Genomic DNA, 56,445 nt, shown 5'->3' on the forward strand with positions numbered 1-56,445 from the left:
ATGACGCCTTGTTGCGTGCGCTGGAAGGCTTCAAGGGGGTGGGTCGCCGTTTCCAGCGCTATGGCGATCTGCCCTGCAAGCAGGGCGGCAACTTCACGGTGATTGACGACTATGGCCATCACCCCGTGGAAATGGCGGCGACGCTGGCTGCAGCGCGTGGCGCCTTCCCTGGCCGCCGCCTGGTGCTGGCCTTCCAGCCCCACCGCTACACCCGCACCCGCGACTGCTTTGAAGACTTTGTGAAAGTGCTGGGGCAGGCCGATGCTGTCTTGCTCAACGAAGTCTATGCCGCTGGCGAAGAGCCCGTAGTGGCTGCAGACGGTCGTGCGCTCGCGCGTGCCGTGCGTGTGGCAGGCCGTGTAGAGCCCATTTTTGTTGAGAAAATTGAAGATTTGCCACAGATGATTGCAGACAATGCGCAGCCCGGCGATGTGGTGCTGTGCATGGGGGCAGGGTCGATTGGCGCAGTGCCAGCGCAGCTGGTTAGTTTGCTAGAGAAAAAAGAGCAAATAACGCAGGGAGGATCTGCGTTATGAGCAATAATATGAAAAGTATTGATGTAAAAGCCCTGGGCAAGGTTGCGGTGCTGATGGGAGGTCGTTCATCTGAGCGAGAGGTCTCTCTGATGTCCGGACAAGGTGTGTTGGCAGCCTTGCTGTCGCAGGGCGTAGATGCCTACGCTTTTGATCCCGCAGAGCGTGACCTCGGGGCACTCAAGACAGATGGTGTGGACCGCTGCTTTATCGCCCTGCACGGTCGTTTTGGTGAGGATGGCACGGTGCAGGGTGCACTGGAGCTGCTGGGCATTCCCTATACAGGTTCCGGTGTGATGGCTTCGAGCATTGCCATGGACAAGATCATGACCAAGCGCATCTGGCGCAGCGAGAACCTGCCTACGCCAGACTGGCGCATGGTGGCCAGCGCTGCACAGACGGAAGCTGCATTTGCCGAGCTGGGTGCCCCCATGATTGTCAAGCCTGCACGCGATGGCTCCAGCATGGGGCTGACCAAGGTGACGGATGCCAGCCAGTGTGCCCAGGCCTATGCCCTGGCTGCACAGTACGACGAAGAAGTGCTGTGCGAGCAGTTCATTGCCGGTGAAGAAACTACCTGTGCCGTTCTGGGCGAGGGTGCCAGTGCCCGTGCGCTGCCTGTGATTCGCATCGAGGCACCAGACGGCAACTATGACTACCAGAACAAGTATTTCACTGACGTTACGCAGTATCACTGCCCCAGCGGACTGCCTGCTGAGGAAGAGACACGCATTCAGCAGATCGTGGAGCGCGCTTTCCGGACCCTGGGCTGCCGTGGCTGGGGACGTGCGGACGTGATGATTCGCAGCAGTGACCGCCAGCCCTTCCTGCTGGAAATCAATACCTCTCCCGGCATGACCAGCCACTCGCTGGTGCCTATGGCTGCGCGTGCTCAGGGTATGAGCTATGAACAACTGTGCCTGTCCATCCTGGCCACCGCCTCGCTGGACAGCGCTGCAACCGAGGAGTGCAAAGCCTGATGAGCTATTCCATGTCAGCACCTCTGGATGTCAAGCTGATGAATGTGACGGCCACCGTCATGTTCACGGGCTTTGCCGTCCTCGTGCTGGCATTGGCGAGCTGGTGGGTGGTGCGCCATCCTGCGTTCTCGATTGCACGCATCGTGGTCGAGGGAGAGCTGGTGCATAACAACGCAGTGACACTGCGTGCCAATGTGGCACCTCACCTCACAGGCAACTTCTTCACGATTGACCTGCAAAAAGCGCGCGAAGTGTTTGAGCAGGTGCCTTGGGTGCGGCAAGCCGAAGTGCGGCGGGAGTACCCGAATAGTTTGCGCGTGCTCCTGCTGGAGCATGAACCCCAGGCGTACTGGGGGCCGGATACCGGCACCGCCATGGTCAACACCATGGGAGAAATTTTTGAGGCCAATGTGGGCGAGGTGGAGCGTGAAGGCTTGCCTCGCCTTTCCGGTCCTCCGGACTCCGCTGCCGAGGTGCTGCGCATGTACTACGCACTGGAGCCCGTGTTCACGGCGCTGGACACACCCATTGATGCCCTGACTTTGCGCGATGGCGGCAGCTGGCAGGTGAAGCTGGAGAACGGTGCAGACATCGAACTGGGCGGCGGTAGTGAGCAGCAGGTGCTGCAGCGCATGCAGCGCTTTGTGCGCACGCTGCCCCAGATTACCCAGCAGTACCAGCGGACGGCAGAAGCACTGGAATATGCGGATTTGCGTTACCCGGACGGCTATGCCCTGCGACTGCGCGGAGTGAGCACGGTATCGCGTGAGAAAGCGCTGGAAATGGCCAAGCGCCAGGCAGCAAAGCAACAACAAGACAGTAAAAAGATTCGACCTTCTGAGGGCAGACACTGATATGGCAAGAGAGTACAAAGACGTCGTCGTCGGTTTGGACATTGGCACCGCCAAGGTCATGGCTGTGGTCGCCGAAGTCGCGCCCAGCGGCGAGCTCAAGCTGGCAGGTCTTGGCGTCGCCCCAAGCAATGGCCTCAAGCGCGGCGTAGTGGTGAACATTGAAGCCACCGTGCAGAGCATCCAGCAGGCGCTGAAAGAAGCCGAGCTGATGGCCGACTGCAAGATCCAGCGCGTCTACACCGGCATCACGGGCAGCCACATTCGTGGTCTGAACCAGAGCGGCATGGTGGCGATCAAGGACAAGGAAGTCACGCCGACCGACGTGGCACGCGTGATCGAAACCGCCAAGGCGGTGAGTATCTCGTCCGACCAGCGTCTGCTGCTGGTGGAGCCTCAGGAGTTTGTGATTGACGGCCAGGATGTCAAAGAGCCGGTGGGCATGAGCGGCATCCGTCTGGAGGCCAAGGTGCACATCGTCACCGGTGCGCAGAGCGCGGCTGAAAACATCATCAAGTGCGTGCGCCGCTGCGGCCTGGAGGTAGAGCAGCTACTGCTCAATCCGCTGGCTGCCAGCCAGGCTGTGCTGACGGATGATGAGCGTGATCTGGGCGTGGCGCTCGTGGACATCGGTGCGGGTACGACCGACGTGGCCATCTTCACCGGAGGTGCAATTCGCCACACGGCCGTGATTCCGATTGCGGGTGACCTGATCACCAGCGACATCGCCATGGCCCTGCGCACGCCTACCAAGGATGCCGAAGACATCAAGGTCGAAAGCGGTTATGCCAAGCAGATGCTGGCAGACCCAGACAGCCAGGTGGAAGTGCCGGGTCTGGGCGATCGTGGCCCTCGCATGATCAGCAAGCAGGCGCTGGCAGGCGTGATCGAGCCACGTGTGGAAGAAATTTTCTCTCTGGTACAGCAAGTCATCCGTGAATCTGGCTATGAAGAGGTGCTGTCCTCCGGCATCGTTCTTACGGGCGGCAGTGCAGTGATGCCGGGCATGGTCGAGCTGGGTGAAGACATCTTCCTCAAGCCTGTGCGCCGTGGCATCCCCAAGTATTCCAGTGCATTGGCCGATATGGTGGCGCAGCCTCGCTCTGCCACCGTCATGGGCTTGCTGGAAGAAGCGCGACAGGCAAGATTGCGCGGGTTCAAGGTGGCTCAAAAGAGTGGGTCTGTGAAGACCGCTTTTGGTCGATTTAAAGACTTCATTGTGGGAAACTTCTAACTATGTGCTCTAGACGTATGCGCATCACGGGGCCTCCCACAGATTTCCGATACCGAAGTCAGAGAGAAACCCACCATTTAGCTATAGCGAGTCCATTTCAAAAATTTCCAGGAGCACCAACATGACCATCGACATGATCGAAGCCGAAACATTCAATCAGGGTACGCAGATCAAGGTGATCGGTGTCGGCGGCGGCGGCGGTAACGCTGTCGAGCACATGATTGCCAGCAATGTGCAGGGCGTTGAGTTCATCAGCGCGAACACCGATGCGCAGGCGCTGATTCGCAGCAACGCACATCGCACGATTCAGCTGGGGCACAGTGGTCTGGGTGCTGGCAGCAAGCCTGACAAGGGCCGTGAAGCTGCGGAAGCTGCAGTGGACGATATTCGCGCAGCCATCGAAGGTGCCCACATGCTGTTCATCACTGCCGGCATGGGCGGCGGTACGGGGACTGGCGCTGCACCTGTGATTGCTCGCGTAGCTAAGGATATGGGCATTCTGACCGTGGGCGTGGTGACCAAGCCTTTCGAGTGGGAAGGTGGCCGTCGCATGTCCAATGCAGACAGCGGTCTGACCGAGCTGGAAGCCAATGTGGACTCGCTGATCGTGGTGCTCAACGAGAAGCTGCTGGAAGTGCTGGGCGATGACATCACCCAGGAAGAAGCTTTCGCACATGCCAACGACGTGCTCAAGAACGCCGTGGGCGGTATTGCTGAAATCATCAACGAATACGGCCATGTGAACGTCGACTTTGAAGACGTACGCACCGTGATGGGTGAGCCAGGCAAGGCCATGATGGGGACAGCCCGCGCCTCCGGTCCTGACCGCGCACGTCTGGCGGCTGAACAGGCGGTGGCCTGCCCGCTGCTGGAAGGCATTGACCTGTCCGGCGCCAAGGGTGTGCTGGTGCTGGTGACTGCTGCACGCGGTAGCCTGAAGCTGGCAGAGTCCCGCCTGGCCATGTCCACCATCAACGCCTACGCTTCGCCAGAGGCACACGTGATCTACGGCGCTGCCTATGATGACTCGCTGGGCGACGATATCCGCGTGACCGTGGTTGCAACCGGTCTGTCGCGTCCTGCAGCACGTCGCCAGACCATGTCGGTGGTCCAAGGTGGTCTGCGTACCGGTACTGACGGTGACTTTGCCTACGGTGGCGCACCTGTTGCTGCCATGGGTGGTGCAACCATGGGTGCCGCAACGACCATGGGTGCAGCAAGCACCACGGCAGGTGGTAGCTATGGCGATGTGAGCGTGCCCAGCGTCTGGCGTACCAACCGTACACAGGCTGCAGCACGTGTGGACGCACTGGCTTCGGGTGGCATGGATGATCTGGAAATTCCTGCATTCCTGCGCAAGCAAGCCGACTGATTCGCGTCCCGCATGGACCCCAAGAACCGAGCCCGCATGGCTCGGTTTTTTTTATGTATCACAGGTTGAGGCATCTGCTGGGTCAACGTGCGCAGCCAATCGCCGTTATAGATATATCCAAACCCTTTCATCCCTTGAAAACAGCAGGCAGCCGGTAAAATCAATCCATGCTCCAGCAACGTACCATCAAAACTATCACCCGTGCCGTCGGCATGGGGCTGCACAGTGGCCAGCGGGTCGAAATGACGCTGCGCCCCGCTCAGCCTGATACGGGCATTGTGTTCCGTCGGGTGGACTTGCCTGAGCCTGTCGATATGCCCATCACCGCCCATGCCATCGTGGATACACGCATGGCCTCCACCATTGGCGTGGGCAATGCCAAGGTACACACCATCGAGCATCTGATGTCAGCCTTGTGCGGTCTGGGCATTGACAACCTCTACATCGACATTACGGCTGAAGAAGTGCCCATTCTGGATGGTTCCTCTTCGTCCTTTGTCTTCCTGCTGCAAAGTGCAGGCATTGAGCTGCAGAAGGCCCCCAAGAAGTTCATCCGCATCAAGCGCCCGGTTGAAGTGCGCGAAGGCGAGGGCAAACAGCTCAAGTGGGCACGTTTTGAGCCCTACCACGGCTTCAAGCTCAAGTTTGATATCGACTTCTCGCACCCCGCCGTGGACTCCACCGGGCAGTCGTTCGAATTCGACATGGGCGAGGGTAACTACATGCGCGACATTGCGCGTGCCCGCACCTTTGGTTTCACCAAGGATGTGGAAATGTTGCGCACCAATGGACTGGCGCTGGGTGGCGGCCTGGACAATGCCATCGTCATGGATGACTACAAGGTGCTCAACAGTGACGGTCTGCGCTATGACGACGAGTTTGTGAAACACAAGATTCTGGATGCCATCGGTGACCTGTACGTGATTGGTCATCCGATTCTGGGGGCTTACAGAGCCTTCCGTTCCGGTCACGGCATGAACAATCAGCTGATCCGTGCCGTGCTGGCAGATGCCGAGAACTGGGAAATAGTGACGTTTGACAACGAGCGCAAAGCCCCCGCTGGCTTTGCACAGACGGCACTGGCTTGGTGAAAAGATAGCGCTCTGTGCAGCAACTGCTTGGGCTGGCGTGCTTTTTCATACTGAACTGGCCGCGCGCTGCCTGATTACGCAGCAAGTCAGTGCTGTGGTAAGCGGGACGCGCATCCAGGCGTAGCTACCAATGGTGGACAGTAAAGGCTCGGTAACCCCGAGCCTTTTTGCTGGGTGCTACCCGGGATTGCCGCCTATACTCACGCCTGCTCCGGGGTGCACGTAATGGCGTGCTGAGATGGCGGACCTGACCGCCGGAACCGCGAACTTGATCTGGTTAGTACCAGCGAAAGAAGAGCTGCAGCTGAAATGTAGGGATACGTGCGCGTGCACCGTTGTGGGTGGTCGTGCGCGTGGCTCTGCGTGAGGCCGATTGCGGAGCATTTCATCCCATACCGACAGGAGTGCCCGCCATGAATGCCCCCGACAAGTTTGCCCAGTTGCTCGCCCGTACGCGCGAAGCCTTCCCCGCCTCCAGCAAAAGTTACCTGACCGGCAGCCGATCTGATCTGCGTGTGCCGGTACGTGATATTGCGCTGACAAACGGTGAAATGGTCAGCGTGTATGACACGTCAGGCCCGTATACCGACCCGGCCGCCACGATTGATGTGCGCCAGGGGCTGGCCAGCGTGCGCGGGGCATGGATTGCCCAGCGCAACGACACCGAAAGTTATGCCGGGCGTGTGCGCCAGGCGCTGGATGACGGCCAGAAAGGCGAAGAGGGCGAGCGCCTGGCACAACTGCGCCAGGAGGCCAGTGCTCTGCAGCGCCAGCCCCTGCGTGCCAAAGCGGGGGGCAATGTCACGCAGATGCACTATGCCAAGCGCGGCATCATCACCCCCGAGATGGAATACGTGGCCCTGCGCGAAAATGGCCGCCGCGAGTGGATGGCGCAGTACCAGCAGGATGCGTCGCGTGAGCAGCGTCTGGCAGGCAACCCTATGGGGGCCAGCATTCCCAAGATCATCACCCCCGAGTTCGTGCGCGACGAAGTGGCACGCGGGCGCGCCATCATCCCGGCCAACATCAACCACCCCGAGGTGGAGCCCATGGCGATTGGGCGCAACTTCAAGGTGAAGATCAATGCCAACATTGGCAACTCGGCCGTCACATCCAGCATCGAGGAAGAGGTTGAAAAGCTGGTCTGGGCCATCCGCTGGGGCGCGGACAGCGTGATGGATCTGTCCACCGGCAAGGCCATCCACACCACGCGCGACTGGATCGTGCGCAACAGCCCCGTGCCGATTGGCACCGTGCCCATCTACCAGGCGCTGGAGAAGGTCGGTGGCATTGCCGAGGACCTGACCTGGGAGATCTTCCGCGACACGCTGATTGAACAGGCCGAGCAGGGTGTGGACTACTTCACCATTCACGCCGGCGTGCGGCTGGCCTATATCCACCTGACGGCCCAGCGCCGCACCGGCATCGTCTCGCGTGGCGGCTCCATCATGGCCAAGTGGTGTATGGCCCACCACCGTGAAAGCTTCCTGTACGAGCACTTCGAAGACATCTGCGACATCATGAAGCAGTACGACGTGTCCTTCAGCCTGGGGGACGGTCTGCGCCCCGGCTGTGCCTCGGATGCTAACGATGAGGCCCAGTTTGCCGAATTGCGCACGCTGGGTGAGCTGACCCAAGTGGCCTGGAAGCACGATGTGCAGACCATGATCGAAGGCCCCGGTCACGTGCCCCTGCACATGGTCCAGGCGAACATGACCGAGCAGCTCAAGCACTGCCACGAGGCGCCGTTCTACACCCTGGGCCCGCTGACCATCGACATTGCCCCCGGCTATGACCACATTGCCAGCGCCATTGGCGCGGCCATGATCGGCTGGTTTGGCACGGCCATGCTGTGCTATGTCACGCCCAAGGAGCACCTGGGCCTGCCGGACCGCGAGGACGTCAAGCAGGGCATCATCGCCTACAAGATTGCGGCCCACGCGGCCGATGTGGCCAAGGGCCACCCCGGTGCGCGCGCACGCGATGATGCGCTGAGCCAGGCGCGCTTTGACTTCCGCTGGCAAGACCAGTTCAACCTGGGGCTGGACCCCGACACGGCACGTGCCTTCCATGACGAAACCCTGCCCAAGGACAGCGCCAAGGTGGCGCACTTTTGCAGCATGTGCGGGCCCAAGTTCTGCTCCATGAAGATCACGCAGGAGGTGCGTGAGTTTGCCCAGCAGGGCATGCAGCAGAAGGCAGTGGAGTTTCAGCGCAACGGCGGTGCCTTGTACGTGCCGCTGACGCCGCAAGACTGATAGCACTGCACCCGCACCACGCCAGCACTGCGCGGGCGTTTGCCCCGGACAGACTCAGTATGCGCGCCCAGCTTTGAGCATGGCGTGCTGCCTGCGGCGCAGGTCAGATTCCTGCCCCAGCTTGTCCAGCATGGCGCCTGCATGGGCGTGGGTGATAGCCAGTCCCAGTGCGTCAGCTGCGTCGGTGCCGGGCAGGCCGGGCAGCTGCAGCATGCGTTTGACCATTTCCTGAATCTGCCCTTTGGCCGCACGGCCATGGCCGGTGATGGCTTTTTTCATCTGCAGCGCTGTGTATTCGGCCACGGGCAGGTCGTTGGTGACCAGGGCGGTCAGTGCCGCACCACGCGCTTGCCCCAGCAGCAGCGTGGACTGGGGATTGACGTTGACAAACACAATTTCGATAGCGGCCACCTCAGGCTGGTAGCGCTCTACTATCTCGCTGATGCCCTCGTACAGAATCTTCAGGCGAGCAGGCAGATTGCCCAGCTCTACCCCTTCGGTGCGCGTGGTGCGTATGGTGCCGCTGGCCACATAACGCAGATGTTGGCCTTCGCGCTCAATCACGCCAAAGCCGGTGGTTTGCAGGCCGGGGTCAATGCCAAGAATTCGCATGAGAAATATTTTGATAGCTGCTAGCGCTTATCTGGTAATCCTTAGAGGCTGATTTTCCTTGTAATCAGAAAGTCTGAGCCTCTTGCTGCCCATCATACGCATGTACCACTCAGGGCAAAGGCGTAGCACCCATGCGGCGCTGGATGGCACTGCTGCGTGACTGCAGATAGCGTGAGCCAGGGTGCTGCTCGTAGTAGCGGGGGCGGGGCAGCATCACGGCCAGGCGAGCCGCCTCATAAGGGGTGAGCTTGGAGGCGCTTTTGCGGAAGTAGTGCTGGGCAGCAGCTTCGGCACCAAAAATGCCCTGGCCCCATTCCACGTTGTTCAGGTAAATCTCCAGAATGCGCTGCTTGCTCAGAAACAGCTCCAGCAGATGGGTCAGCACCAGCTCCTGTCCCTTGCGCAAAAAGCTGCGCTCACCCGAGAGCAGCAGGTTCTTGGCCAGCTGCTGGGTGATGGTGGAGCCTCCATAAATCTTGGCAGGCTTGGCGCTGGTCTGGGCCTGAGCAAGTGCCTTCTGGTTGCGTTCCCAGGCTTTTTCAATCGCCTCCCATTGCACGCCGGTGTGCTCCACAAAACCGTCGTCCTCGGCCGTCAGCACGGCGCGTTTGAGGTGGCTGGAGATGTGCTCGTAATCCACCCATTGCTGTTTCCAGGGACGCTGCTGCGCGCTCTGGTGCCAGATGCGCCAGGCTTCCGAGCGCTGAAAGGCGGTGGATTGCGGGTCCCACCATGCGGCCAGCGCAATGCGCAGCACAAAGAACAGCTGCAGCGCCAGGAAGGCGGCAAGCACCAGCAGCAGCCAGCGGGTCAGCGCGTGCATGCCTTGGTTTCTTGCGCGATGACTTCGCGCAGTTCTTCCAGTACTTGCTGAGAGGGAGGACGCACACCGCGCCACAGGGCAAAGGATTCGGCCGCCTGCTCCACCAGCATGCCCAGACCATCACGGCCTGTTGCACCATGTGCCTGCGCCCATGCCAGAAAGGGGGTAGCGGCTGCGCCATACATCATGTCGTAGGCCAGGCAGCCGGGCCGCAGCACGCGCGCCGTCACGGGAATACCAGCGCCTTGCAGGCTGGCTGCCGTGGCGTTGATGACGATGTCGAAATCGCCCTCCAGGGCTTGCAGTTCCTGCGCTAGCAGCTCTACTTTTTGTTGGGCAGCCAGTGGTGCATGCTGCTCTACCAGCGTCTGCGCCTTGGCAAAGGTACGGTTGCAGATGGTGATGCTGCGGGGCTGCTGCTCCAGCAGGGGGCCGAGCACGCCAGCAGCAGCGCCGCCAGCGCCAATCAAGAGCACATCCTTGCCGGTGATGGCAACGCCCGCATTGCGGGTGATGTCGGCCACCAAGCCCAGGCCATCGGTGTTGTCAGCATGGATGCGGCCATCGCCGTCAATGACCAGGGTGTTGGCCGCACCAGCCAGTGCTACGCGCGGGCTTTGCGAGTGCGCGGCCTGCGCGGCTTCCAGCTTGAAGGGGACGGTCACATTGCAGCCCTTGCCGCCTTCGGCAATGAGCTGCTGCAGATCTTCGGCAAAGCCCTGCAGCGGCACCAGGCGGCGGCGGTAGTCCAGTGCCTGCTGTGTCAGCTGCGCAAAGCGTGCGTGGATCCAGGGAGAGCGGCTGTGCGCCACGGGGTTGCCCATGACGCAGTACATGTCGAGCGTGGTTTGCATGGCGAAGAGGGCCTCAGGCGTTAACGCACATTGGTTTCCAGGGTCTGGTCGCGGGTGAACTTAAAGCGTGACACCACGGCAATCTGGTCGGCCTTGGCACGCATGGCGGGGCCAAAGTGGCCGAAAGGACTGGCTGCCCGTGCAATGGCCTGGGCGCGCTGATCCAGCTGTGGATTGCCGGAACCTTGCACGATTTCGGTGTCCAGCACATGACCATCATGGTTCACGGTCAGCACCATGACCAGCTCGCCATAGAGCTTTCTGCCCTGGTGCTCGGGAAAGTTCTCCGTGCCCTTGTCTTCTACCTTGCGGCGCAGTGCGTCGTAGTAGACGGCATACACCTCCTCGCGCGTGGCAGGGCTGATGTAGCGTTTCTTGGGGCGTGCGTTTTCTTCGTTGATGCGCTTTTCAATTTCGGCCAGCAGCTTGACGAGCTGCTTGCGCTTTTGCTCCTGCTGCTCCTGGTCCTGCTGGCGCGACACTTCGCGTGGGTCAAACTCCGGCAGGGCAGCCAGCTGTTTGCGCAGCTGGGTCAGCAGCACGGTCTGCTGCTCCTGCAGTGCATCCAGTTTTTTCTGGCGCTCTTCGAAATCGTCGCCAATGGCAGTCAGTGCCGAGTAGGGCAGCGGGCTGGTGGCGCGACCCTGGGCCGCATCACCGCCACCGGCCAGTGCCGCCTGGGCAATGGCCTGGGCTTTTTCCGGTCGCTCCTGCGTGTGCGCATTGACCAGGATGACCTCCAGCGGCGTGTCCTGAAAGACACGGTTGAACTGCTCGGGCGCGACAAAGCGCACGGTCAGCAAGGCGGCATGGATGGCAACGGACACCCCCAGCGCAATGCTGAGGGTAGACATGGAGCGGAACGCGGAAAAGAGCTTCACGGTGCAGGAGTATCGGCGCTGGTGCTGTCGGCTTCATTGACGTCCACCGCGATGGCAATGGGGCCTGCAGCCACATCGTCTTCATCCTCGGCAGTGTCATCAAGGGGTGCATCATCGCTGGAGTCCAGCGGATCGTCCAGCCGTTCGATCACGGTGCCGTGAATATCCAGCGTGATTTCGTCAATCGCGCCCAGCTTCACACGCACGCGGGCACCACGGGGCAGGTCTTGCGCACCGATGATGCTGATGACCAGCGGCAGCGTGTCTGCACGCACCAGAATGCCGTTGGGGCCGTTGTCCTTGATGACGGCGCAGTCCAGCTCGGTGATGCCGTTCTGCTCCACGTACTTCAGCGTCCAGAAGCGTTCCATGCTCTGCTGGTAACCGTTGTAGGCGCTGTAGGCGCCGTCAAAGCTGCTGATGATGCCGAACAGCTCGGCATCCTTGGGCTTGAAGGGGGCTGCCAGCGCGGCGGTGGCGCCATGGCGTGCGCAGGCAATGATCTGCCACTGGTTGACCAGGTCCACATAGCGGCGCAGCGGCGAAGTGGCCCAGGAGTAGCTCTTGACGCCAATGCCTGCGTGGGGCAGTGCCTTGGTAGACATGCGCACTTTCACGCCCGGGGCCATGCTGGCCTGGCTGCGGTAGATGCCGGGCACGCCCAGCTCGGCCAGCCAGCCACCCCAGGTGCTGTTGGCCACGATGGCGGCCTCGGCCACGATCAGGTCCAGCGGCGCGCCGCGCTTGCGTACGGAGATGCTCACTGTCTCGCTGCCATTGGGCTCTTCGCCGTCATTGCCTTCCAGGCGGAAGGTGTAGTCGGGGCGCGAGAAGTTCTCTGGCTTGCCGCGCACTTCCTCGCGGCCCTTCTTCAGGTGCTTGGCCAGGCGGTGCAGGAACATCAGCTCCTGGCGGCGCTCGGCCAGATTGGCCGGCGTGCCTTCCACTTCCAGCGTGGGGTCGGCCAGCCATTCTTCGGTCACGATGTGGTCCAGCTTGTCGTGGCGGAAGTTCACCACCACAGGCACGCGCTCGAGCTTGGTGACTTTGTCCTTGACTTCCAGCGTTGCCTCGTCATAGGTCACATACAGCGACACAGCGGGGTTGGCGCGGCCTTCGTCCAGTGTGTAGATCTGCACGACTTCGTCGGGCAGCATGGTGATCTTGTAGCCGGGCATGTAGACCGTGGACAGGCGGTTGCGCCCCAGCTTGTCCAGATCCGAGCCAGGTTCAATCGCCAGACCGGGCGCGGCAATGTGAATGCCCAGCGTGACAGTGCCGGTGCCCAGGCCCTGCACGGACAGCGCATCGTCGATTTCCGTGGTCATGGAGTCGTCGATGGAGTAGGCCTGCACATTCGCCACCGGCAGGTCTTCGGGCGGCTGAGGCGCTGTCAGCTCTGGGAAGCGCGTGCCCTTGGGGAAGTTCTCGAACAGGAAGCGCTTCCAGTGGAACTGGTAGGCCGAGTCGATGGCACCTGCGGCCTGCAGCAGCTCCAGTGGTGCTTTTTGTGCGCTGCGGCTGGCTTCGACTACGGCCTTGTACTCGGGCGCGTTCTTGTCGGGCTTGAACAGAATCTTGTACAGCTGCTCGCGGATCGGCTGGGGGCAAGTGCCAGCGGCCAGTTCCTGGGCCCAGCCATCAATCTGTGCCTGGATCTGCTTTTTCTTTTCAATGGCGGCCAGTGCCTGCTGCAGGATTTCAGCGGGCGCTTTGCGGAAACGGCCCTTGCCAGCGCGGCGGAAATAGTGGGGTGCGCCATACAGCGCAAACAGCATGCCGATCTGCTGGGTGTTGGGGGCGCTGTCCGAGAAGTAGTCGCGCGCCAGATCGGCAAAGCCAAATTCTTCTTCGGGGGCAAATTCCCAGGCCAGGTCCAGCTCGATGGTGGAGGCAATGGCCTCGGCTTCGGCCATCAGGACGGCAGGCTCGGGCTTTTCAAACTTGAGCAGGATGTGGGCGGCCTTGACCTTGACGCGCTTGCCAGAGGCCAGCTCGACTTGGGAGGAGGCATCGGCCTCAGACAGGATACGGCCGGCCAAAAACTTACCGGCATCTTCAAACAATGCGTGCATAGGGCGGTGATTGTCCCACGCTGCAGATTTCCCCCGAGCGCTGCACGCCTCGAAAAATGCAGTGTGGAATGTGTGCTTTTGAAAAAGGAGCTGCCAGCGCTGGTTATGCCTTGGTTTCCATATGTTTTATATGTAAAACCATTGTCTATCAAGCGCTGGCAGCTCATGTTTTTGATTCAGGCCAGATCCAGAAAGTCCAGCACGTGCGACATCTGGCTGTCAAATTCGCTGATGGCGTGATCGCCCCCTTCCAGAATGATCTGCCTGGCCTGCGGGTAGCGCGCCACCATTTCGCGCCAGTCCAGCACTTCATCGCCCTTGGCAAAAATGCCCAGCTGCTCGCCCTGAGCGGCCTGCCTGTGCAGCGCCATGTCGCGCAGCTCCTGGATGTATTCGGGCTTGAAGAAGAAGGACTCTTCCGGGTTGTGCCAGCTGGTCTGCGCGCCAATGTAGCGCTCGAGCGTGCGGTCCGGGTAGACGGACGGGTTGAGCACCACCAGCTTGCAGTGCTTGTGGTGCGCCACCCAGGTGGCGTAGTAGCCGCCCAGCGAGGAGCCAATCACAGCCATGGTCTCGCTGGGCCAGTCCTTGACGGCTTCCATCACCATGTCCATGGCTTCCTTGGGCGAGGGCGGCAGCTGCGGGCACAGCCATGTCACCTCGGGGTGGTGCTGCTGTACGTACTGCGCCATGGTGCGCGCCTTGTTCGACTGGGGCGAGGAACGAAATCCGTGCAGGTACAGCAAATGGGTGGTGGGCATGGTGGCGGTGGTCCTCACAAATTGAAGGGGGTGACAAAAGTAGCTGGGCGCAGGCACAGACACTGCGCAGATAATCGCACGCTATGTCCGCTGAATTCGATAAGCCCCATATTCTTCAACGTATCTTGCCGATGTTCCGCGGCTTTGATCCGCTTTTGCTGCTGTGCATCGCGTGGCTGGCGGGCATAGGGCTGCTGGCCATGTATTCCGCAGGATACGACCATGGCACGCGCTTTGTCGATCACGCGCGCAACATGCTGCTGGCCGCAGGCATCCTGTTTGTGGTGGCGCAGATTCCCCCGCAGCGGCTGATGATGGTGGCGGTGCCGCTGTACACCGTCGGCGTGCTGCTGCTGCTGGCCGTGCTGCTGTTTGGCATCACCAAAAAAGGCGCGACACGCTGGGTGAATGTGGGCGTGGTGATTCAGCCTTCGGAAATCATGAAGATTGCGGCCCCGCTGATGCTGGCCTGGTGGTTCCATCGGCGCGAAAGCGTGCTGCATGCCCTGGACTTTGTGATTGCCTTTGCCCTGCTGGCGCTGCCTGTGGCGCTCATCCTCAAGCAGCCCGACCTGGGTACTTCGCTGCTGGTGCTGGCAGCGGGTCTGGCGGTGATCTTTTTTGCAGGTCTGCCCTGGAAGCTGGTCGTGCCGCCGGCGGTGCTGGCAGCGGTTGGCATTACCTGGCTGATCTGGAACGAGCCCTGGCTGTGTCAGGACGGCATGAGCTGGTACTTTCTGCACGACTACCAGCGCACCCGGGTGTGTACCTTGCTCGACCCCATGCGCGATCCGCTGGGCAAGGGCTTTCACATCATTCAGGGCATGATTGCCATTGGCTCTGGCGGCATCTGGGGCAAGGGCTTTATGGCGGGCACGCAGACCCACCTGGAGTTCATTCCCGAACGCACCACCGACTTCATTTTTGCCGCGTATTCCGAAGAGTTTGGCCTGCTGGGCAATCTGATGCTGATTCTGGGCTTTTTGCTGCTGGTCTGGCGCGGCCTGGCCATTGCCGCCAAGGCGCAGTCCCTGTTTGGCCGTCTGATGGCCGGGGCCGTGGCCATGATTTTCTTCACCTACGCCTTTGTGAACATGGGTATGGTCAGCGGCATCCTGCCTGTGGTGGGCGTGCCTCTGCCCTTTATCAGCTATGGCGGCACAGCCATGGTCACACTGGGCCTGGCACTGGGCGTGCTGATGTCCATCGCGCGCTACCAACGGCTGGCCATGGCAGAGCCCAAGCACACTTTGTAAAACTTGGTCATTCGCACAGTACCGGGCTGGCAGGACTTCGGGGCAGTGGCTATAACCCCAGGCAGGGTCTCTCATGGTGAGAGGCCCGTGCAACCAACCAGAAGGGGATCCAGCCATGGCGGCCAAGTACGTGCTCAAGAAGTCGAAAAACGACAAATTCTTTTTCAATCTACATGCCACCAATGGCCAGTCCATTCTCAGCAGTGAGCTGTATGAAGCCAAGGCCAGCGCCCTCAACGGCATAGAGTCAGTGCGCAAGAACGGCGTGCAGGAAACGCGTTTTGACAAGCTCAGCGCCAAGGATGGCTCTCCGTATTTCACCCTCAAGGCTTCCAATGGACAGGTGATTGGTCAAAGCGAGATGTACACATCCACGGCCGCGCGCGACAACGGCATTGCTTCCGTGATGAAAAATGCAGCCGATGCCGAGCTGGACGACCAGAGCACCACAGCCTGAAAAGCGGCCTGACTCAAGCCGGTGCGTGGTGAGGTCATGGCGGCCTGCCTAAAATGCTTGCCATGATCTCTCGTGAACCCACCATCGAGCGCCTGGCCACGGCCCGGCAACTGCTGCTAGAGCCTTTTGGCCTGGATGAATCCCATCTGTCCCGTGCGCTGGCCGAAATCCGTGCACACCAGGTCGATGATGCCGACCTGTATTTCCAGTACACCCGCGCTGAGGGCTGGAGTCTGGAAGAAGGCATTGTCAAGACAGGTTCGTTCTCCATCGACCAGGGCGTGGGTGTGCGCGCGGTCAGCGGTGAAAAAACCGCTTTCGCGTATTCCGACGATATCTCCGAAGCTTCGCTGCTCGACGCTGCCCGCGCCGTGCGCGCCATCTCTGGCAGCCAGCAGCAGCGCAAGGTCAAGATTCCCAAGTCCACGATTGCGCCTTCGCGCAGCCTCTACCCCGGCGTGGACCCCATTGCCAGCATGAACAGCACCGAAAAGGTGGAGCTGCTCGGCAAGGTGGAAAAGCTGGCACGCGCCAAGGACCCTCGCATCGTGCAGGTGATGGCAGGGCTGGCCAGCGAATACGACGTGGTCATGGTCGCGCGTGCCGACGGCACACTGGCTGCGGACGTGCGCCCGCTGGTGCGTCTGTCGGTCACCGTGATCGCGGAGCAAAATGGCCGCCGTGAAGTGGGTTCGTCCGGCGGTGGTGGCCGTTTTGGTCTGGCTTACTTCAGCGATGAGCAGATCACCACCTATGTCAATGAAGCGGTGGAGCAGGCACTGGTGAATCTGGACTCGCGCCCAGCCCCTGCGGGCGAGATGACCGTGGTGCTTGGCCCCGGCTGGCCCGGTGTGCTGCTGCACGAAGCCGTGGGTCACGGTCTGGAAGGTGACTTCAACCGCAAGGGCTCCAGCGCTTTCAGCGGTCGTATTGGCGAGCGCGTGGCCGCCAAGGGCGTCACCATTCTGGACGATGGCACGCTGGCAGACCGCCGTGGCTCGCTTAATGTGGACGACGAAGGCTGCCCCACACAGGCCAATGTGCTGATTGAGGACGGCATCCTGAAGGGCTATATGCAGGACGCGCTCAATGCCCGTCTGATGGGTGTCAAGCCTACGGGCAACGGCCGCCGTGAAAGCTATGCCCATCTGCCCATGCCCCGCATGACCAACACCTACATGCTCGGCGGTGACAAGTATCCACAGGAAATCGTGGCCTCCATCAAGAAGGGCCTGTACGCGACCAACTTCGGCGGCGGTCAGGTGGACATTACCAGCGGCAAGTTTGTGTTCTCTGCCAGCCAGGCCTACTGGGTGGAAAACGGCAAGATCCAGTACCCCGTCAAGGGCGCGACCCTGGTGGGCAATGGCCCTGAGTGCATGAAGAAAGTTAGCCTGATTGGCAACGACATGCGCCTGGACAGCGGCGTGGGTACCTGTGGCAAGGAAGGCCAGAGCGTGCCTGTGGGCGTGGGGCAGCCCACCATGCGCATCGATGGCTTGACCGTAGGTGGTACTGCGTAATTGCTAAAGATTTGCAGGTTTTTTGCCTGAAAATCAAAAAAGGCTGATTTATTGCGTTGAATCAGCCTTTTTTTATGCTGGATTTGAAGTTTTCTTGTTTTTAAGGTGGCTGGCTTGCATTGCGAGGCAGGCATTCCGGTGTTAAAGTCACCCGCTATGCAAGTTCGTAGCGCTTTCTATTTCTACTTTTGGTTCTCGGTCCCAGGCGGATGAGAGGCAATAGCTCGCGCACACGAACAAACCCTCTTCAAAGAACCGCCGAAGCTGAAAAGCCCGGCGGTTTTTTTATACCTCATCACTTTTTACAGAGGCAGATATGACAGCACATGAATATGGCGAAGCTTGGTATCGCAGCTCGGTCAACCAGAAAACAGGACAAACCGATGACGAACGCATCCAGGAAATTACCGTGCTGCCTCCACCCGAACACCTTATTCGTTTCTTTCCCATCCAGAACACCCCTTCCGAGCGCCTGATCAGTGATACGCGCCGCACCATCGGCAACATCATGCATGGCCGTGGTGACGACCGTCTGCTGGTGATCGTGGGCCCTTGCTCTATCCATGACCCAGCTGCTGCCCTGGACTATGCCCGCCGCCTGGCCGATGTGCGTGAGCAGTACAAGGACACGCTGGAAGTGGTGATGCGCGTGTACTTCGAAAAGCCTCGCACCACCGTGGGCTGGAAGGGTCTGATCAACGACCCCTACCTGGACGGCAGCTACCGCATTGACGAGGGCCTGCGCATTGCGCGCCAGCTGCTCATCGACATCAACCGCCTGGGCGTGCCAGCGGCCAGCGAGTTCCTGGACGTGATCTCGCCCCAGTACATTGGTGACCTGATCAGCTGGGGGGCCATTGGTGCCCGTACCACCGAAAGCCAGGTGCACCGCGAGCTGGCCTCTGGCATTTCGGCTCCCATCGGTTTCAAGAACGGCACGGACGGCAATATCCGCATTGCTACGGATGCTATCCAGTCCGCCAGCAAGGGGCACCACTTCCTGTCCGTGCACAAAAACGGTCAGGTGGCCATTGTGCATACCAAGGGCAATCAGGACTGCCACGTCATTTTGCGCGGCGGCAAGACACCGAACTACGACGCTGCCAGCGTTGCCACTGCCTGTGCCGATCTGGAGAAGGCCGGCCTGTACCCCAGCCTGATGGTGGACTGCAGCCATGCTAATAGCCTCAAGCAGCACGAGCGCCAGAAGGATGTGGCAGCCGACATCGCCCAGCAGATTGCCGGTGGTTCGCAGCAGATCTTTGGTGTGATGCTGGAAAGCCATCTGGTGGCCGGTGCACAGAAGTTCACGCCAGGCCAGGACGATGTGTGCAAGCTGCAATATGGCCAGAGCATCACCGATGCCTGCATCGGCTGGAACGACACACTGGATGTGCTGGAGCAGCTGTCGCAGGCCGTGCAGACACGCCGCACGCTGGTGGATGCAGCAGCACCTCAGATGGTGGCTTAAGCGGTGGTGCAAGCGGGCGACTCAGCCCGCTGGGGCTAGCAAATGTCTTTGGGCTGACTTTTGCCTCCAGGGCTTGTCAGTACAGCGTTGCTAGCTCTTATTTTTTCACTGTGTTTTGTGGCATTTCAGGTACAAACACGCTTAACTTTGCGGTGGGCTGTCGCTAAGCTGTAGCCATCATTGCACCAGGTTGCCAGTCACCAGAAAGGCCAGAAATGATCAGTGAAGTCATTGTGAAATGGAGCGCCGAACAGGAGTTTCGTGCCAATGTGGACAAGCTTGCCCCCATGGGCAATGAAGAGGCCCGCCGCTGGCTTGATGAGCAGTTCACCTCACTCGATGGCGAGCCCCTGCGTCCCAGTGGCAAAGTCTTGCTGGCAGACAAGGTGCTGGTCGTGGCGCGGGAAGCTGGCGTGGGCCGTCTTTCAGACGAAACCTGGTTCCATGCCTATGCGCGTGCGGCACATGCGGTGCTGGCCCGCCCGCTGATCAAGGTGGATGTGCCAGCCATGACCGTGAGCTACTGACGCTTTGCTTCACCCGCAAAAAAGCCGACTGAAATTTCAGTCGGCTTTTTTGTTGCCTGTTGAGCCTCAGCGTGTGCCGAAATGTGCCTGCAGTGCGGCCAGCAGCTTGCCGTGGATGCCGCCAAAGCCACCATTGCTCATGCAGACGATGTGGTCGCCCGGGCGTACCTGGGCCATGACCTGCTGCACCACGGTATCGACCGAGTCGGCCGTCCAGGCCGCATCACCCAGCGCCTCCAGGGCTTCGGCAGCATTCCAGTCCAGACCTGCGGTGTGGCAGAAGGCCAGATCGGCTTCCTTGAGCGACCAGGGCAGCTGCGCCTTCATGGTGCCCAGCTTCATGGTGTTGCTGCGAGGCTCGAACACGGCCAGGATGCGCTGGCTCTGGCCCACGCGCTGGCGCAGACCGTCCAGCGTAGTGCGAATGGCTGTGGGGTGGTGGGCAAAGTCGTCATAGACGTGGATATTGGCCACGGTGCCGCGCAGTTCCATGCGGCGCTTGACGTTCTGGAAGCGGCTCAGGGCCTCCGCAGCCACCGCAGGCGCTACGCCCACATGCTCGGCTGCTGCAATGGCAGCCAGTGCATTGAGCTGGTTGTGCTCGCCACTCAAGGCCCACTCCACGCGGCCCACTTTTTTGCCTTGCTGCAGCACGTCAAAGGCATGGTGTTCGCCTTGGGCGGTAAAGTCGCTCACGGCAGCGCCAAAGCTGCGCTGCTCGCTCCAGCAGCCTTGGTGCAGCACACGGGCCAGCGATTCTTCCAGCCCGTTGAATACCACACGACCTGTTGCAGGCACGGTGCGCACCAGGTGGTGGAACTGGCGCTCAATGGCGGCCAGGTCCGGGAAGATGTCGGCGTGGTCAAACTCCAGATTGTTCAGCACCGCCGTGCGGGGGCGGTAGTGCACAAACTTGCTGCGTTTGTCGAAGAAGGCCGTGTCATATTCATCGGCCTCGATCACAAACAGTGAGCGTTCCTGCTCTGGCGCTTTCTGGCCCAGACGGGCAGACACGCCAAAGTCCAGCGGCACGCCGCCGACCAGAAAACCGGGTGTGAGCTGAGCGCATTCCAGAATCCATGCCAGCATGGAGGTGGTCGTGGTCTTGCCATGGGTGCCAGCCACGGCCAGCACATGGCGGCCCTGCAGCACATGTTCGCTCAGCCACTGGGGGCCGCTGGTGTAGGGCAGGCCCTGGTCGAGGATGGCTTCCATCAACGGGAACTTGGGGCTGCCATCGGCCAGGTGTGCGCGGCTGACCACATTGCCAATGACGAACATGTCGGGCTGGAGGGTCAGCTGCTCCGTGCCATAGCCTTCGATCAGTTCAATGCCCAGGGCCTGCAGCTGGTCGCTCATGGGAGGGTAGACCCCCGCGTCACAACCGGTGACCTTATGACCCGCTTCGCGTGCCAGCGCGGCGACACCGCCCATGAAGGTGCCGCAAATGCCCAAGATATGAATATGCATGGTCAGGGATTCTAAGTCGGCGCCTGAGGCGCTTTGTGGGGCTGCACAGGGGGGATTGCAAGCGTTTGTCCCAAGTTGCTTTCAAAAAAGAAGCTGCTGGTGCTTGAAATACCTTGTTTTCAGAACTATAGCTATCTGAAATCAAGTATTTGCGTGCGCTAGCAGCTCTTTTTATAAGAGCATATGGTGGTCTACGAGTCCGTCTGGTTCGGAGGCTTGCTGGTATTTCCCATAATGGCGGCTTGTCCGTCCCTGAGGTTTCTCCATGTATCCAACTTCTGCCGCCCAGGAAATTGCCCAGACCGCTGCCCGCATGGTGGTGGAAGAGGGGCTGGAATGGGGCGCTGCCAAGCGCCGTGCCGTCAAGCAGCTAGGTTTGCCTGCGCGCACGCCGCTGCCGGACAACGATGCGCTGGAGGCCGCCGTGCGCGAATACATCGACATTTTCTGCCCAGACACCCAGCCCCAGGAGCTGCGCGCGCTGCGTGAACTGGCGCTGGTGTGGATGGAGCGCCTGCAGGAATTTCGCCCCCATCTGGCGGGCGCTGTCTGGCGCGGTACGGCCACACGCATGTCAGATATCTATATTGGCCTGTTCTGTGATGACTCCAAGTCGGCCGAGATCGCGCTGATCAACCATAACGTGCAGTATGACGTGACCCAGGTCACGGGCTTCAACGGCGAGGCCGTGGATGCACTGAGCATCAGCAGCCTGTGCAAGCCACTGGGCGAAACCGTAGGCGTGCATCTGATGGTGTATGACTATGACGATCTGCGGGGTGCCCTCAAGTCCGACGGCCAGGGCCGCACCCAGCGTGGTGATATTGAAGCGCTGCGCAAGCTGCTGGCGCAGGAGGAGACGCAATGAAGGCAGACAAAAGCATGCAGCGCCGCCATTGGCTGATGGGCGGTGTGGCGCTGGCTGCCGTGGCGGGTGGTGGCATCTATGCCTGGCAGGCCACGCGTGACATGCGCAGCAATGACGAGGCGGTCGATGCCTTCTGGGCACTGCAGCTGCAGCAGCCCGATGGGCAGATGCTGGCCTTGCAAAGCCTGCGCGGACGGCCTTTGCTGGTGAATTTCTGGGCCACCTGGTGCCCGCCCTGCGTGCGAGAGCTGCCCATGCTGGACCGCTTTGCCCAGGAGCAGGCACAGCGTGGCAGTCAGGGCGTGCAAATGCTGGGGCTGGCGGTAGACCAGGCCGCATCGGTGCAGCGCTGGCTGCAGCGCCAGCCTTTGTCTTTCCCCGTAGCGCTGACCGGCACCGGTGGTGTGACGCTGACGCGCAGCCTGGGCAATATCAACGGAGGCCTTCCCTTCAGTCTGCTATTTGACGGGCAAGGTCGGCTTCAACAGCGTAAAATCGGCGAACTTTCACCGCAGGATCTGCAGCAATGGGCCGCACAGGTCTAGGCAGAACAGGGGCTGATGTACAGCGCCACGTCAAAAAACCTCGGCGAAGTTATTGAAAAATGTTTGGGAATGCGCGCAGAAGGCCGAAATTGGGGTAAATTCGCGGCCTCATTTAGTTTTAGCCGTTGGAGCTTCCATGGATCTGCGTAAACTCAAGACCCTTATCGACTTGGTGTCCGAATCGAATGTATCGGAGCTGGAAATCACCGAGGCAGAGGGCAAAGTCCGCATCGTCAAGAGCGGTGGCAATGTGGTGCAGCAATTCGTTGCCGCCCCTGTGCAAGCTGCTCCCGCACCCGTGCAAGCCGCCGCTGCCCCTGCCGCTGCTGCAGCAGCTCCCGCAGAGTTGCCTGCGCCTGCCGCTGTGACCGGCCACCAGGTGAAGTCGCCCATGGTGGGTACGTTCTACCGTGCCTCCAGCCCTGGCGCCAAGCCCTTCATCGAAGTGGGCGACCAGGTCAAGGAAGGCGACACGCTGTGCATTATCGAAGCCATGAAGATCTTGAACGAGATCGAGGCTGACAAGTCCGGTACCGTGACTCGTATCCTGGCCGAAAACGGCCAAGCTGTGGAATACGGCCAACCGCTGTTCGTTATCGAGTGATATCTGCCCATGCCGGTGGCAGACCTGCCCCGGCAGGACAGATGAACGATTCGCCCCAGATGGGGCGGTGAACAACGAGGACCTCCATGTTTAAGAAAATTTTGGTTGCCAATCGGGGTGAAATCGCCCTGCGCATCCAGCGCGCTTGCCGCGAGATGGGCATCAAGGCCGTGATGGTCTACTCCGAGGCAGACCGTGATGCCAAGTACGTCAAGCTGGCCGATGAGGCCGTATGTATTGGCCCAGCACCATCGCCTCTGAGCTATCTGAACATGCCTGCCATCATTTCGGCGGCAGAAGTCACAGATGCAGAGGCCATCCACCCCGGCTACGGCTTCCTGTCTGAAAACGCAGACTTTGCCGAGCGTGTGGAACAAAGCGGCTTCAAGTTCATTGGCCCTACTGCCGAGTCCATCCGCATCATGGGTGACAAGGTGTCGGCCAAGCAGGCCATGATCAAGGCTGGCGTGCCCTGCGTGCCCGGTTCCGACGGCGAACTGCCTGACGATCCCACACAGATCAAGCGCATTGCCAAGGCCATTGGCTACCCTGTGATCATCAAGGCTGCAGGCGGCGGCGGTGGCCGTGGCATGCGCGTGGTGCACACCGAGGCTGCACTGATCAACGCCGTGCAGATGACCAAGGCAGAAGCTGGCGTCGCATTCGGCAATCCCGCGGTGTATATGGAGAAGTTCCTCCAGAACCCCCGTCACGTCGAAATTCAGGTGCTGTGTGACCAGCACAAGAACGGCGTGTATCTGGGCGAGCGTGACTGCTCCATGCAGCGTCGCCACCAGAAGGTGATTGAAGAGGCGCCTGCGCCTGGCATTCCACGCCGTCTGGTGGAAAAGGTGGGCGAGCGCTGCGTGGCTGCCTGCAAGAAGATCGGCTACCGTGGTGCGGGTACGTTTGAGTTCCTCTATGAAAACGGGGAGTTCTACTTCATTGAGATGAATACCCGCGTGCAGGTGGAGCACCCTGTGACCGAAATGATCACGGGCGTGGACATCGTGAAGACCCAGATCATGGTGGCTGCGGGCGAGAAACTGCCTTTCTCCCAGCGCGAGATCAACAACCGTCTGCATGGCCACGCCATCGAGTGCCGTATCAACGCGGAAGATCCCTACAACTTCATGCCTTCGCCCGGCCGTGTGACCATGTGGCACATGCCTGGTGGCCCCGGCGTGCGTGTGGACTCCCACGTGTACAACAACTACTTCGTGCCACCGAACTACGACTCCATGATCGGCAAGCTGATCGTGCACGGCGACACCCGCGAGCAGGCTCTGGCCCGTATGCGTACCGCCCTGTCGGAAGTGGTGATCGAAGGCATCAAGACCAATGTGCCTCTGCACCAGGACTTGATGGTTGACGCTGCCTTCGCTGAAGGTGGCACCAACATCCACTATCTGGAACACTGGCTGGAAAATCGCAAAAAGCGTTAATTTCCCGTCGGTCATGACCAGCCATGCTGGCCCTTGGAAACAAGGGCCAGCATTTCGTTTTTTAGCTTCAAGGAACAGCCTCATGCATGAGCTCAACCTAATGTGCCCCGAAGAGCGGGTGGAAGACGTGAGCGATGCGCTCGATGCACTGGATGCGCTGAGCGTGTCCGTGGAAGACATGGACGCACACACTGAGTCCGAGCAGCCATTGTTTGGTGAGCCCGGCATGCCTGTGCCCAAGGAAGGCTGGAACCGCAGCCGCATCGTGGCCTTGTTCCCTGATGAAGCTGCTGCGCAGCAGGCACAGGCCCTGCTGGTGCTGCAGGACTTTTTTGAAGGCTGCCAGGTGCTGGGCATCCGCGAAGTGGAGCAGCAGGACTGGGTGCGCCTGACTCAGTCGCAGTTCCAGCCGGTGGACATCACGCCTGAATTCTGGATCGTGCCTACCTGGCATGAACTGCCTGAAGCCGCCAAGGTCAGCATCCGTCTGGATCCCGGTCTGGCCTTTGGTACGGGCACTCACCCCACGACCCGCATGTGCCTGCGCTGGATTGCACGCCAGCCCAAGGGTGCGCTGGGCCGTACGCTGGACTATGGCTGTGGCTCGGGCATTCTGGCCATTGGTGCGGCCAAGTTCGGCGCGGTGGAAATTGACGCGGTGGACATCGACCCAGATGCCGTGACCTCGACGGAATTCAACGCACTGGCCAACCATGTGCAGCTCAATGCCGGTCTGCCCGACAAGGCCAAGGGCGAATACCAGACCGTGCTGGCCAATATCTTGGCAACACCGCTGAAGATGCTGGCGCCTTTGCTGGTCAGCCACGTGCAGCAAGGTGGCCATCTGGTGCTGGCAGGCATTCTGGAGCGCCAGGCCGATGAACTCAAAGAGGCCTATGCGCCTTACATCCAGCTGGAAGTGGCCGACAGCGAAGACGGCTGGATTCTGATGACAGCCCACAAGCAGTCATAGTCGCAGTGTCGTGAACGTGCCCACACCTGTGGGCAGGTGAACGGCCTGTGCCTACCAGCTTCTACAATCGACGCTCAATGAGCCTCACTACTTGCTGCCCTTCTTGCGGAACCCGATTTCGTGTGGTTGCCGACTAGCTGCGCATCTCCGATGGATGGGTGCGCTGTGGCCGCTGCCAGGAAGTGTTTGATGCCACGCAGGCACTGCAGGAAGTGGTGCCGCCCGCCACGCCTGTACCTCAGGGGAAGGTAGCAACGGAAGCGGCGCCAGCCGCGCAGCAGCCTGCAGAGATGCCAGCCAGCGCAGCGCCTGAGGCCAGCTATCCCTCGTTGAGCGAGGTACATGCCAAGCTCCGTCAGGCTGTAGAGCCAGAGCCAGAGCCAGAGCCAGAGCCAGAGCCAGAGCCAGAGCCAGAGCCAGAGCCAGAGCCAGAGCCAGAGCCAGAGCCAGAGCCAGAGCCTGCACCTGCACCTGCACCTGCACCTGCACCTGCACCTGCACCTGCACCTGCACCTGCACCTGCCGCGCAGGGCTATGAACTGCCTGTGCCGCCGGATGCGGCGGATGACATCTGGCTTGATGCACCGGTGCAGGACGCTCCCATTGCGCAGCGCATGCCAGGCCGTGCACCGCACGCTGCGCTGGAGCCACGCGAACCAAGGCTGGAACCTGAAGTGCCGCAGCCAGTGGTGCAGTCCGAACGGGAGGTGTTCTCGGGCGCAGCCCTGCCTGGTGAAGAGGCACAGGCCATGGACTGGGCGGATGCCTGGCAGGCCGGGAAGCAGGGCGCAGTGTCTGAAAGCGCTGACGAAACGCCAGTCGTTGAGGCAAGAGAGGCGGAGCAACAAACGCCAGAGGTACAGCAGACAGGCGATGAGCTGGATGCAGGTGATGCTCCCATCCCCAGCTTTGTGAAGCAGGCGCAGCGCAAGGCATGGTGGAACAAGCCTGCTGTGCGCTTTGTCATGGGTATGTTGCTGATCTTTTTGCCCTTGTCACTGGCCCTGCAGGTGGCCGTGCAGGAGCGCAATACGCTGGTGGCCTGGAAGCCGCAGTGGCGGCCAGCCTTTGAGAGCATGTGTCTGCTGCTGCGCTGTGAACTGGCACCTCGACGAGATATTGCATCGGTGGTGCTCACAGGCTCGTCTTTCCACCAGGAGGCGCAGGCACACCGCTACCAGCTGGGGCTGAGCATTCAGAACCAGGGTGCTCTGGCCGTGGCCACGCCCGCCGTAGAACTGACATTGACGGACACCCAGGACCAGGTACTGGTTCGCAAGGTGTTCACGCCCCAGGAAATCGGCGCCCCCGAGGAACTGGCGGCGCGCAGCGAGTGGAATGGCACATTGCCGCTGCAAACCCAAGGCCTGAACCTGCCGGTCTCCGGCTACCGGGTCATGGCTTTTTACCCCTGATTTTTTGCAAACAGAAAGTATCTATGTCCGCCCTGATTTGTGGCTCTCTGGCGTTTGACACCATCATGAGCTTTGAAGGCAAGTTCGCCAACCAGATCCTGCCCGAACAGCTACACATTCTGAATGTGTCCTTTCTTGTGCCTTCGCTGCGCCGCGATTTTGGTGGTTGTGCTGGCAATATCGCCTACAGCCTCAAGCTGCTGGGCGGCAAGCCGCTGCCCATGGCGACCGTGGGCGAGGACGGCGCAGCCTATCTGGCACGCCTGAAGTCGCTGGACATTGATACGCGCTTTGTGAAGCAGCTGGACGACAGCTACACCGCGCAGGCCATGATCATGACCGACAAGGACAACAACCAGATCACGGCCTTCCACCCCGGTGCCATGGCGGAAGCACATGTCAACGTCATCGACGGCAGCGAAGGTGCAGCCATCGGCATCGTCTCGCCCGACGGGCGCGACGCCATGATCCAGCACGCTGCGCAGTTCAAGGCGGCAGGCATTCCTTTTGTGTTTGACCCCGGCCAGGGCCTGCCCATGTTCAATGGGGAAGAACTGCTGGCTTTTGTGGCGCAGGCCACCTGGATCACCGTGAACGACTACGAGGGCAAGATGCTGTGCGACCGTACCGGCCTGGATCTGGCTGCACTGTCCATGAAGGTCAAGGGGCTGGTGGTGACGCTGGGTGAGCAGGGCTGTGAAGTCTGGGAGCAGGGCAGCAAGACGCTGGTGGCACCTGTGAAGGCCAAGGAAGTGGTAGATCCAACAGGCTGTGGCGATGCATGGCGTGGTGCGCTGCTCTATGGTCTGGAGCAGGGCTGGTCTTTGCCTAAGTGTGCTGCGCTGGGTAACCGCGTGGGCGCACTCAAGGTGGCCGCCAAGGGGCCTCAGAACTATGTGCTGGACTTTGATCCAGCGACTTTTGAAGCCTGATACGGTTCAGGCCACTGCATAAAAAAGGAAGCTTTGAGCTTCCTTTTTTTATAGCTGCCAGCGCTTTACTGGCGGGCGGTACGCACGTTTTGCGGGATGGCCATGGGTGCGCTGGTGCGCAGCGGGTTGATGTCCAGCCCACCACGGCGTGTGTAGCGTGCGTAGACGCTGAGCTTGAGCGGTCTGCACTGGCGCATGATGTCCATGAAGATGCGCTCCACGCACTGCTCATGGAATTCGTTGTGGTTGCGAAAGCTCACGATGTAGCGCAGCAGACCTTCCTGGTCGATGGCAGCGCCCGTGTAGCTGATCTGCACGCTGCCCCAGTCGGGCTGGCCGGTGACCAGGCAGTTGCTCTTGAGCAGGTGGCTAACCAGCGTTTCGGTCACGGGTGGGTTGTCGTGGTCCGCCTTGAGCAGATCCGGGCGGGGGCTGTAGTCCGTGCACTCCACATCCAGACGGTCCAGGCTCAAGCCCTCCAGCTCCTGCACACGCTGGGTCTCAAAGTGCTCGGGCGCCATCACGCGCACGCTGGCAGACGACAGACGTGCGGGAGCCCCACGCCACAGCGCTTCGTTGATGTCTTCACGCAGGCGCTCCTGCACCGCTTCCAGACTGTCAAAGCGTGTGTTGTTGAAACTGTTCAGATAGAGCTTGAACGACTTGCTCTCAATGATGTTGGGTGTCTCACATGGAATGGTGAAGTGCGCTAGCGCCACTTGGGGTTTGCCACGCTGGTTGAGCCAGGACAGCTCGAAGGCCGTCCACAGGTCGGCACCAAAAAATGGCAGCTTGTCCTGAATGCCGATTTCATCGCGCTTGGGCTGGCGGGGCAGGGGAAACAGCAGGCTGGGGTCGTACTGGTCAGCGTAGGCGGACGTCTTGCCCAGCTGGGATTGTTCTGGCGTATGCATGGTGAATTCACTGTTTTTATAGCTTCCAGCGCTTGCTGCATAAGCCCTGGAGGCTGATTTGGCTATGAATTGCCAAAGGTTGGCAGCAGGCGCGGCAGGGAAGCGGTGTCAGGCTGTGTTGCGGCGGAAGACCAGGCGGTCGGGCGACGACACTTCTGGGGCATAGGCATAGCCTGCGCTGTCAAAGGCCATGAGCTGCTCGGGCTGTGTGAGGCGATGCTCGATGGCGTAGCGTGCCATCAGTCCGCGCGCATGCTTGGCGTGGAAGCTGATGATCTTGTACTTGCCGCCCTTGTAGTCTTCAAACACACACTCCACCACACGGGCCTTGAGGTGCTTGAGGTCCACGGACTTGAAGTATTCCTGCGACGCCAGATTGATGACCACAGGCTGCGTTTCCTGCGCCTGGCGTTTGTTGATCAGCTGGGCAATGCGTGTGCCCCAGAACTGGTAGAGATTGCTGCCGTGCGCCGTGCCAAGGCGTGTGCCCATTTCCAGGCGGTAGGGCTGCATCCAGTCCAGCGGGCGCAGCGCGCCGTACAGGCCGCTGAGCATGAGGAGATGGTCCTGCGCCCAGGCAATGTCATCGTGCTGCAGGCTGTAGGCATCCAGGCCTTCGTAGACATCGCCATTGAAGGCAAACAGGGCCTGGCGGGCGTTCTGTGCCGTGAACTCAGGGCTCCAGGCAGCGTAGCGGGCCACATTGAGCTGGGCAAGCTTGTCGCTGATGGACATGAGTGCAGCCACGTCCTGCGGTGCCAGCTGGCGCAATACGGCAATCAGTTCCTCTGACTGGGGAATGAAAGGCGGCAGGGTATGGGGCAGGTCTGCGGGCAGGGGGCGTTCGTAATCCAGCGACTTGGCGGGGGAGAGCAAAAACAGCATGGTCTCGTTCCGTCAGAAAAACAGGGGGATAGATGCAATCGGGGGCCAGAGGCCCCCGATTTGGTGTCAACGCTTTTAAGCGTTGTGCTCTGGTGTCTGCTCAAACGGCAGCACCATGGCGCTCAAGTCCTTGCGTGTTTCCACCAGCACCAGCGGGCCTTCGTCCAGAATCACGACGGGAGGACGCTCGCGGGGGATGTGCACAGGCTTGGGCTCGGCAGCAATCGCAGCCTGCACGGCAGCGACCTTTTCCGCATCGGAGTTCACCCACTGCAGTCCCGCAGCGCTGGCCAGCTCTTGCAGTTCCTGCACGGGCAGGATGTAGGCTGCGGTGTGCACGGGTTGGGCGGCAGGCACTTCGGCAGGTGCTGCTGCCTGCACTGGCTCGGCAGCGGCTTCGGCCTGGGGCTGCTCCACGGCTTTGGGGGCAACCGCTGCGACTTCCTGCACGGCAGGGGCTGCAGCAGGCTCAACCACAGCGTTCGCTGCTTCAGCTACTGGCACTGCAGGTGCGGCTTCAGCTGCTGGCTGGGCTGCAGCGGCAGGCTCTGCAGCTTGCACAGCAGGCTGAACCTGGCTGAAGTAGCTGCGGCGTGGCGCGCTTTGCTCATTCACTTCAGTCACTGCTTCAGCACTGGTGTCTGGAGCCTGTGTGACTTCGGCGTTTTCAGCGGCTGCAGCTACGGCTGCATTCTCGTCACGCGCTGCGGGCTGGCGCTCGCGGTTGTTGCGGCGGTCACGGCCGTAGCGGTCGCGCGAACGGCGGCCATTGCGTGGAGCGTCTTCACCGTTGGCTGCGGGTGCTGCTGCATCCTGTGCCTGGGCTTCGTTCACCGTTTCCTGCACAGCCTGTGCCGTAGCTTCCAGCTGCTGCGCGGCTGCAGCTTGCGCCTGCACTTCCACGTTGCGTGGCTGACGCTCACGGCGCTGGCGTGGCTGGCGCTCTGGGCGCTCAGCAGCTTCAGGTGTGTTGTGCTCAGCACCGGTCACACCTTGCTGGTTGCGCTGCTCTGCAGCTTCCAGATTGCGGGGCTGGCGTTCGCCACGGTTGCGTGGTTCGCGCTGTGGGCGTGCATTGTCTGCATTGCGCTCAACGCGTTCCTGGCGATCCTGACGGTCTTCACGGCGGTGGCTGGACTCGTTGTCGCCACGCTCATTGCGCTCGTTGCGTTCACCGTTGCGGCCATTGCGCTCGTTGCGGCCATTGCGTTCACCACGCTCGCCACGTTCACCGTTGCGGCCGTTACGACCGCCACGGCCATTGCGCTCACCATTACGTGCTTCGCGGGTGCCCTCGGGCTTGACAGGGGCAGCCACTGGCTCTACGGGCGCGGGCTTGGGGCCAAAGCCGAACAGGCTCTTGAGCCATGCGAAGAAGCCTTGTTCGCGCACTTCGGTGCGTGGTGCTGCGGCAGCTGCCTGCTGTGCAGCGGGGCGGCCATTCTTGGCTGCGCGTGCGGCAGGCTGGGGACGCGCCTCAGGTGCGGGAGGTGCATCAGGCAGCACGCCCTTGATCACAGGAGTCTGCTTGTTGGTGGGTTCCTGCGAGCGGCGTGTGACTTTGGTCACATCTTCCACTTCTTCGGCCAGCTTGTACGAGGCGTCCAGATTCTCCAGACGTGGGTCATCGTGCTTGAGGCGCTCGAGCTTGTAGTGTGGCGTCTCCAGCGACTTGTTGGGCACCATGAGCACGGACACGCGCTGCTTGAGTTCGATCTTGGCAATTTCCGTACGCTTTTCGTTGAGCAGGAAGGAAGCCACTTCCACAGGCACCTGGCAGTGCACAGCGGCCGTGTTGTCCTTCATGGACTCTTCCTGAATGATGCGCAGGATCTGCAGCGCCGAAGACTCGGTGTCGCGGATGTGGCCGGAACCACCGCAGCGTGGGCAGTTGATGTGCGCGCCTTCAGACAGGGCGGGCTTCAGACGCTGGCGGCTCATTTCCATCAGGCCGAACTTGCTGATGGTGCCGAACTGCACGCGAGCACGGTCCTGACGCAGGGCTTCGCGCAGGCGGTTTTCCACTTCGCGGCGGTTCTTGGCGTCTTCCATGTCGATGAAGTCGATCACGATCAGACCGCCCAGGTCACGCAGGCGCATCTGGCGTGCCACTTCGTCAGCAGCTTCCAGGTTGGTGCGGGTGGCGGTTTCCTCGATGTCGCCGCCCTTGATGGCGCGGGCCGAGTTCACGTCGATGGACACCAGCGCTTCGGTGTGGTCGATCACGATGGCGCCGCCGGAAGGCAGCTGCACAGTGCGCGAGTAGGCGGACTCGATCTGGTGCTCGATCTGGAAGCGGCTGAACAGCGGTGCATCGTCGCGGTAGCGCTTCACACGGCTGGCATGCTCGGGCATGACGTGCTGCATGAACTGCTGCGCCTGCTCGAAGATGTCGTCGGTGTCGATCAGGATGTCGCCGATGTCGTTGTTGAAGTAGTCGCGAATGGCGCGGATCACCAGGCTCGATTCCTGGTAGATCAGGAAGGCGCCCTTGCCAGCCTTGGCCGCACCGTCAATGGCGCTCCACAGCTGCAGCAGGTAGTTCAAGTCCCATTGCAGCTCGGGCGCGGTGCGGCCGATACCGGCTGTGCGCGCGATGATGGACATCCCCTTGGGGTACTCCAGCTGGTCCATGGCTTCCTTGAGCTCGGCGCGTTCCTCGCCCTCGATGCGGCGCGAAACGCCACCACCACGGGGGTTGTTGGGCATCAGCACCACATAGCGGCCAGCCAGCGAGATAAAGGTGGTCAGGGCTGCGCCCTTGTTGCCGCGTTCTTCTTTTTCAACCTGAACGATCAGCTCCTGGCCTTCCTTGATCACATCGTTGATGCGGGCCTGGCTGGGGGCAATGCCTTCGGCAAAGTATTGCTTGGAGATTTCCTTGAAAGGCAGGAAGCCGTGGCGGTCTTCACCATAGTCAACAAAGCATGCTTCCAGAGAGGGCTCGACACGGGTGACGACGGCTTTGTAGATATTGCCTTTGCGTTGTTCCCGACCTTCGATCTCGATCTCGTAGTCCAGCAGCTTCTGTCCATCAACGATCGCGAGGCGGCGTTCTTCGGACTGCGTTGCGTTAATCAGCATCCGTTTCATGATGCATATCCTTTTCGTTGTACGGCGGCCGGCCGACAGCGACAACGCTGCCTGGCCGACACGCCTTTGACTCTTCATCAAAGACAGGCTCTATAGGAGCCGTTGATGCCGGATTGCTGCGTTGAAACGAAAAGAAGGGGAATCGCCCTGGGCCTGATTGCGTGCAGTGCTGTAGTTATGTCAGCAAAGGTGGCAAGGGCAGGAGGCAGGGTACGAGCGCTGCTGCGTTCAAGCCTTGCACCCTGCGGCGGAGACTTGCTTTCGCGAGGACTGGAGGGCGGGCATTCAGCGCAGGCGCATGCTGCACAGGCTCATGCCTCTGCGTCACGCGTAGCAACCAAGAAATCAATACCCACATGCTCGTTGATTTTTCATATACGAGGATGGCCCGGAGCAATCGCTCCCATACACCACCATCCACGTGAAGATTCCGTTCAGTGTTTCAATGCGTCAACCAGACAAATTCCGCACCGCCAGCACGACGATCTGGGTGCTTTTACGCGGACACGGCATCTGTGGCATCGACCTGCCTGCGCCGGGGGAAATGGCTGGGTGGACTAAAATCCAGATGAAACAACCACTTACACATAAAGTTCGCGCAGGTGAAACACATTATAGAGGGCAAACAGCCCCAAGAACGTACCCCAAACCCCGCATTTGCTGCTGTGCGTCTGATTGAGGTCGATGAAGACGGGGCAGGTCAGCGTCTGGACAACTTTCTTATGCGTCACCTCAAGGGGGTGCCCAAGACCCATGTCTACCGCATCATCCGCAGTGGCGAGGTGCGTATCAACAAGGGCCGCTGCCAGGCTGACTCCCGTGTCGAAGCCGGGGATGTGGTGCGCGTGCCGCCCGTGCGCATTTCTGAAAAAGTGCAGGAAAAGGCGGACCGACCCGCGCCAGCGCGTGAGTTTCCCATCCTGTTTGAAGACGAACACCTGATTGCCATCGACAAGCCAGCCGGTGTGGCTGTACACGGCGGCTCGGGCGTGAGCTTTGGAGTGATTGAGCAGCTGCGCCAGGCGCGCCCACAGGCCAAGTTCCTGGAGCTGGTGCACCGTCTGGACCGTGAGACTTCCGGCATTTTGCTGGTGGCCAAGAAGCGCTCGGCTCTGACCAAGCTGCAGGACCAGTTCCGTGAACGCGAGACGGGTAAGACCTATCTGGCGCTGGTCAGCGGTGCATGGCCTGCGAACAAGAAGGTCATTGACACTCCGCTGCATAAATACCTGTTGCCCGATGGCGAGCGCCGCGTGCGCGTGACCACGCCGGACGACCCGGATGCCATGCGCGCGCTGACCCTGGTCAAGGTGCGCTCGCAGCATGAACCCCGGCCCATGCAGGGGCTGCCTGCGATGAGTCTGCTGGAAGTGACCATCAAGACGGGCCGCACGCACCAGATCCGTGTGCACCTGTCTTCGCAGGGCCATGGCATTGCGGGGGATGACAAGTATGGCGACTTTGACCTGAACAAGCGCCTGCCCAAGCAGGGCCTCAAGCGCATGTTCCTGCATGCCTGGCGTCTGCAGTTCAACCATCCTGCTACGCAGGAGCGCATTGAAATTCGTGCCGAGCTGCCCAGAGAACTGGCAGACTTTGTGGCCTGAAACCGCTTTTCATGAACTACAGGGTTGCCATGCGTGCTCGCCAATTTGATTTGATTGCCTTCGACTGGGATGGCACTTTGTTTGATTCCACCGTCGCCATCACCCGCAGCATTCAGCTGGCGGTGGCTGATGTTGGGGGCGCAGTGCCTTCGGACGAGCGTGCCTCCTATGTGATTGGCATGGCGCTGATGCCGGCGCTGGCCTATGCCGCGCCCGATGTGCCCCAGGAAAAGTACACCGAGCTGGCTAACCGCTACCGCTACCACTATTTCAAGCTGCAGGAGCAGGTCACGCTGTTCCAGGGCGTGCTGCCTATGCTGGATGCGCTGCGTGAGCGCGGTCACCTGCTGGCTGTAGCCACGGGCAAAAGCCGCAGGGGCTTGAATGAGGCGCTGCAGCAGGCCGACCTGCGCGGTGTGTTTGACAGTTCGCGCACGGCCGATGAAACCGCGGGCAAGCCCAACCCGCTGATGCTGCAGGAGCTGATGGCGGAGTTTGGTGTGGACCCCGAGCGCCTGCTGATGATTGGTGACACCACGCACGACCTGGAAATGGCGCGCAATGCAGGCTGTGCCAGTGTGGGCGTGGCCTATGGTGCGCATGCGCCCGAGCAGCTGCAGGCCTGTAGCCCGCTGCATGTGGCGCAGGACGTGGCTCAGCTGCACCAGTGGCTCCAGGCCCATGCGTAAGATGCGCATGGTTTCGCGCTGGCATACTGCCAGCAGAGATTGCAACCAGTAAAGCGAGTCTATGAATTCTCCTTCTTCGTCCGATCGTGAGGGCGCTGCTGCGCCAGAGCAGGTGCCTGGCCAGGATTTGTGGGCACGTGCTGCTTCCGGTGCACAGGATGGCTCCAAGAGCGGCGCATCACCCTCGTCCAAGCCAGGCTGGGAGCGTGATGTGCTCGAGCGCCTGGTGTTCGCCACGGTCAAGGAGCAGCGTGCAGCACGCCGCTGGCGCAACTTCTGGCGCATGGCCTGGGTGGCGTTGATTGTTGCGGCAGCGTGGTGGATGGGCAGTGCAAGCTCGGGCACGGCCATGAGCGGCCCCCATACGGCGGTGGTAGAGATCAAGGGCACGATTGCCAGTGATTCCACGGCCAATGCGGAGTTTGTGAATGCCGCCATGCGCACGGCGCTGGAAGATCCAGGCTCGCGCGCGCTGGTGCTGCTGATCAACTCGCCCGGTGGTAGTCCTGTGCAGGCGGGCATGATCAATGACGAAATCGTGCGCCTGAAGTCGCTGCACAACAAACCCATCTACGCCGTGGTGGAAGAAACCTGCGCCTCGGCGGCCTACTACATTGCAGCGGCGGCCGATGAAATCTTTGTGAACAAGGCCAGCATCGTGGGCAGCATTGGTGTGCTCATGGATGGCTTTGGCTTTACCGAAGTCATGGAGAAAGTGGGTGTGCAGCGTCGCCTGTACACCGCGGGTGACAACAAGGGCATGCTGGACCCTTTCAGCCCCGTCAAGCCTGAGCAGCGTGAGTTTGTGCAGGTGATGCTGGATCAGATCCACCAGCAGTTCATTGATGTGGTCAAGGCAGGCCGCGGTGAGCGCCTGAAGATTACGGATGAAACTTTCAGCGGCCTGTTCTGGACAGGGCAGCAGGCGGTGGAGCTGGGGCTGGCGGACAAGTTTGGCTCGCTGGACAGCGTGGCGCGCGAAGTGGTGCAGGCTGAAGACATCGTGGACTACACGCGCAATGAGAATCTGGCAGAGCGTTTTGCCAAGCGCTTTGGCGCTTCCATCGGCGGCGGTGCGGTTGGTGCGCTGCGTGACCTGGGATTCCAGCTGCGCTAATCAGATCTTCAAAAACAAGAGCGCCTTGCGCTGTATATACAAAGGATTCAGATATAAAACATTCTGAAGCCCTTGTGCATTCAGCGCAAGGCGCTCTTTTTTATTGAGCAGTCTTTACTGGCCGATGGCAAATACGACGGGGGTGCGGTTGTCAGGCGCGGTGCCGAGCTTTTTCCAGTCCTTGACGCAGCGGCTCTGGATGCTGGCGCTTTCCAGCGTCAGTCCGCTGGCCATCACCAGGCGTGTATTGGCCTGCAGGCTTGTCAGCAGTGCCTGCCACAGCGCGGGGTTGCGGTAGGGTGTTTCAATGAAGAGCTGGGCCTGGTTGTGGCGCTGGGCCAGCTGCTCCAGTTCCTTGATGCGCTGCGTGCGCTGGCTGGCATCCTGGGGCAGGTAGCCCACAAAGGCAAAGTTCTGGCCGTTCAGTCCGCTGGCAGCCAGTGTCATCAAGAGCGATACGGGGCCAACCAGTGGTATCACGGGAATGCCCGCATCGTGCGCGGCACGCACGATGGAGCTGCCGGGGTCAGCCACGGCGGGCATGCCCGCTTCGCTGACCAGGCCCATGTCGTGGCCTGCGAGTGCAGGTGCCAGCAGCGCCTTGGCATCAAACACTGCGCCACTTTTGCCGCCGTGGTCACCTTTCTTGTGCGCTTCGCGGGGCAGCTCTTGCAACTGCATCTGCTGAATGGGGGCGATCAGCGGCGTGTGCTCGCCCACGCGCTTGAGGTAGGCGCGCGCGCTTTTGGCGTTTTCGCAGATCCAGTGCTGCAGGCTGGCAGCGGTGCGCAGCGTCAGCTCAGGCAGTACATCGGTAATGGGTGACTGGGTGCCGCAGCCAAAGTCCAGCGGCGCTGGCACCAGGTACAGCTTGCCCTTGCGGCTGTGGTGGTCGTTCATGGCAGCTGGATTCCTGCAGCGCGCACCATGCGGCAGGTGCGGATCATGGGTAGGCCAATCAGGGCGGTGGGGTCATCGCTGTGGATGGCGTCCAGCAGGCTAATCCCTAAGCCTTCGCTCTTGGCGCTGCCTGCGCAGTCATAAGGCTGCTCGGCGCGCAGATAGCGCTCGATGGCGTCGTCGCTCAGATCGCTGCGAAAGACGGTCTTGATCACTGCGATGTCACTGTGTTCAAAGCCTGTGGCCTTGCAGACCACGGCCACGGCCGTGTGAAACAGCACGGTCTGCCCGCGCATGGCGCGCAGCATCTCGACAGCGCGCTCATGCACCAGCGGCTTGCCCATGGGCTGGCCGTTCAGGTCGGACACCTGGTCCGAGCCAATCACGATGGCATCGGGGTGCTGCTCAGCCACGGCATGGGCCTTAGCCAGTGCCAGGCGCATGGCCAGTGCACCGGGGGCTTCGCCGGGCAGCGGGGTTTCATCCACTTCCGGTGAAGCCGTGGTGAAGGGGATGTTCAGGCGTTCCATCAGTTCTCTGCGGTAACGCGAGGTAGACCCCAGAATCAAGGGGCGCTGTGGGGTGAGGGATTCAGACATACAGGGATTCTCTTACACTGCCGCCATGAGCAAGGAATATTCATTGGATCACCTTGATGTCGCCGCATTTGCCAAGGCCAATGCAGTGATCGAAGGTGAAGAGCCTGTATCTGCATTTGAGCGCCTGGCCCAGGAAGCACATGCCAGCGTGGATGGCATGATGGTCTCGTGGTACGCCGAGGGTGAGCACGAGCCTGAAACCGGCGGCCCCGGTCAGCTGTGGCTGCACCTGGATGTGGAAGCCCAGCTGCCCATGCAATGTCAGCGCTGCCTGGGCAGCGTGACCATGCCTTTGCATGTGGAGCGCTCGTTCCGCTTTGTGAAGGATGAGGCCACGGCCGAGACGCTGGACGACGAAGCCGAAGAAGACGTGCTGGCGCTGAACAAGGATTTCAATCTGCGCCAGCTCATCGAGGATGAGCTGCTGATGGCATTGCCCTTTGTGCCCATGCACGAGGTCTGCCCGGAATCTGTACCCATGGCATCGAGCGACACGGATTTCGAGGCGGCGAATGAGGAAAAGACCAATCCGTTTGCAGTGTTGGCTGGCCTGCGCAAGAATGCGGACTGATACCCAAACCTGTATGTGATCAGTCTTGCCACCGCCTTCGGGCGGTTTTTGACAGGCATTTTGCAGCAGCGGCTGTTCAATGCAGGTCTGAGAAAGACGCGTGGTGATTCCGGTGCTGGCCAGCGATTTCCTCTGAGAATTTGGAGGCCTCGCTTTGTTTGCCGGGATTGCGCTATAATCGGGGGCTTCGCGCGAAACCCCCTCGTGTCTTTAATGGGCTGATCGCGTATTTTTACCAACCCTTTCAAGACTCAGGAGCCATCATGGCTGTTCAGCAAAACAAAAAGTCCCCTTCCAAGCGCGGTATGCACCGCTCGCACAACGCTCTGAATGTGCCAGGCATCGCAGTGGAATCCACTACCGGCGAAGTGCACCTGCGTCACCACATCAGCCCCAACGGTGTATACCGTGGCCGTCAGGTGTTGAAGAACAAGTCTGAAGCCTAATAGCGTTTCAGCTGTCTAAAGGCCCGTAGCTACTCGTAGCTCGGGCTTTTGTTTTTTAATGCTGCTTATTCCAGCTCTGGTCTGCAGCAGACCCCTAAGTCATTCATGATCACACTGGCAGTCGATTGCATGGGGGGCGATCATGGCCCCAGCGTTACGCTTCCTGCGTGCCGCCAATTTCTTTCTACCCATCCTGAGGCGCGTTTGCTGCTGGTGGGCTTGCCCGACGCATTTGCAGGCTGGCAGGCACACGAGCGCGCAGAAATCGTGCCGTGCTCGGAAGTCGTGACCATGGATGACCCGGTGGAGGTCGCCCTGCGTCGCAAGAAGGACTCTTCGATGCGCGTGGCCATCCAGCAGGTCAAGGAGGGCAAGGCGCAGGTCGCCGTGTCTGCTGGCAATACCGGGGCGCTGATGGCGGTGTCCCGCTACCTGCTGAAAACCATGGATGGCATTGACCGTCCAGCCATTGCCACACAGCTGCCCAACGAAAAAGGCGCTGCCACCACGGTGCTGGACCTGGGTGCCAATGTGGATTGCCAGCCTGAGCACCTGCTGCAGTTTGCAGTGATGGGCTCTGCTCTGGTGTCAGCGCTGCGTGCGCAGAACACAGAACCTTCGGTGGGCTTGCTCAATATTGGGGAAGAGGCCATCAAGGGCAATGAAGTCATCAAACGCACAGGCGAACTGCTGCGCAGTGCGAATGAGGCGAACGCGATCCATTTTGTCGGGAATGTCGAAGGCAATGACATTTTCAAGGGCGGCGTAGACATTGTGGTCTGCGACGGCTTTGTCGGCAATGTGGCGCTGAAGTCTTCGGAAGGTGTGGCCTCCATGATCGTGGGTGGCCTGAAGACGGAATTTAAACGCAACATCTTCACCAAATTTGCTGCCATCTTGGCTTATCCCGTGCTAAAGGCGCTGATGAAGCGCATGGATCATCGCCGCTATAACGGTGCAGCCCTGCTGGGGCTGCGTGGCCTGGTATTCAAGAGCCACGGATCTGCCGACAGAACCGGTTACGAGCATGCCTTGAACCGCGCTTATGATGCAGTCCGCAATAACCTACTTGACCGTGTGCAAGGTCGCATCGCCCAGACGGCCCCTGTGTTGGAGTCAGCTGCCAGCGCTGCAGCCCATGGCGACACGGTGGCTTGAGACAACATGACACGATATGCACGCATCATTGGCACGGGCAGTCACCTGCCTGAACGCCGATTGACCAACCATGAACTGGCCGCTCAACTGGCTGAACGTGGTATCGAAACCTCCCACGAATGGATTGTGGAGCGCACTGGGATTGAGGCACGCCATTTTGCGGATGGCAACACCTACAGCAGTGATCTGGCTCTGCAGGCTTCGCGCAAGGCGCTGGAAGCCGCCGGTGTGACGGCGCAGGACATCGATCTGATCATCGTGGCGACATCGACGCCCGATATGGTTTTTCCCTCGACCGCCTGCATTCTGCAGAACAAGCTGGGCGCCAATGGCTGCCCTGCGTTCGACGTGCAGGCTGTGTGCAGCGGCTTTGTGTATGCGCTGACCGTGGCGGACTCCATGATTCGCTCGGGTGCTGCCAGCCGCGCGCTGGTGGTGGGAGCCGAAGTGTTCAGCCGCCTGCTCAATTTTGATGACCGTACCACCTGCGTGCTGTTTGGTGATGGTGCGGGTGCCGTGGTGCTGGAAGCTTCGCAAGAGTCCGGCATTCTGGCCACCGATCTGCACGCTGATGGCCAGCATGTCGGTATTCTGTGCGTGCCCGGCAATGTCTCGGGTGGTAATGTCATGGGCTCACCCATGTTGACCATGGATGGTCAGGCAGTGTTCAAGCTGGCGGTCGGCGTGCTGGAAAAGGCGGCGCGTGCTGTGCTGGTGAAAGCAGGCAAGACCGAGGCTGATATTGACTGGCTGGTGCCCCATCAGGCCAATATCCGCATCATGCAAAGCACCGCCCGCAAGCTGAAGCTGCCCATGGAAAAGGTGATTGTGACCGTGCAGGAGCATGGCAACACCTCGGCGGCCTCCATTCCGCTGGCCCTGGATGAAGGGGTGCGTAGCGGCAAGATCCAAAAGGGTGACACCGTCATGCTCGAAGGCGTGGGTGGCGGTTTCACCTGGGGTGCTGTGCTTTTAAATATGTAGCTGCTAGCGCTTGCTAAATAAGCGCTAGAGCCGTTTTTTATTAATAACGAGTGACCGTCATATGAAGAAATTCGCATTCGTCTTTCCGGGGCAAGGTTCGCAGTCCGTAGGCATGCTGGACGCATGGGGTGACCACCCCGTCGTCGCACAGACGCTGCAGGAAGCTTCGGACGCCCTGGGTGAAGACATTGGTGCGCTGATCCAAAACGGCCCCAAGGAAGCTTTGGCGCTGACCACCAACACCCAGCCTGTGATGCTGGTCGCCGGCGTGGCGGCTTGGCGTGTCTGGCAGGCTGAAGGCGGTGCCATGCCTGATGCTGTAGCCGGTCACTCGCTGGGTGAGTATTCGGCGCTGGTGGCTGCTGGCGTGCTGACGCTGGCCCAGGCCGCACCGCTGGTGCGCCTGCGTGCTGCTGCCATGCAGGAGGCCGTGCCAGTGGGTACGGGTGCCATGGCTGCCGTGCTGGGTCTGCCTGCCGACAAGGTCAAGGAAGTCTGCGCCGCTGTGACCGCTCAGCTGGGCGGCAGCGAAGTGGTGGAAGCCGTGAACTTTAATGACCCAGGTCAGACCGTGATCGCGGGCTCCAAGGCTGCGGTAGAAGCTGCCAGCGCAGCGGTCAAGGAAGCAGGCGCCAAGCGTGCGCTGCCCCTGCCTGTGTCCGCGCCTTTCCACTCCAGCCTGATGAAGCCTGCAGCTGAGAAGCTGAAGGTCGCGCTGGATGCGCTGGAGCTGGGTGTGCCCCAGATTCCTGTGATCAACAACATCGACGTTGCGGTGCAGACAGATGCAGCCGCTATCCGTGATGCGCTGTACCGTCAAGCTTTTGGCCCTGTGCGCTGGGTGGAATGCGTGCAGGCCATGAAGGCTCGCGGCGTTACGCATTTGGTAGAGTGCGGTCCTGGCAAGGTGCTGGCAGGAATGACCAAGCGCATTGATGCAGAACTGGTGGGCGCAGCCCTCTATGACCCTGCTACGCTGACAGAAGTGAAAGAATTGCTCGCATGACCGAACAAAAGAAACAAGTTGCGCTGGTGACTGGCGCATCGCGCGGTATTGGCGCGGCCATTGCAGCCGAACTGGCTGAGCGTGGTTACACTGTGATTGGTACTGCCACCACTGACGCTGGTGCCGCACGTATTACCGAAACCCTGGCTGCCAAGGGCGGCCGTGGTGTGAATCTGAATGTGAACGACGCCGCAGGCGTGGACGCGCTTATTGACGATCTGGTCAAGAACGAAGGCGGTCTGCATGTGCTGGTCAATAATGCCGGCATCACCCGTGACACCCTGGCCATGCGCATGAAGGATGAGGACTGGGAAGCCGTTTTGGATACCAATCTGAAGGCTGTTTTCCGACTCAGTCGTGCGGCTATTCGCCCCATGATGAAGCAGCGCTTTGGCCGCATCATCAGTGTGACCAGCGTGGTCGGTGCCACGGGCAACCCCGGTCAGGCCAACTACGCAGCAGCCAAGGCTGGCGTAGCAGGTATGTCCCGCGCTCTGGCGCGTGAGTTGGGCAGCCGCGGTATTACCGTAAACTGCGTGGCTCCTGGCTTTATTGCTACAGATATGACAGCAGCGCTGCCTGAAGAGCAGCAAAAGGCTTTGGCAGCACAGATCCCTCTGGGACAGCTGGGCAAGCCTGCCGACATTGCACATGCCGTGGCCTTCCTGGCCTCGGAAGGGGCTGGTTACATTACCGGACACGAGTTGCATGTCAATGGCGGCATGTACATGTAAATTAACGAAAGTTATGCCGTTTCCTCGCGACGGCAGGCTGTTTCGGGGAGGATTTCCTGAAACGGCTAGAATCGCGGGTTCATTCACAACCCCCTGAGGGAAACCATGAGCGATATCGAAGCACGTGTCAAAAAAATCATTGCTGAACAACTCGGCGTTGAAGAGTCTCAAGTAACCAACGAAAAGGCCTTCGTGGCTGACCTGGGCGCTGACTCCCTGGACACGGTCGAACTGGTGATGGCCCTGGAAGATGAATTCGGCATCGAAATCCCCGATGAAGATGCTGAAAAGATCACGACGGTGCAAAACGCCATCGACTACGCCAATACCCACCACAAGGCTTAATTCATTAAGCATTTACGCACCGAAGCGATAAAAATAAGGTTTGAACGCATGAGCCGTCGTCGCGTTGTCGTGACCGGCCTGGGATGCATCAGCCCCGTGGGCAACACGGTGGCTGAAGCCTGGGCCAATCTTTTGGCCGGCCAGTCCGGTATTGACCGCATCACCAAGTTTGATGCCTCTAACTTCTCCTGCCAGATTGCAGGCGAGGTCAAGGGATTCAATGTAGAGGAGTACATGAGCGCCAAGGATGCGCGTTCCATGGACACCTTTATCCACTATGGCATCGCGGCTGCGGATCAGGCTGTGAAGGATGCAGGCCTGCCTACGGGTGAGGCCTTGTCCGATGACCTTGCTACCCGCATCGGTTGCGTGATTGGGTCTGGCATCGGGGGCTTGCCCCTGATCGAGAACACTCAGATTGAGTTGTCCAATCGCGGCCCCCGCCGCATCACCCCATTCTTTGTGCCCGCTTCCATTATCAATATGGTGGCTGGACACGTTTCCATGCGTCATGGCTTCAAGGGTCCCAACCTGTCGGTGGTGACGGCTTGTACCACTGGCCTGCACTGCATCGGTGAGGCTGGACGCATGATTGAATACGGCGACGCGGACATCGTGATCGCCGGTGGCGCTGAATCGACTGTATCCCCACTGGGTATCGGCGGTTTTGCAGCCATGCGCGCACTGTCTACGCGCAATGACGACCCCAAGGCCGCATCGCGCCCCTGGGATAAAGACCGTGACGGTTTTGTGCTGGGCGAAGGCGCTGGTGTACTGGTGCTCGAAGAGTACGAGCACGCCAAGGCACGCGGCGCCAAGATTTACGCCGAGCTGGGCGGTTATGGCATGAGTGCTGACGCTGGTCACATGACTGCGCCCAATATGGACGGCCCACGCCGCGCCATGCTCAACGCCATGCGCAATGCCGGTGTGAACCCTGATCAGATCAACTATCTGAACGCACACGGCACATCGACTCCTCTGGGCGACAAGAACGAAAGCAACGCCATCAAGGCAGCGCTGGGCGACGCGGCTTACAAGACCGTGGTTAGCTCGACCAAGTCCATGACGGGTCACCTGCTGGGCGGTGCTGGTGGTATCGAGAGCGTCTTTACCGTCATGGCTATCCATGACCAGAAGATTCCTCCCACCATCAATCTGCTGAATCAGGATCCTGACTGCGATCTGGACTACTGCGCCAATGTGGCGCGCGATGCCAAGATCGACGTGGCACTGAAGAACAACTTTGGCTTTGGTGGCACCAACGGATCGCTGATCTTCAAGCGCATCTAAGCATCTGGCAGGAAGGTGTGAAAATGCCTTCTCTGTGACTGAACCCGCTTGTGGCTGCAAGGCTCAAGCGGGTTTTGTTTTGATTTGCATGAGGTACGCATGACCGCTCGCCACAGTCCCGCCGTGCACTATCCGCTGCAGCGTCCGGTGCTGCTGTGGTGTATCTGGAAGTGGGTGTCTGTGCTTAGCGCTGCACTGCTGCTGATGTGGCTCTGGCTGGGGGCGGGCCAGGGGTTGTTGCTTGCAGCATTGGCTGCTGTAGTGTGCTGGGTGCTGGAGGTCTGGGCCGTGCACTGCAGCCTGTTGCGCTTGCCGCAAGGCCATCTGCACTGGGATGGCAAGTGCTGGAGTCTGGTGCAAGGCGGTGGCAGCAGCGCTGTGCTGGTATCGCTGCGGGTGATTGCTGATATGCAGCAGTTGCTGGTGCTACGGCTGGAGTGCCAGCAGGGCCGTAGCTGCCATGTGCTGCTCGAGAAAAAATGGGCGCCTGAGCGCTGGCTGGATTTACGGCGTGCGGTATATTCATCAGCTTATCTGTCGCAACCCCACCAACAGTCAGGGGCTGCATAACCGCTTCTGCACTGTGCGGCACGATGCCCTCTGCGAGAGAACTTCGCTTTCATGAATTCAGCCTCTGCGCCCTCTCTTTCCTCTGACAGTGACCTGCAACTGGTGGAACGTACCGTTGCGGGCGATCAGCGCGCGTATGAGCTGCTGGTGATCAAATACCAGCGCCGCATTGAACGCCTGATTGCACGCATGGTGCGCGATCCCGATCTGGTGCAGGATATTGCTCAGGAAACTTTCTTGCGTGCCTACCGGGCGCTGCACCAGTTCCGGGGTGAGGCGCAGTTCTATACCTGGCTGTACCGCATTGCTGTCAATACCGCCAAGAAGGCGCTGGTGGAGATGCGGCGCGATCCGGTCATGCTCGAGAGTGCGTTACATGTTTCGGACGAGGACGATGAAACTTTTCGTGCACGAAACGAACCAAGTACAGACGAAACGCCAGAGACTGTCATGGCTGCGCAGGAGATTGCTGCAGCTGTGAATGCAGCCATGGATGCTTTGCCCGAAGACTTGCGCCAGGCCGTGACATTGCGTGAAATTGAAGGTCTGAGCTACGAGGAAATCGCAGCAGCCATGAATTGTCCGATTGGTACGGTGCGTTCGCGTATCTTTCGGGCGCGTGAAGCGATTTCAGCCAAGGTCAAGCCTTTGCTGGAGCGCCAAAGTGGCAAGCGATGGTGAGAAAAGGATATTGGTCTACAGCCAGTGAGCAGGTGAACCCATGATGGAACAAGAAATGAACAAGGAATTGCTGTCTGCCTTGGTGGATGGCGAGCTGCACGGTGAAGAACTGGAGCAGGCCTTGGCGTGCGCAGAGTCTGCAGAAGGCTGCGCAAGCTGGGAGATCTACCATCTCGTGGGGGATGTGCTGCGCTCGCCCGATCTGGCGCACCACAGTCAGCACGATTTGCTCAGCGGCCTGCGTGAAAAGCTGGCACAGGAGCCGCCTCCCTTGCAGCTGGCTTCTTCGCAGCTGCAGCAGGTGGCGACTGGCCTGGCCCAGTCTGATGCCCGCGTGGTGCCGCTGCGCGATCCTGCGGCGAACAGCTCCGTGTTCCGCTGGAAGGTGGCTGCGAGCTTTGCTACCGTGGCTGCCGTGGCAGCGCTGGGCTGGAATTTGCTGGGCACGGTCAATGCACCACAGGGTGCGCAGCTTGCGGCAGCGCCTGCAAGCATCAGTACGCCCGTGCTGGTAGCTACCGGTGAGGGCGATGTGCTGCGTGATCCCAAGCTGGACGCGCTGCTGGCCAATCACCAGCAATATGCCAGCCGTCCCTCGCTGCAGACGCCTGCGGAGTTCTTGCGCAATGCCAGCTTTGCCGCGCGCAGTAGCGCACAGGCCGGCAGCAAGTAAGTCTACTTTCAAAAAAGTGAGCACTTTGCGTTGGATGAATAAGGGATTCCAGTTCAAATGATGCCCAAACATAGAAAGAGCGTGCGCAAGCCGCTCTTTTTTTATATTGGGCCTTTGCTGCAAAGAAAACTGTATTTATGTAAACGGTTTATAAAGCTGGGAACCAATTGCTGGTCTTTTTTTCTGAGTATGCAGCTGCACGTTGTGCAGAAAGAAATTTAGAAAAGGACGTGTAGAAAATGTCTTCGATGAAAATGAAATCTATTTATGCTGCCATCTTGGCTGTGGGTATTGCGGCTGGTGCAGGCTCCGTGGCATGGAAGGACAGCGTCAGCACCAATGTGCTGCCCGCAGCGCACGCACAGGCTGCGACGGCGCCCGTGGTCTCTGGCCTGCCTGACTTCACCCAGTTGGTAGACCTGGTGGGCCCAGCGGTTGTGAATATTCGCACCGCTGAAAAGGTGCGCAGCAATCCCATGGCATCTGGCGGCATGGATGAAGAAATGCTGGAGTTCTTCCGCCGCTTTGGTCTGCCTGTGCCCAATGCACCTCGCCAGGGTCGTCCCGGCCCTGCGCCCGGTGATGATGAGGAAGTACGCCCCAGCGGTGTAGGTTCCGGCTTTATCGTCAGCCCCGATGGCTATGTGATGACCAATGCCCACGTGGTGGATGGCGCCAGCGAAGTGATTGTGACGCTGGCGGACAAGCGTGAATTCAAAGCCAAGATTGTGGGTGCGGACAAGCGCACTGACGTGGCGGTGGTCAAGATCGACGCCAAGGACTTGCCTGCCGTGAAGATTGGCAATGTCAATAACCTCAAGGTGGGTGAATGGGTGCTGGCGATTGGCTCTCCATTTGGCCTGGAAAATACCGTGACAGCCGGTATTGTTTCGGCCAAGCAGCGTGATACGGGTGATTACCTGCCATTTATCCAGACCGATGTGGCGATTAACCCTGGTAACTCCGGTGGCCCCTTGCTGAATATGCATGGTGAAGTGGTGGGTATTAACAGCCAGATCTATTCGCGCTCCGGTGGCTTTATGGGTATTTCCTTTGCCATCCCTATCGATGAAGCTGTGCGCGTGAGCGACCAGCTGCGTGCGACAGGCAAGGTCTCGCGTGGCCGCATCGGCGTGCAGATCGGTGCGGTGACCAAGGATGTGGCGGAGTCCATTGGCCTGGGCAAGGCTCAGGGTGCGCTGGTGTCTGCGGTGGAGCCTGACTCGCCAGCTGCCAAGGCCGGCATCGAGGCCGGTGACATCATCGTGAAATACGATGGTAAAGACATTGAGAAGGTGGCCGACCTGCCGCGCATGGTGGGTAACACCAAGCCTGGCAGCAAGGCGGAGGTGACGGTTTTCCGTCGCGGTCAGCTGCGCAACCTGTCCATCGTGGTCGCAGAGGTCGAGCCAGAGGAGGTTGCACAGGTGCAAACTGACGAAGCTGCTGAGTCCGGCTCCATCGCAACCGCTACGGCCAAGAAGCTGGGCTTGGTGGTGGGTGACCTGACTGCTGCACAGCAAAAGGAACTGGGCATCAAGGGTGGTGTGCGTGTGCTGACCGCATCGGGCGCTGCAGCGCGTGCCAACCTGCGCGAGGGCGATGTGATTCTGGCCGTGGCCAACCAGGAAGTGACTGGCATCAAGAGCTTTGAAGCAGCGCTGGCCAAGGCCGACCTGACCAAGCCAGTGAATGTGCTGGTGCGTCGCGGCGAGTGGACGCAGTATGTGCTCATCCGCCCACGCAGCAATCCTTGATTCGCCAGCAGCGCATCCCTGCGTCAGCGGCATATGTCCTGACGTAGGGCTGAGTCTGGGGGTAATGCCTGGCAAGTGGAGTGCTTGGTTAGAATGGCCGCTTCAGAGCGCGGTCACGGACTGAGACAAGCGAGCACTTGCTGCAGATACAGCACCTGATGGTGCTGTTTTTGCGCAAGGTCTGCCTGCATGGAATCTGTGGTTAACTTGTGGAAAATGGCGTTCGGGGCGCACATGAATGCCCGAGTCATAGCAAATGGATGCTTGGTTTTTGGGCAGTTTTGCCTACAATTGGCAGTCCAACCTCATCGCAGTTGCCAGAGATTGTTGGTTCAGGGTGCGTCAACATCTGACGCGCCCTTTTTTTCTTGCAATGACCACGCTTTCTCTTTAATTACAAACGCTTATCGTTGATGAAGCACATCCGAAATTTTTCCATCATTGCGCACATTGACCACGGCAAATCGACACTTGCCGACCGCCTGATCCAACGCTGTGGTGGCTTGGCAGAGCGTGAAATGGAGGCGCAGGTGCTTGACTCGATGGATATCGAGAAAGAGCGCGGCATCACCATCAAGGCACAGACCGCCGCCCTGCAATACAAGGCCAAGGACGGCAATGTCTACAACCTGAACCTGATCGACACTCCCGGTCACGTGGACTTCTCTTATGAAGTGTCGCGCTCGCTGTCGGCCTGTGAAGGCGGCTTGCTGGTGGTGGATGCTTCGCAAGGCGTGGAAGCGCAGACCGTGGCCAACTGCTACACCGCGCTGGACCTGGGCGTGGAAGTGTTTGCCGTGCTGAACAAGATGGACCTGCCCCAGGCTGATCCTGATAACGCCAAGGCCGAGATCGAAGACGTGATCGGCATTGATGCCAGCGATGCGATTCCCTGCTCGGCCAAGACCGGCATGGGCATTGATGACATCCTGGAGGCCATCGTCGCCAAGGTGCCGCCTCCCAAGGGCAACCCTGATGCGCCTTTGCGCGCCATGATCGTGGACAGCTGGTTTGACCCCTATGTGGGCGTTGTGATGCTGGTGCGCGTGGTTGACGGTGAGCTCAAGAAGAATGAGCGCTTCAAGATGATGGCTACGGGCGCCGCCTATGAAGCCAACCAGGTGGGCGTGTTCACCCCAGCGAACTCTCCGCGTGACTCGCTCAAGGCGGGTGAAGTGGGTTACATCATTGCCGGCATCAAGGAATTGAAGGCCGCCAAGGTGGGCGACACCATTACGCTGGAAAAGAAGCTGCCCAACAATCTGGGCCCTGCTGAGACACCGCTGCCTGGCTTCAAGGAAGTCAAGCCCCAGGTGTTTGCTGGCCTCTACCCCACAGAAGCTTCTGAATACGACCAGCTGCGCGACGCACTGGAAAAGCTGCAGCTCAATGATGCGGCCCTGCAGTTTGAGCCAGAAGTCTCTCAGGCGCTGGGCTTTGGCTTCCGCTGCGGCTTCCTGGGCCTGCTGCACATGGAAATCGTGCAGGAGCGTCTGGAGCGTGAGTTCGACCAGGACCTGATCACCACCGCGCCCAGCGTGGTCTACAAGGTGGTCAAAGGTGACGGTGAAGTCATCGATGTGGAAAACCCCTCGAAGATGCCTGATGTGGGACGCATCCAGGAAATTCTGGAGCCCATCGTGACCGTGCACCTGTACATGCCGCAGGACTACGTGGGCCCCGTGATGACGCTGGCCAACCAGAAGCGCGGCATCCAGATGAACATGCAATACCACGGCCGTCAGGTCATGCTGACCTACGAAATGCCCCTGGGCGAAATCGTGCTGGACTTCTTTGACAAGCTCAAGTCGGTCTCGCGCGGCTATGCCTCCATGGACTATGAGTTCCTGGAGTACCGTGCGTCTGACGTGGTGAAGGTCGACATCCTGCTCAATGGCGAGAAGGTGGATGCGCTGTCCATCATCGTGCACCGTTCGCAGGCGGTGTACCGTGGCCGTGCCGTGGTGAGCAAGATGCGCGAAATCATCAGCCGCCAGATGTTTGACGTGGCGATTCAGGCGGCCATTGGCGCCAACATCATCGCGCGTGAAACCGTCAAGGCGCTGCGCAAGAACGTGCTGGCCAAGTGCTACGGTGGTGACATTACCCGTAAGCGCAAGCTGCTCGAAAAGCAGAAGGCTGGTAAGAAGCGCATGAAGCAGATTGGCTCGGTGGAAGTGCCGCAGGAAGCTTTCCTGGCCATCCTGCAGGTCGAAGAGTAAACAGAAGAGGGAACCATGCAAGCCATGCAGTGGATCACCGCGGTTATCTTGGCCGCATTCGTTGCCTATATTGGGGCGTGGTATGTCGGCGCCATCGAAGGCAACTTTGCCTTGCTGATGTTCCTGGCGACTTTTGTCACCGGTATTTACTGGCTGGCCGAACGCTTTTACTTCTTTCCGCAGCGCAAGAAAGAAGCAGAGCGCCTGAACGCTGAGGCTGAGGCACGCCGTGCCGAGCTGGAGCGCCAGGGGTTGCGCCATGACATGGATACCAAGCCAGGAGAGACCCGCATCCTGCGCCAGCCCTGGTGGCTGGACTGGACGGCGGGCCTGTTCCCGGTGCTGTTCGTGGTGTTTGTACTGCGTTCCTTCCTGTTTGAGCCCTTCAAGATTCCATCGGGCTCCATGATTCCCACGCTGATGGTGGGCGACCTGATCCTGGTGAACAAGTTCCACTATGGCGTGCGTCTGCCCGTGATCAATACCAAGATCACCGACGGCAATCCCGTCGAGCGTGGTGATGTGATGGTGTTCCGCTATCCCCCTCAGCCTACGCTGGACTACATCAAGCGTGTGGTGGGGCTGCCTGGTGACACCGTGGCCTACCTCAACAAGCGCCTGACCATCAACGGCGTGGAAGTGCCCACCGAGCAGCTGCCCGACTTTTTCGACACCGATGCCATGCGTTACTTCAAGCAGCTGGAAGAACATCTGGGCGAGAAGCCGCACCGCATGCTCAACACGCCCGGGGTGCCTGCGTACATTCAAGGGGCGTCTGAGTATCCCTACCGCGAAAACTGCGTCTACAGCGTGGAAGGCGTGACCTGCAAGGTGCCAGAGGGCTACTACTGGGTGCTGGGCGACAACCGCGACAACTCGCTGGACTCGCGCTACTGGGGCTTTGTGCCTGAAGCCAACATTGTCGGAAAAGCCTTTTTCATCTGGATGAATTTCGGTAACCTCAAACGCATCGGTAGCTTTCATTAAAAGTGCGCAGCACTTGAATCAGAGAAATGGCCGCTGTAGCGGCCATTTCCATAAGAGCAGAGGGAATATCTATGCGTGGAGCCACTCGTCACAGCCAGCGCGGTCTGTCTTTCATCGGTTTTGTCGTGATTGCTGTGCTGGCAGTTGCGGTTTTTGCGATTGGCGGACAATCGCTGCCTATCCTTCTGGAATATCAGTCGGCCCAGAAAGCAGCGACCAAGGCTGCGCGGGAAGGCGATACCGTGTCAGAAGTGCGTGCAGTGTTTGACAGGGCTGCACAGATTGATGACATCACCACCATCTCTGGCAAGGATCTGGAGATCTCCAAGGTCAATGACCGGGTTGTGGTGGGCTTTGAATATGAGCGTTCCGTTCCGTTGGTAGGCCCTGCCTACCTTGTTTACCGTTTTAATTACCAGACCAAATAGGTGCCAATCACCCTGCAAGAACTGCAGCAGACGCTGCAGTACACATTCCAAAATCCTGCCTTGCTGCAGCGTGCGCTGACGCACCGCAGCTTCTCGGCAGACAACAACGAGCGTCTGGAGTTTCTGGGAGACTCTGTGCTGAGTCTGGCCATCTCCAGTCTTTTGTTCCAGCGCCTGCGTGAGCTGCCCGAAGGTGATCTGTCGCGCGTGCGTTCCAACCTCGTCAAGGAAGGCACGCTGCACCAGATTGCGCTCAAGCTCCAGCTGCCCGAGCTGCTGCGCCTGGGCGAAGGTGAGGCCAAGTCCGGCGGCAAGAACCGCCCCTCGATTCTGGCGGACGCCGTCGAAGCCATTCTGGGCGCGGTGTACCTGGATGCTGACTTTGTCGCTGCCGAGCAAGTGGTACACCGCCTGTTTGAAGGCGTGGACATCAACCCCCACATGCGTGCGGCCGAGAAAGACCCCAAGACGGCTTTGCAGGAGTGGCTGCAAGGCCGCCGCATGCAGCTGCCCCAATACAGCGTGCTGGCCATTACCGGGGCTGCGCACAAGCAGACCTTTGAAGTGGCCTGCATGATTTCCGAACTCAAGCTGGGCGCCAAGGGCACAGGACCATCGCGTCGTGCCGGCGAACAGGCTGCTGCCAGCGCCATGCTGGCCATTTTGAAAGCGAAACACCCATGAACGATGCTGCGAAAAAAGTAGCTAGCACCGCAGGCGCCAAGGGCGCTAAAGGCCAAAAAGGCATTAAATCTCCAGTCCCTTCGTTTCCTGATGTGACACCTGCTGGCCAGAGCATGGCCGAGCTGGATGCCATGCTGGCTGCGGCCAAGCCCGGCGCAACCCCCTCGCTGGTGGCCCGTGCGGCAGAGATTGAGGCCGAGAAAGCTGCTGAAGCTGCCGCGCCCGTGCGTGTGTACGCTCCCGAAGAGCAGCGCTGTGGCCTGATCGCCATCGTGGGCAAGCCCAATGTGGGCAAGTCCACGCTGATGAATGCGCTGGTGGGGCAGAAGGTGTCCATCACCTCGCGCAAGTCGCAGACCACACGCCACCGCATCACCGGCATCCGCACCAAGGAAGAGACGCAGTTCATCTTTGTGGACACGCCCGGCTTCCAGACCAAGCACTCCACGGCCCTGAACAAGTCGCTGAACAAGGCCGTGATGGGCGTCATTGGTGATGTGGACCTGATCCTGTTCGTGGTGGAAGCAGGCAGCTTCACCCTGGCCGATGCCAAGGTGCTGAGCCTGTTCAAGCCCGGCATTCCCACCATTTTGGTGGCGAACAAGCTGGACACCGTGGGCCGCCGTCACGAGATTGCGCCCTGGCTCAAGAGCATGCAGGAGCGCCACCCCTTTGCAGAGTTTGTGCCCATGTCGGCCAAGAGCAAGGGTGACATCGAGCGCCTGTTCGGCATCTGCGCCAAGTACCTGCCCGAGCAGCCCTGGTTCTACGGTGAAGACGAGCTGACCGACCGCAGCGAAAACTTCATGGCCGCGGAAATCGTGCGTGAAAAGCTGTTCCGCTTCACAGGCGATGAGCTGCCTTACACCTCCACCGTGGTGATCGACAAGTTTGTCGAAGAGCCCAGCAAGGTGCACAACCGCTTCATGCGCATTGCCGCCACCATCGTGGTGGAGCGCGATGGCCACAAGGCCATGGTGATTGGTCAGGGCGGCGAGCGCCTCAAGCGCATCTCGACCGAAGCCCGCCAGGAAATGGAAAAGCTGTTTGACGCCAAGGTCTTCCTGGAAGTGTGGGTCAAGGTCAAGTCGGGCTGGGCGGATGATGAAGTCCGCGTCAAGTCTTTCGGCTACGAGTAAGGTGTCGGGTGCCGCCTGGCGTTGCCGATACTTTGTCGCACCCGCTTGCCGTGGCGCTGCCACTGTCTGCGCAGGGGCTTTGCGTCTCGGCCGCTTCGCTCAACGCTATGCGACACTTCAAGCTTCGTGCTTTTCCTAAAGGTCTCACTGAGGCCTTTTTGTCTTTTTGAGAACCTATGGCCGCCAAGCGCGTGGGTGATGAACCCGCCTTTATCCTGCACCGCTATGACTGGAGCGAGTCCAGCCTGATTCTGGAGGTGTTCACACGCCACCGTGGCCGTGTGGCGCTGCTGGCCAAGGGCGTCAAGCGCCACACCTCCAACTTTCGTCCCGTGCTGCTGGCGCTGCAGCCGCTCAAAGTCAGCTACACGCTTTCGGGTGATGGCAATGCCGACATCCATGTGCTCAAAGGCGCGGAGTGGGCGGGTGGGCACATCATGCCCATGGGCAACAACCTGCTCACCGGGCTGTATCTGAACGAGCTGCTCATGCGCCTGCTGGCGCGGGACGACCCGTATGCTTACCTGTTTGATGTGTATGGCGCCGTGGTCAAACTGCTGGCTACCCAGCAGGAAGAAGTGATTGAACCCGTGCTGCGCGCGTTTGAACTGATCTTGCTGCGCGAGCTGGGCTTGCTCCCAGCGCTGGAGCTGGAAACGCAGACGCTGCAGGCGCTGGAGCCGCAAAGCTCTTATGTGCTAGTGGCCGAGATGGGTTTGCGCCCGGCGCTGGACGGCGACCGCGCCAGCCTCACCGGGGTGCAGTGGCGCAGCCTGCAGCACGCGCTGGAGCAGGGCGAGGCCGCTTACCCCGCCACTGTGCGTGCCTGTGCAGCGGTGGCATCGGCATTGAAGCCGCAGCTGCGCCATTTGCTGCAATACCATTGCGGCAGCCCCCTGCTGCGCACGCGGCAACTGATGATGGATTTGCAAACGCTATGACTGCTTCGTCTTCCCCATTTCGTCGCACGGCCCTGTCCGTGAATGTCAACAAAGTCGCTCTGGTGCGCAATACGCGCCATCTGGGTATTCCTTCGGTCACACGTGCCGCGCAGCTGTGCCTAGAAGCTGGGGCGCAGGGCATCACCATCCACCCCCGCCCGGATGAACGCCATATCCGTGCCAGCGATGTGTATGAACTGGCAGTGCTGCTCCAGGCCTGGCCGCAAGCCGAGTTCAACATCGAAGGTAACCCCACGCAGAACCTGATGCAGTTCATTCGCGATGTGCGTCCGCACCAGGCCACTTTTGTGCCTGACAGCGAAGACCAGTTCACCAGCGACCACGGCTGGAGCTTCCCGCAGGACGCTGAGCGCCTGCGCCCCTTGATTGCAGAATGCAAGGCCCTGGGCGTGCGCGTGAGCCTGTTCATGGACCCTGTTCCCGCGCAAATGGCCGCTGCCAAGGCAGTGGGTGCAGACCGCGTCGAGCTGTACACCGAGCCTTATGCCGCAGCCTGGGGCACGGCCGGGCAGGAACAGCAGCTGGCCATCTACGCCCAGGCGGCGCAGGCAGCGCTGGATGCCGGGCTGGAGGTAAATGCCGGCCACGACTTGAGCCGCGACAATCTGGCCGCCTTTGTGGCCCGTGTGCCCGGTGTGGCCGAAGTCTCTATTGGCCACGCGCTGATTGCTGACGCACTGGAGCTGGGCTATGGCGCTACCGTCAAGGCCTACCAGGCCTGTATCGATGCAGGCATACAGGCCAGACTACTGAATAAATAGCGGCTAGTGCTGGTCAATAAAGCATTTCAGATGGTTTTCTATCTGAAATGCTTGAAATATCAGCGCTAACAGCTCTTCTTTTTGATGAATACATGATTTACGGTATTGGTACGGACATCTGCGACATTCGCCGCATCCGCGACAGTCTGGAGTGCCACGGCGACCGCTTTGCAGAAAAAGTGCTGACCGCGCAGGAGCTGCAGGTCTGGCGCGCCCGCAGCGTACGCTGGCCTGAACGTGGCGTGCGCTATCTGGCCACGCGCTTTTCGGCCAAGGAAGCATTCAGCAAGGCTGTAGGCATGGGCATGCGCATGCCCATGACCTGGCGCAACTGCGAGATTGCCAACCTGCCCAGTGGCCAGCCCACCATCGTGCTGTATGGCGCGATGAAGCAGTGGATGGACGAAAAAGGCCTGAAGGCCCACATCACCGTGACCGACGAGAGCGAATACGCCGCCAGCTTTTGCGTGGTGGAAACACAGGCAGCTGCCTGAGCGCCCACGCAAGCGCGGCTTCGGGCTCATACTTGAGGTTTTGTAGCAAACGCCCCTGTTGTGACCACCATGACCGCCATGCATGCCCCTTTGATCATCGACATCGCAGGCCACAGCCTGACCGATGTGGACCGCGCCCGCCTCGCCCATCCCCTGGTAGGCGGCATCATTTTGTTTGCCCGTAACTGGGAAAGCCGTGCGCAGCTGGTGCAGCTGTGTGCCGACATCAAGGCCGTCAAGGAAGACCTGCTGATCTGCGTGGACCATGAAGGGGGGCGCGTGCAGCGCTTCAGGACCGATGGGTTTACGCACATCCCATCCATGCGCACCTTTGGCCAGATGTGGATGGATGACGGTAAGGGTAAGCAGCGTCGCAAAGGCAGCGGAGCCATGCGTGCCATGAATGCCGCCACGGCTGCCGGCTATGTGCTGGGCAGTGAATTGCGCGCCTGTGGTGTGGACTTCAGCTTTACGCCGGTGCTGGATCTGGACTATGGTGAAAGCTCGGTCATTGGCGACCGCAGCTTTCATCGCGATCCGCGTGTAGTGACAGCCCTGGCCAAGAGCCTGATGCATGGCTTGTTGCAGGCGGGCATGGGAAATTGCGGCAAGCACTTCCCCGGGCACGGTCATGTGAAGCCAGATTCACACATTGATATCCCGGTGGACAAGCGCAAGCTTAAAAAAATTCTGAGAGAAGACGCTGCGCCATACCCATGGCTGTCCAGCGTGCTCACGGCTGTCATGCCTGCGCATGTGATTTATCCCAAGGTGGATGCGCTGCCCGCAGGTTTCTCCAAAGTCTGGCTGCAGGACATTCTGCGCGGCGAGCTGCGCTATGACGGCGCCATCTTCAGTGACGACTTGAGTATGGAAGCTGCGCGCCGCATAGATGGTGAGGTCATCAGCTACACCGAAGCGGCTTTGCGTGCTCT

At 60.1% G+C, this 56,445-nt stretch carries 55 protein-coding genes and 1 riboswitch (2 of these 56 running past the window's edge); of the genes, 43 read left to right on the plus strand and 12 right to left on the minus strand.

The window, feature by feature from the left end:
• From murC to thiC, 7 genes are all read left to right on the plus strand, one after another.
• Positions 1-536: the 3' end of a UDP-N-acetylmuramate--L-alanine ligase gene (murC, locus tag F7P80_RS08095; RefSeq protein WP_151043873.1), read on the plus strand. 898 nt of this gene lie to the left of the window's left edge; the window shows 536 of its 1,434 coding nt (coding positions 899-1,434); its start codon lies beyond the left edge, outside the window; it ends in the stop codon at positions 534-536.
• Positions 533-1,513, plus strand: a complete 981-nt coding sequence (locus tag F7P80_RS08100; RefSeq protein WP_054067492.1) for a D-alanine--D-alanine ligase — start codon at positions 533-535, stop codon at positions 1,511-1,513. The genes murC and F7P80_RS08100 overlap by 4 nt, the downstream gene beginning before the upstream one ends.
• Positions 1,513-2,367: a cell division protein FtsQ/DivIB gene (locus F7P80_RS08105; protein ID WP_151043876.1), complete on the plus strand. Its 855-nt coding sequence runs from the start codon at positions 1,513-1,515 to the stop codon at positions 2,365-2,367. The genes F7P80_RS08100 and F7P80_RS08105 overlap by 1 nt, the downstream gene beginning before the upstream one ends.
• Position 2,368: 1 nt before the next feature.
• Complete coding sequence (gene ftsA, locus F7P80_RS08110; protein WP_054067490.1) at positions 2,369-3,598, plus strand: cell division protein FtsA; 1,230 nt, start codon at positions 2,369-2,371, stop codon at positions 3,596-3,598.
• A 121-nt stretch (positions 3,599-3,719) separates the two neighbouring features.
• Positions 3,720-4,970 carry a cell division protein FtsZ gene (ftsZ, locus tag F7P80_RS08115; protein ID WP_054067489.1) on the plus strand — a complete coding sequence of 417 codons (1,251 nt, stop codon included), beginning with the start codon at positions 3,720-3,722 and terminating at the stop codon, positions 4,968-4,970.
• Positions 4,971-5,137: 167 nt separating this feature from the next.
• Positions 5,138-6,061 (plus strand): UDP-3-O-acyl-N-acetylglucosamine deacetylase, encoded by a 924-nt coding sequence (gene lpxC, locus F7P80_RS08120; RefSeq protein ID WP_151043879.1) that lies wholly within the window; start codon positions 5,138-5,140, stop codon positions 6,059-6,061.
• A 202-nt stretch (positions 6,062-6,263) separates the two neighbouring features.
• A riboswitch (TPP riboswitch) is annotated at positions 6,264-6,373 on the plus strand.
• A gap of 101 nt (positions 6,374-6,474) precedes the next feature.
• The gene (gene thiC, locus F7P80_RS08125; protein WP_151043882.1) at positions 6,475-8,319 is read left to right on the plus strand and encodes a phosphomethylpyrimidine synthase ThiC; all 1,845 of its coding nucleotides are present in this window, start codon (positions 6,475-6,477) and stop codon (positions 8,317-8,319) included.
• Between the two features lie 54 nt (positions 8,320-8,373).
• Here thiC and ruvC read toward each other — a convergent pair whose 3' ends face one another.
• From ruvC to F7P80_RS08155, 6 genes are all read right to left on the minus strand, one after another.
• Positions 8,374-8,931, minus strand: a complete 558-nt coding sequence (gene ruvC / locus F7P80_RS08130; protein WP_151043885.1) for a crossover junction endodeoxyribonuclease RuvC — start codon at positions 8,929-8,931, stop codon at positions 8,374-8,376.
• A 109-nt stretch (positions 8,932-9,040) separates the two neighbouring features.
• Positions 9,041-9,754 carry a monofunctional biosynthetic peptidoglycan transglycosylase gene (mtgA, locus tag F7P80_RS08135; protein WP_054067485.1) on the minus strand — a complete coding sequence of 238 codons (714 nt, stop codon included), beginning with the start codon at positions 9,752-9,754 and terminating at the stop codon, positions 9,041-9,043.
• On the minus strand, positions 9,742-10,608 hold the full coding sequence (gene aroE / locus F7P80_RS08140; RefSeq protein WP_054067484.1) for a shikimate dehydrogenase: 867 nt from the start codon (positions 10,606-10,608) through the stop codon (positions 9,742-9,744). Before aroE ends, mtgA begins: the two co-directional genes overlap by 13 nt.
• Before the next feature lie 20 nt (positions 10,609-10,628).
• The gene (locus F7P80_RS08145; RefSeq protein WP_417034232.1) at positions 10,629-11,462 is read right to left on the minus strand and encodes an energy transducer TonB; all 834 of its coding nucleotides are present in this window, start codon (positions 11,460-11,462) and stop codon (positions 10,629-10,631) included.
• 23 nt (positions 11,463-11,485) lie between these two features.
• Positions 11,486-13,564 (minus strand): ribonuclease catalytic domain-containing protein, encoded by a 2,079-nt coding sequence (locus F7P80_RS08150; protein WP_151043888.1) that lies wholly within the window; start codon positions 13,562-13,564, stop codon positions 11,486-11,488.
• A gap of 176 nt (positions 13,565-13,740) precedes the next feature.
• Positions 13,741-14,325 carry a YqiA/YcfP family alpha/beta fold hydrolase gene (locus tag F7P80_RS08155; protein ID WP_151043892.1) on the minus strand — a complete coding sequence of 195 codons (585 nt, stop codon included), beginning with the start codon at positions 14,323-14,325 and terminating at the stop codon, positions 13,741-13,743.
• An 83-nt stretch (positions 14,326-14,408) separates the two neighbouring features.
• On the opposite strand from F7P80_RS08155, the gene rodA reads away from it, so the two are divergent.
• From rodA to F7P80_RS08180, 5 genes are all read left to right on the plus strand, one after another.
• Positions 14,409-15,581 (plus strand): rod shape-determining protein RodA, encoded by a 1,173-nt coding sequence (rodA, locus tag F7P80_RS08160; protein WP_054067480.1) that lies wholly within the window; start codon positions 14,409-14,411, stop codon positions 15,579-15,581.
• A gap of 115 nt (positions 15,582-15,696) precedes the next feature.
• Complete coding sequence (locus tag F7P80_RS08165) at positions 15,697-16,038, plus strand: YegP family protein (RefSeq protein ID WP_054067479.1); 342 nt, start codon at positions 15,697-15,699, stop codon at positions 16,036-16,038.
• A 62-nt stretch (positions 16,039-16,100) separates the two neighbouring features.
• Positions 16,101-17,561 carry a metalloprotease TldD gene (gene tldD / locus F7P80_RS08170; protein ID WP_054067558.1) on the plus strand — a complete coding sequence of 487 codons (1,461 nt, stop codon included), beginning with the start codon at positions 16,101-16,103 and terminating at the stop codon, positions 17,559-17,561.
• A gap of 316 nt (positions 17,562-17,877) precedes the next feature.
• Positions 17,878-19,032 carry a 3-deoxy-7-phosphoheptulonate synthase gene (locus tag F7P80_RS08175; protein WP_054067478.1) on the plus strand — a complete coding sequence of 385 codons (1,155 nt, stop codon included), beginning with the start codon at positions 17,878-17,880 and terminating at the stop codon, positions 19,030-19,032.
• 215 nt (positions 19,033-19,247) lie between these two features.
• Entirely contained in the window at positions 19,248-19,559 is a 312-nt protein-coding gene (locus tag F7P80_RS08180) for a hypothetical protein (protein ID WP_054067477.1), read from the plus strand.
• Between the two features lie 66 nt (positions 19,560-19,625).
• Here the strand turns inward: F7P80_RS08180 and mpl are convergent, their stop codons facing one another.
• On the minus strand, positions 19,626-21,029 hold the full coding sequence (gene mpl, locus F7P80_RS08185) for a UDP-N-acetylmuramate:L-alanyl-gamma-D-glutamyl-meso-diaminopimelate ligase (protein ID WP_054067476.1): 1,404 nt from the start codon (positions 21,027-21,029) through the stop codon (positions 19,626-19,628).
• Between the two features lie 265 nt (positions 21,030-21,294).
• Between mpl and F7P80_RS08190 the strand changes: the two genes are divergently transcribed.
• From F7P80_RS08190 to F7P80_RS08220, 7 genes are all read left to right on the plus strand, one after another.
• Positions 21,295-21,897: a hypothetical protein gene (locus F7P80_RS08190; RefSeq protein ID WP_151043895.1), complete on the plus strand. Its 603-nt coding sequence runs from the start codon at positions 21,295-21,297 to the stop codon at positions 21,895-21,897.
• The gene (locus F7P80_RS08195) at positions 21,894-22,442 is read left to right on the plus strand and encodes a TlpA family protein disulfide reductase (RefSeq protein ID WP_054067474.1); all 549 of its coding nucleotides are present in this window, start codon (positions 21,894-21,896) and stop codon (positions 22,440-22,442) included. Before F7P80_RS08190 ends, F7P80_RS08195 begins: the two co-directional genes overlap by 4 nt.
• 136 nt (positions 22,443-22,578) lie before the next feature.
• Entirely contained in the window at positions 22,579-23,046 is a 468-nt protein-coding gene (gene accB / locus F7P80_RS08200; protein WP_054067473.1) for an acetyl-CoA carboxylase biotin carboxyl carrier protein, read from the plus strand.
• Positions 23,047-23,132: 86 nt separating this feature from the next.
• Complete coding sequence (gene accC, locus F7P80_RS08205) at positions 23,133-24,491, plus strand: acetyl-CoA carboxylase biotin carboxylase subunit (RefSeq protein WP_054067472.1); 1,359 nt, start codon at positions 23,133-23,135, stop codon at positions 24,489-24,491.
• 82 nt (positions 24,492-24,573) lie between these two features.
• Positions 24,574-25,464 carry a 50S ribosomal protein L11 methyltransferase gene (prmA, locus tag F7P80_RS08210; protein WP_054067471.1) on the plus strand — a complete coding sequence of 297 codons (891 nt, stop codon included), beginning with the start codon at positions 24,574-24,576 and terminating at the stop codon, positions 25,462-25,464.
• 182 nt (positions 25,465-25,646) lie between these two features.
• Positions 25,647-26,879: a DUF3426 domain-containing protein gene (locus F7P80_RS08215; protein ID WP_151043898.1), complete on the plus strand. Its 1,233-nt coding sequence runs from the start codon at positions 25,647-25,649 to the stop codon at positions 26,877-26,879.
• Between the two features lie 23 nt (positions 26,880-26,902).
• Positions 26,903-27,811 (plus strand): carbohydrate kinase family protein, encoded by a 909-nt coding sequence (locus F7P80_RS08220; protein WP_151043901.1) that lies wholly within the window; start codon positions 26,903-26,905, stop codon positions 27,809-27,811.
• 65 nt (positions 27,812-27,876) lie between these two features.
• Here F7P80_RS08220 and queF read toward each other — a convergent pair whose 3' ends face one another.
• The 3 genes from queF to F7P80_RS08235 all read right to left on the minus strand — a co-directional run bounded on the left by queF (position 27,877) and on the right by F7P80_RS08235 (position 32,703).
• Positions 27,877-28,725 (minus strand): NADPH-dependent 7-cyano-7-deazaguanine reductase QueF, encoded by an 849-nt coding sequence (gene queF / locus F7P80_RS08225; RefSeq protein ID WP_151043904.1) that lies wholly within the window; start codon positions 28,723-28,725, stop codon positions 27,877-27,879.
• Positions 28,726-28,833: 108 nt separating this feature from the next.
• Positions 28,834-29,610: a peroxide stress protein YaaA gene (gene yaaA / locus F7P80_RS08230; RefSeq protein ID WP_054067467.1), complete on the minus strand. Its 777-nt coding sequence runs from the start codon at positions 29,608-29,610 to the stop codon at positions 28,834-28,836.
• 75 nt (positions 29,611-29,685) lie between these two features.
• The gene (locus F7P80_RS08235) at positions 29,686-32,703 is read right to left on the minus strand and encodes an Rne/Rng family ribonuclease (RefSeq protein WP_151043907.1); all 3,018 of its coding nucleotides are present in this window, start codon (positions 32,701-32,703) and stop codon (positions 29,686-29,688) included.
• 602 nt (positions 32,704-33,305) lie between these two features.
• On the opposite strand from F7P80_RS08235, the gene F7P80_RS08240 reads away from it, so the two are divergent.
• The 3 genes from F7P80_RS08240 to F7P80_RS08250 all read left to right on the plus strand — a co-directional run bounded on the left by F7P80_RS08240 (position 33,306) and on the right by F7P80_RS08250 (position 36,116).
• On the plus strand, positions 33,306-34,310 hold the full coding sequence (locus tag F7P80_RS08240; protein WP_151043910.1) for an RluA family pseudouridine synthase: 1,005 nt from the start codon (positions 33,306-33,308) through the stop codon (positions 34,308-34,310).
• Positions 34,311-34,339: 29 nt separating this feature from the next.
• On the plus strand, positions 34,340-34,999 hold the full coding sequence (locus F7P80_RS08245; protein WP_240183980.1) for an HAD family hydrolase: 660 nt from the start codon (positions 34,340-34,342) through the stop codon (positions 34,997-34,999).
• A gap of 61 nt (positions 35,000-35,060) precedes the next feature.
• Complete coding sequence (locus F7P80_RS08250; protein WP_151043913.1) at positions 35,061-36,116, plus strand: S49 family peptidase; 1,056 nt, start codon at positions 35,061-35,063, stop codon at positions 36,114-36,116.
• 114 nt (positions 36,117-36,230) lie between these two features.
• On the opposite strand, the gene F7P80_RS08255 is transcribed toward F7P80_RS08250, so the two are convergent.
• Together F7P80_RS08255 and F7P80_RS08260 are read right to left on the minus strand one after the other, a co-directional pair.
• The gene (locus F7P80_RS08255) at positions 36,231-37,016 is read right to left on the minus strand and encodes an SAM-dependent methyltransferase (protein ID WP_151043916.1); all 786 of its coding nucleotides are present in this window, start codon (positions 37,014-37,016) and stop codon (positions 36,231-36,233) included.
• The gene (locus F7P80_RS08260) at positions 37,013-37,615 is read right to left on the minus strand and encodes a Maf family nucleotide pyrophosphatase (protein ID WP_151043920.1); all 603 of its coding nucleotides are present in this window, start codon (positions 37,613-37,615) and stop codon (positions 37,013-37,015) included. Before F7P80_RS08260 ends, F7P80_RS08255 begins: the two co-directional genes overlap by 4 nt.
• Positions 37,616-37,640: 25 nt before the next feature.
• On the opposite strand from F7P80_RS08260, the gene F7P80_RS08265 reads away from it, so the two are divergent.
• The 21 genes from F7P80_RS08265 to nagZ all read left to right on the plus strand — a co-directional run.
• A complete protein-coding gene (locus F7P80_RS08265) occupies positions 37,641-38,186 on the plus strand; it encodes a YceD family protein (protein WP_054067460.1) in 546 nt (181 codons plus the stop codon).
• Positions 38,187-38,449: 263 nt separating this feature from the next.
• Positions 38,450-38,632, plus strand: coding sequence for a 50S ribosomal protein L32 (gene rpmF, locus F7P80_RS08270; protein WP_054067459.1), 183 nt, complete (start codon positions 38,450-38,452; stop codon positions 38,630-38,632).
• Positions 38,633-38,737: 105 nt separating this feature from the next.
• On the plus strand, positions 38,738-39,790 hold the full coding sequence (gene plsX / locus F7P80_RS08275; RefSeq protein ID WP_054067557.1) for a phosphate acyltransferase PlsX: 1,053 nt from the start codon (positions 38,738-38,740) through the stop codon (positions 39,788-39,790).
• Positions 39,791-39,796: 6 nt separating this feature from the next.
• On the plus strand, positions 39,797-40,774 hold the full coding sequence (locus F7P80_RS08280; RefSeq protein WP_151043923.1) for a beta-ketoacyl-ACP synthase III: 978 nt from the start codon (positions 39,797-39,799) through the stop codon (positions 40,772-40,774).
• A gap of 61 nt (positions 40,775-40,835) precedes the next feature.
• The gene (gene fabD, locus F7P80_RS08285) at positions 40,836-41,780 is read left to right on the plus strand and encodes an ACP S-malonyltransferase (protein ID WP_151043926.1); all 945 of its coding nucleotides are present in this window, start codon (positions 40,836-40,838) and stop codon (positions 41,778-41,780) included.
• Entirely contained in the window at positions 41,777-42,514 is a 738-nt protein-coding gene (gene fabG, locus F7P80_RS08290; protein WP_151043929.1) for a 3-oxoacyl-ACP reductase FabG, read from the plus strand. Before fabD ends, fabG begins: the two co-directional genes overlap by 4 nt.
• 105 nt (positions 42,515-42,619) lie before the next feature.
• Positions 42,620-42,859, plus strand: a complete 240-nt coding sequence (gene acpP, locus F7P80_RS08295; protein WP_019575021.1) for an acyl carrier protein — start codon at positions 42,620-42,622, stop codon at positions 42,857-42,859.
• Between the two features lie 48 nt (positions 42,860-42,907).
• Positions 42,908-44,152, plus strand: coding sequence for a beta-ketoacyl-ACP synthase II (gene fabF / locus F7P80_RS08300; protein ID WP_054067455.1), 1,245 nt, complete (start codon positions 42,908-42,910; stop codon positions 44,150-44,152).
• A 99-nt stretch (positions 44,153-44,251) separates the two neighbouring features.
• Positions 44,252-44,722, plus strand: coding sequence for a hypothetical protein (locus tag F7P80_RS08305; RefSeq protein ID WP_151043932.1), 471 nt, complete (start codon positions 44,252-44,254; stop codon positions 44,720-44,722).
• A gap of 51 nt (positions 44,723-44,773) precedes the next feature.
• The gene (rpoE, locus tag F7P80_RS08310; RefSeq protein WP_054067453.1) at positions 44,774-45,403 is read left to right on the plus strand and encodes an RNA polymerase sigma factor RpoE; all 630 of its coding nucleotides are present in this window, start codon (positions 44,774-44,776) and stop codon (positions 45,401-45,403) included.
• Positions 45,404-45,443: 40 nt separating this feature from the next.
• Complete coding sequence (locus F7P80_RS08315) at positions 45,444-46,076, plus strand: sigma-E factor negative regulatory protein (protein WP_054067452.1); 633 nt, start codon at positions 45,444-45,446, stop codon at positions 46,074-46,076.
• Between the two features lie 239 nt (positions 46,077-46,315).
• Positions 46,316-47,833 (plus strand): DegQ family serine endoprotease, encoded by a 1,518-nt coding sequence (locus tag F7P80_RS08320; protein WP_151043935.1) that lies wholly within the window; start codon positions 46,316-46,318, stop codon positions 47,831-47,833.
• 413 nt (positions 47,834-48,246) lie between these two features.
• Positions 48,247-50,055 (plus strand): translation elongation factor 4, encoded by a 1,809-nt coding sequence (gene lepA, locus F7P80_RS08325; RefSeq protein WP_054067450.1) that lies wholly within the window; start codon positions 48,247-48,249, stop codon positions 50,053-50,055.
• Between the two features lie 15 nt (positions 50,056-50,070).
• Entirely contained in the window at positions 50,071-51,042 is a 972-nt protein-coding gene (lepB, locus tag F7P80_RS08330; RefSeq protein WP_077345177.1) for a signal peptidase I, read from the plus strand.
• A 71-nt stretch (positions 51,043-51,113) separates the two neighbouring features.
• Complete coding sequence (locus F7P80_RS08335) at positions 51,114-51,470, plus strand: DUF4845 domain-containing protein (RefSeq protein ID WP_054067448.1); 357 nt, start codon at positions 51,114-51,116, stop codon at positions 51,468-51,470.
• Positions 51,471-52,154: a ribonuclease III gene (gene rnc, locus F7P80_RS08340; protein ID WP_054067447.1), complete on the plus strand. Its 684-nt coding sequence runs from the start codon at positions 51,471-51,473 to the stop codon at positions 52,152-52,154.
• Positions 52,151-53,293 (plus strand): GTPase Era, encoded by a 1,143-nt coding sequence (gene era, locus F7P80_RS08345; RefSeq protein ID WP_151043939.1) that lies wholly within the window; start codon positions 52,151-52,153, stop codon positions 53,291-53,293. The genes rnc and era overlap by 4 nt, the downstream gene beginning before the upstream one ends.
• 176 nt (positions 53,294-53,469) lie before the next feature.
• Positions 53,470-54,234, plus strand: coding sequence for a DNA repair protein RecO (gene recO, locus F7P80_RS08350; protein ID WP_151043942.1), 765 nt, complete (start codon positions 53,470-53,472; stop codon positions 54,232-54,234).
• Entirely contained in the window at positions 54,231-55,016 is a 786-nt protein-coding gene (locus F7P80_RS08355; protein ID WP_151043946.1) for a pyridoxine 5'-phosphate synthase, read from the plus strand. Before recO ends, F7P80_RS08355 begins: the two co-directional genes overlap by 4 nt.
• A gap of 92 nt (positions 55,017-55,108) precedes the next feature.
• On the plus strand, positions 55,109-55,510 hold the full coding sequence (gene acpS / locus F7P80_RS08360; protein ID WP_151043949.1) for a holo-ACP synthase: 402 nt from the start codon (positions 55,109-55,111) through the stop codon (positions 55,508-55,510).
• Positions 55,511-55,579: 69 nt separating this feature from the next.
• Positions 55,580-56,445, plus strand: partial view of a beta-N-acetylhexosaminidase gene (gene nagZ, locus F7P80_RS08365; RefSeq protein ID WP_151043952.1) — the 5' portion only. 229 nt of this gene lie beyond the right edge of the window; the window shows 866 of its 1,095 coding nt (coding positions 1-866); its start codon is at positions 55,580-55,582; its stop codon lies off the right edge, out of view.

The sequence above is a fragment of the Comamonas kerstersii genome, from assembly GCF_008801935.1.
GTDB classification, from domain to species: domain Bacteria; phylum Pseudomonadota; class Gammaproteobacteria; order Burkholderiales; family Burkholderiaceae_C; genus Comamonas; species Comamonas kerstersii.

Excerpts from the sequence above, each read along its gene's own strand:
- F7P80_RS08100 (WP_054067492.1), top strand. The coding sequence starts at position 533 with ATGAGCAATAATATGAAAAGTATTGATGTAAAAGCCCTGGGCAAGGTT.
- F7P80_RS08105 (WP_151043876.1), top strand. The coding sequence starts at position 1,513 with ATGAGCTATTCCATGTCAGCACCTCTGGATGTCAAGCTGATGAATGTG.
- ftsA (WP_054067490.1), top strand. The coding sequence starts at position 2,369 with ATGGCAAGAGAGTACAAAGACGTCGTCGTCGGTTTGGACATTGGCACC.
- ftsZ (WP_054067489.1), top strand. The coding sequence starts at position 3,720 with ATGACCATCGACATGATCGAAGCCGAAACATTCAATCAGGGTACGCAG.
- lpxC (WP_151043879.1), top strand. The coding sequence starts at position 5,138 with ATGCTCCAGCAACGTACCATCAAAACTATCACCCGTGCCGTCGGCATG.
- thiC (WP_151043882.1), top strand. The coding sequence starts at position 6,475 with ATGAATGCCCCCGACAAGTTTGCCCAGTTGCTCGCCCGTACGCGCGAA.
- ruvC (WP_151043885.1), bottom strand. The coding sequence starts at position 8,931 with ATGCGAATTCTTGGCATTGACCCCGGCCTGCAAACCACCGGCTTTGGC.
- mtgA (WP_054067485.1), bottom strand. The coding sequence starts at position 9,754 with ATGCACGCGCTGACCCGCTGGCTGCTGCTGGTGCTTGCCGCCTTCCTG.
- aroE (WP_054067484.1), bottom strand. The coding sequence starts at position 10,608 with ATGCAAACCACGCTCGACATGTACTGCGTCATGGGCAACCCCGTGGCG.
- F7P80_RS08145 (WP_417034232.1), bottom strand. The coding sequence starts at position 11,462 with ATGTCTACCCTCAGCATTGCGCTGGGGGTGTCCGTTGCCATCCATGCC.
- F7P80_RS08150 (WP_151043888.1), bottom strand. The coding sequence starts at position 13,564 with ATGCACGCATTGTTTGAAGATGCCGGTAAGTTTTTGGCCGGCCGTATC.
- F7P80_RS08155 (WP_151043892.1), bottom strand. The coding sequence starts at position 14,325 with ATGCCCACCACCCATTTGCTGTACCTGCACGGATTTCGTTCCTCGCCC.
- rodA (WP_054067480.1), top strand. The coding sequence starts at position 14,409 with ATGTCCGCTGAATTCGATAAGCCCCATATTCTTCAACGTATCTTGCCG.
- F7P80_RS08165 (WP_054067479.1), top strand. The coding sequence starts at position 15,697 with ATGGCGGCCAAGTACGTGCTCAAGAAGTCGAAAAACGACAAATTCTTT.
- tldD (WP_054067558.1), top strand. The coding sequence starts at position 16,101 with ATGATCTCTCGTGAACCCACCATCGAGCGCCTGGCCACGGCCCGGCAA.
- F7P80_RS08175 (WP_054067478.1), top strand. The coding sequence starts at position 17,878 with ATGACAGCACATGAATATGGCGAAGCTTGGTATCGCAGCTCGGTCAAC.
- F7P80_RS08180 (WP_054067477.1), top strand. The coding sequence starts at position 19,248 with ATGATCAGTGAAGTCATTGTGAAATGGAGCGCCGAACAGGAGTTTCGT.
- mpl (WP_054067476.1), bottom strand. The coding sequence starts at position 21,029 with ATGCATATTCATATCTTGGGCATTTGCGGCACCTTCATGGGCGGTGTC.
- F7P80_RS08190 (WP_151043895.1), top strand. The coding sequence starts at position 21,295 with ATGTATCCAACTTCTGCCGCCCAGGAAATTGCCCAGACCGCTGCCCGC.
- F7P80_RS08195 (WP_054067474.1), top strand. The coding sequence starts at position 21,894 with ATGAAGGCAGACAAAAGCATGCAGCGCCGCCATTGGCTGATGGGCGGT.
- accB (WP_054067473.1), top strand. The coding sequence starts at position 22,579 with ATGGATCTGCGTAAACTCAAGACCCTTATCGACTTGGTGTCCGAATCG.
- accC (WP_054067472.1), top strand. The coding sequence starts at position 23,133 with ATGTTTAAGAAAATTTTGGTTGCCAATCGGGGTGAAATCGCCCTGCGC.
- prmA (WP_054067471.1), top strand. The coding sequence starts at position 24,574 with ATGCATGAGCTCAACCTAATGTGCCCCGAAGAGCGGGTGGAAGACGTG.
- F7P80_RS08220 (WP_151043901.1), top strand. The coding sequence starts at position 26,903 with ATGTCCGCCCTGATTTGTGGCTCTCTGGCGTTTGACACCATCATGAGC.
- queF (WP_151043904.1), bottom strand. The coding sequence starts at position 28,725 with ATGCATACGCCAGAACAATCCCAGCTGGGCAAGACGTCCGCCTACGCT.
- yaaA (WP_054067467.1), bottom strand. The coding sequence starts at position 29,610 with ATGCTGTTTTTGCTCTCCCCCGCCAAGTCGCTGGATTACGAACGCCCC.
- F7P80_RS08235 (WP_151043907.1), bottom strand. The coding sequence starts at position 32,703 with ATGAAACGGATGCTGATTAACGCAACGCAGTCCGAAGAACGCCGCCTC.
- F7P80_RS08245 (WP_240183980.1), top strand. The coding sequence starts at position 34,340 with ATGCGTGCTCGCCAATTTGATTTGATTGCCTTCGACTGGGATGGCACT.
- F7P80_RS08250 (WP_151043913.1), top strand. The coding sequence starts at position 35,061 with ATGAATTCTCCTTCTTCGTCCGATCGTGAGGGCGCTGCTGCGCCAGAG.
- F7P80_RS08255 (WP_151043916.1), bottom strand. The coding sequence starts at position 37,016 with ATGAACGACCACCACAGCCGCAAGGGCAAGCTGTACCTGGTGCCAGCG.
- F7P80_RS08260 (WP_151043920.1), bottom strand. The coding sequence starts at position 37,615 with ATGTCTGAATCCCTCACCCCACAGCGCCCCTTGATTCTGGGGTCTACC.
- F7P80_RS08265 (WP_054067460.1), top strand. The coding sequence starts at position 37,641 with ATGAGCAAGGAATATTCATTGGATCACCTTGATGTCGCCGCATTTGCC.
- rpmF (WP_054067459.1), top strand. The coding sequence starts at position 38,450 with ATGGCTGTTCAGCAAAACAAAAAGTCCCCTTCCAAGCGCGGTATGCAC.
- plsX (WP_054067557.1), top strand. The coding sequence starts at position 38,738 with ATGATCACACTGGCAGTCGATTGCATGGGGGGCGATCATGGCCCCAGC.
- F7P80_RS08280 (WP_151043923.1), top strand. The coding sequence starts at position 39,797 with ATGACACGATATGCACGCATCATTGGCACGGGCAGTCACCTGCCTGAA.
- fabD (WP_151043926.1), top strand. The coding sequence starts at position 40,836 with ATGAAGAAATTCGCATTCGTCTTTCCGGGGCAAGGTTCGCAGTCCGTA.
- fabG (WP_151043929.1), top strand. The coding sequence starts at position 41,777 with ATGACCGAACAAAAGAAACAAGTTGCGCTGGTGACTGGCGCATCGCGC.
- acpP (WP_019575021.1), top strand. The coding sequence starts at position 42,620 with ATGAGCGATATCGAAGCACGTGTCAAAAAAATCATTGCTGAACAACTC.
- fabF (WP_054067455.1), top strand. The coding sequence starts at position 42,908 with ATGAGCCGTCGTCGCGTTGTCGTGACCGGCCTGGGATGCATCAGCCCC.
- F7P80_RS08305 (WP_151043932.1), top strand. The coding sequence starts at position 44,252 with ATGACCGCTCGCCACAGTCCCGCCGTGCACTATCCGCTGCAGCGTCCG.
- rpoE (WP_054067453.1), top strand. The coding sequence starts at position 44,774 with ATGAATTCAGCCTCTGCGCCCTCTCTTTCCTCTGACAGTGACCTGCAA.
- F7P80_RS08315 (WP_054067452.1), top strand. The coding sequence starts at position 45,444 with ATGATGGAACAAGAAATGAACAAGGAATTGCTGTCTGCCTTGGTGGAT.
- F7P80_RS08320 (WP_151043935.1), top strand. The coding sequence starts at position 46,316 with ATGTCTTCGATGAAAATGAAATCTATTTATGCTGCCATCTTGGCTGTG.
- lepA (WP_054067450.1), top strand. The coding sequence starts at position 48,247 with ATGAAGCACATCCGAAATTTTTCCATCATTGCGCACATTGACCACGGC.
- lepB (WP_077345177.1), top strand. The coding sequence starts at position 50,071 with ATGCAAGCCATGCAGTGGATCACCGCGGTTATCTTGGCCGCATTCGTT.
- F7P80_RS08335 (WP_054067448.1), top strand. The coding sequence starts at position 51,114 with ATGCGTGGAGCCACTCGTCACAGCCAGCGCGGTCTGTCTTTCATCGGT.
- era (WP_151043939.1), top strand. The coding sequence starts at position 52,151 with ATGAACGATGCTGCGAAAAAAGTAGCTAGCACCGCAGGCGCCAAGGGC.
- recO (WP_151043942.1), top strand. The coding sequence starts at position 53,470 with ATGGCCGCCAAGCGCGTGGGTGATGAACCCGCCTTTATCCTGCACCGC.
- F7P80_RS08355 (WP_151043946.1), top strand. The coding sequence starts at position 54,231 with ATGACTGCTTCGTCTTCCCCATTTCGTCGCACGGCCCTGTCCGTGAAT.
- acpS (WP_151043949.1), top strand. The coding sequence starts at position 55,109 with ATGATTTACGGTATTGGTACGGACATCTGCGACATTCGCCGCATCCGC.